This window comes from Thioclava sp. 'Guangxiensis' (assembly GCF_045348365.1).
GTDB lineage: Bacteria > Pseudomonadota > Alphaproteobacteria > Rhodobacterales > Rhodobacteraceae > Thioclava > Thioclava kandeliae.
In genome coordinates, this window is sequence record NZ_CP155822.1 from 1,754,330 (window position 1) to 1,810,620 (window position 56,291).

Below are 56,291 nucleotides of genomic sequence, written 5' to 3' on the forward strand. Positions count from 1 at the left end.
GCCTGCTTGTAGATGTCCATGATCGCCTCTTCCTCGGCGATGTCGTTCTTGTCGCGTTTGCGCAGGGCGATGATCTTCCTGAGTATCTTGGTGTCGTAGCCGCGGGCTTTGGCCTCGGCCATCACGTCCTTCTGCTGCTCGGCGATGTCCTTCTTCTCGGCCTCGAGGCTCTCGAATTGTTCGATGAACTGGCGTAGCTCGTCGCCGGTCACCTGATAGGCTTTGTCCTCGGCGGCCTTGAAATCCGCATCGGGTTTCGTCGGCGGCTTGCCCGCATTGGCGCGGCTGATGTTATGGGCCGTGCGGGCGAGAAGCTCGGGCGCCTCTGTGTCTTGGGGGATGGGCGTCATGGCGTTCACGATGGGCTCCTCGAGAAAAGGCCGGGCGGCGGCGAGCAGCGCGCCACCCGGCAGTTGGGTTGCGAGCAGTTCACAGGCAACCGATTTCAGAAGGCAGGGTTCTCGGCCTGCCATCGGGCGCAGGTGATCTGTGCCAGCGGGTCGAGATGGATCAGCAGGAACAGGATGGCGGCGCCAATGCCGAGTGCGGCCCATATGGGCGATCTCGGTCGTTTCGCTTGGTAAAAGGTCTGCATGGCGCGGCTCCATCCTGTGAGGCGGCAGGCTCATATGTCGCTGCCTTCCTTCTTCACGCTAATGGGGACTTTTGGAACGGTCAAGTGTTATTTGGGGACATATGGCCCCAAATAATATTTGCGTAATATTGAGTTTGGTTGCCAGGGTGTGTATTCAGCGTCGAGGTTGGCCTGTGGTAATCCAAGTAAAGTTAATAAGCATAGTTGATTTCTACGGCGCATTGTTCTTATTTTGTTCCCAATATTATTCGGGACGAAAATGGCAGAACTAATTGAGTTGAAAGATGTAATTGCGGTGTTGCGCGAGGTTGTTAGTCTGCCTGACGGCCCAGAGCGCGCTGGCCTGCTGCTGCAGCTCGCAAGAACTGGCGCTCCTCTGCGGATAGAGCAGCATATAAGCGAGCTAGCTCGAGACGGTCTTCAGTCAGATCGTCCGCGATGAACTCATTGAGAGTTAAGCCGAAGTATGCGGCGATCTTCACTGCGTCATCCGCATTGGTCGATGCGGTGTCGCGTTGCTTCAGCTTTTTGAGCTGTTCGTACGATACGCCCACGGCTTCGCATACCGCCCGAAGGCTGGGTTGCGAGGGGCCTCCCACGCGGGATAAAAGGGCATCACGAAAGCGCATTGTCATTGGGGACAAACTTACCGCGACAGCTTGTGCTTCGTAAGGCGTCAAAAGTCCCTTGACTTCATGGGGGCTATTGTCCCTTATTGGCATATGAAAACCGAAAGCCTCATCCTCGCGATCGAAAGTTGCGCCCGGCGTCATGGCATCGCACCCACAACGGTGGCCAAGATGGCAGCTGGAAATCATCGCCTCTACTCCCGCTTGAAAGCTGGTGGCAGTTGTACGGTTCGTATCGCGGATCGGCTGTTGTCGAAGATTGACGACATTGATCGTGAAAGATCTGGCCAATGAGGCAGGTCGGTTGCCCGCGCTTCCATGTTCTTTCATTGGGAGACGCTGGGGAAATCAAAACGCTTGCGAAGGTGACGCGATGATCCAGACGAAGATCCGCGAGGATATTTCCGAAATTCTCTCCGAACTGTTGGTGACCGATCGGGGCCCCGCGCGGTTCCAGCCGGCCTATGAGCAATTCGCGGGGCAGATGACCGATCCGGCGCAGTTCTCGCGTCGGCGCAATGGTTCGCTCGACTGGACGATCATGGATGCGATCGTGATCCAGCATGTGACCAAGTCCGATCGCATCAATGATTACATGCGCAGCCTGCGTCGCAATCAGGTGGCCATGTCGCCGATCGCCGAGGCGGCCAGCCTGATCGAGATCGCGGCCAGCATCTACAAGGAGAGCGGCGAGGCGGCCTCCGAGGTGGCCAAATGCGGCGATCAGATCGACGCGATCACCCATGCCAATGTGCTGCGCGAGCTGGAGGAAGCGCGGGATGCGGTGCTCACCGCGCTCGATCGGATCAAACGCCTGCCGCTGGCCTCGGTGCCAAATGTGGTCCGCCATGAACGCGCATGAGGATTGGGCCGCACTGGCCCGTGCCGCCAAAACGCTCGACTGGTCGGGGCCGATCACCTTCGGGGTGGATCCGGTCGAGGCCGCCAAACGCTCGGGCGGGCGGATCGTCTATGTCTCGACGCCGCTCGTCCTCGATGGGTGGCAGATCCCCGAGACCGTCGTGCTCGATGCCGCGCGTGCGGCTGCAGAGCTGGCCCGCTTCAGGGTGGGGGCGGTGTCTCCGGTGGTGCTGGGCGCCGCCTATCTCGATGCCGATATGCATCTGGGCATCCGCGATCCCAAACGGTGGGCGCGCTGGGTGGCGCCGATTCGCAACGCGTCGGGTGCGATCTGGGTGCCGGCAAGTCGCGGCTGGTCGCGTTGCCCGCAGGTCTGGGCCGATGTGCAATGGGCCGTCTCGCATGCGGTGCCCGTGATGGTCGAAGCACAGGAGACGAGGCATGGGCGTTAAGCCGGTTTTCTCGGTCGTAAGCGAGGACGGGCTGCCGGATTATCCGATCTCGGCGCTCGACCGGCTCGACAGCCATTATTTCGTGACCTTCAACCTCAAGCGCTGGCGCGGGAGCGAGTTCCGGCGCGGGGCCTATACCGATCCGGAGGTTGGGTTCTTCGGGATGGAGCTGTTCTGGGCCGCCCAGGACGAGACGCCGATCGGAACACTGCCTTGCGATGATGAAAGCCTTGCCTTCCTTCTGCGTATGCCGGTGGCGCGCTGGCGCGAGCTGAGCAGCCGCGTGGTGACGCCGCTCCACGGCTGGCAGCCGGTGCAATGTGACAATGGCCAGAGGCGGCTCGCGCATCCGGTCGTCACGGCGGTCGCGCTGGAGGCGCTGGGGTCCAAACGCCGCAATGATGCCAAACATGCGGATGACCGGATGCGAAAAAGGCTTGGCACCATCGCGGGGCATCTGGCAAAGAGCATACCGGGCGGGGCGCGGATCGCGGAAAGCGAGGAGCGCCTGAACGCGATCAGCGACTGGATCGAGGCCGCTTATCCCGGTGGCAGCGCAACGCTGAAGCGCATCCGCGAGGCGCTCGAGGATCTGTCGAGCCGTGGCTGAGCCTTCGAAAACTTCCACAAATCCTCCTGAAATCTTCCTCCGGAAGAAACAGAAATTTTTGCGGAGGATTTTGGAGCTTTTTATTTTTCCCAAAAACCGCGCCGCTGAAAGGACAAGAGAAGAAATGACAAGAAATGAAATCTTTCGGGCCGGCGCAAAAATCGACGGGCGAGCTTGTGGATAACTCGGGATCTGCTGAGAAAAGGAGAGGTGACATGGACAGTGCAGAACAGGCGGCCGGAGAGAAGCGGGTGCGGGCGGTGCTCTTCGAGCCGCTCATGCGGCTGGGGCTCGGGCGCCCCTCGACCGTGACCAAGGCGGGCTTCGAGGAGATGGTGGCGGAGGTGAGCGGCAAGCTCGCCTATATGTCCGAGATCAATCTGGCGGCGCTCAAGGAAGAGATCGCGGCCCATCCGGGCGGCACGCGCAAGGACCGGATCTGGGCGGGCCCGCAGATCCTCGATAAGGCGGGCGATATCGATCCGCCCGAGGATACCGGCAGCCCGCTGATGCGCGCGGTCTTTGCGAGCGGCATGGGGCGCGAGGCGCTGCGCGATGGCTGGGCGCCCGAGCTGCGCCGCGCGGTCAAGGACACCCGCCGCTGGCCCAATGCGTTCGCCGCTAGCCAGCTGCGCGAGAAGGCACGGGAGAACCTGCGCCGCCTGATGCTGATCGAGGAGAACATGGCCGCGGGCCGGCAGGTCTCCGATGACGACATGGCCTTCCGCCACCGGCGGCGGGCCGCAATGGAAAAATGCGAAGCAATTGCGCAACTGGCGCAGGCAGGAGACAGGGCATGAGCAAGGCAATGCGGAAGCTGAAAGTATCGATGGCGGCCTCGCCATGGGATCTGGGCCAGACGACGGCGGCGCAGCTGCGTGGCAAGACCTTCGAGAAGGTGATGGTTGTTAATCGTGAAACAGGGAAATCCGAAAACCCCGATGGGGCGATCCGTGCGCGGCGCGAGACCTGGGTGGACCGTTACGAGCGCAAGGAACAGCTCACCGCAGCACAGGCCCATGTGGCGCGGGCGCTGGCCTTTGCGGCCGAGGGCGAGCGTCAGCGTGATCCGCTGGCCGCCTTGGGTGTCGTCGATGCGTCGGGGCAGGTGGATCGGGCGGCGGCCTATGTGGATCGGCGCCGGCGTTTCCACCGGATGTGGGCCGATGTGCCGCAATTCGCCCGTCCTGTGGTCGCGCATGTGGTGCTGGGGGATGGGTCTCTGGGCAGTTTGTGCGGTGGAGGTCGGGATCAGGCGCGACATCTGGATCGCCTTCAGAGGGGCCTCGAGGCGCTTGTGGAACGGTGTCAGAAGAAAAAGGATTGACGCGGAAAACTAAAGCGTCCAGATTGGCATCATCGCAAGAGCTGCGCCCGGAACGGATAAAACCGTTGCCGGGCTTTTTCATGCGCGCTTACATGGCCTCCTTGACGCCTATCCTGATCAGCCACCAGTTCACCGGAAACGCCGTCACAAACCCGCAGAGCATGGCGATCTGCATCACGAACCAGAACTCGACCGAATTGGTCCGCAGCTCGGTGCCCAGCACCTGCGGGAAGAGCCAGAAATGGGCGATGGCCATGAAGCCATACATGCCGATCTGCCACGAGGTGAGCGAGGCGGCATCTGCTTTCACGGCCTCTTTCAGGGCTTCGCCTCTGGAGATGTCGCGCATCGGCTTGATCGCGAAATACTGGAAGGCGACACCGAAGCCGAAGGCGAGAACGAAATCGAGAACCCAGACGGCAAAGATCTTCTCGGCGAAGATCCATTGCCAGCCGAAGGCCACGGCCACTGCCGGAAGGAGGAAGGCGAGCCATTCGGCGATGATATCGCCCAAGGTGCACCCGCTGCCGCAATGGAGCGCGCCTTTGGCGACGGTTTTCATGGTCGGGCCGGACATATTGTGCCCGTGATCATGACCGTGGCCATGCTGGTGCCCGTGATGGTCGTGATGCTGTTCCGTCTTGAGCGGCGCGCGGCCCACCGACAGGTAGAAGGCCAGAACCAGAACGCTGCCGAAGAGCGCGCAGAGCGGCCAGACGAGGTTCATGATCCACATATGCTGCGGCCTCTTTCGCTCGTCCTGCGCGATCCAAATGGCGCAGACGATGGCGAGGGCAAGAGAGATGAGGGCGACGATATGCAGGGCGAGGGGCAAAGCGGGCTCCTTTTCAATGGGGACAGGGTCTCAATGGGCCCATCCCCGAAAAGTTCCGCTTCAGGCGTCACTCTGCATGTACTCGACCTCGATCTCGTTGAGGATGTCGTAGGAAGGGACCAGATCGACACCTAGATGCTCGCTCAACTCCTCATGGATGGAGAGCGCCATGCGCTTCTCCTCGATCAGCCGGTCGATGACCTCGGGGCTGGTTTCATCCTCGCCGCTCTTGGCGACCTCCTCGCTCAGATGGGTGAGTTCGGTGATCGCTTCAACCAGTCGGTGTTGCTCGTTTGTGAAGTAGCGCATCGGTACTAAGCAGACTTATCAATGGATGTTGACCAGATCTACTCACGCGCCGGTTGCGCTGTCTATTGTAAATGTCCGGACAAGTAGGGTGACCTCGCGCCCTCAGGACGTAGAAACCGATTAAAGCTTTCGAATAAACCTATCAGAGGAATAAATGAAAACTTCAGTTATTGAAAATGGCTTCCGGTGTCAGTTGCGGCGATAATGAGCGGGCTACTGATTCTCTTTCGGGCGAGAAGGGCGCGCCCGGTCCGGATGTCTTTCCAACGGCTAGAGACCGAGCGGAGGTTTCTGTTTCCAGATATCGGTAAAGTTGGCCAGAGGCGTCCGCTCCAGATCTTGGCGGACTGTTTCGAGGAGGGGCAACTCGACCTCGAGGCGCTCGCAAAGGGCGATATGATCTGCCAGCGCGACATGCTTCTGGGAGAGCAGGTGGCTGAGCGTGAGAAGCCTCTCGCTCCTGTCGGCCCCTTCCTCGGGTTCGCGGCGGGCGATGATGCTTTCCAACTCGCGGATAGATTCGACCAGCCGGCGTTGCTCGTTAAGAAAATAGGGCATACTTGCTACTGCCTCCCCATCAACGTGTGTTGATAATGGTAATCGCAACTGTCCGATGTGTCTACGTCGCCTTGCTCAAACTCGCGGCATGACCCGTGTGGGCATGAAATCAGGAGAGCCCGATGCCCAAGCCACTGCTCGACACCTCCGGCTTCACCACCGCACTCGACACGCTGGCCAAGCGCGATGTGGTGATCGCCTCGACCTGGGCGCTCAATGATACGGTGGAGGAAGCGCGGGCGCAGGTGGCGGAGCGGATGACGGTGGTCTTCGACCGGCCCACGCGGTTCACGCAGAACGCATTCCGGGTTCGCAAAGCCCGCAGCTCCGATCTGGAGGCCTCTGTTGAGGAGCGGGCGGTGATTGGCCGGCGCCATTACCTGAAGGTGCAGGAAGAGGGCGGGCCACGGGGCCAGACGGGGTTCGAGAAGCTGCTCGCGCAGAACCTCGCCTTCGAGGGGATCCTGCAGTCGGTGATCCCGGCCGAGGGCGCGCGGCTTGATGCCTATGGCAACTGGTCGACGGGCGAGCGCAATCAGGTGCTCTCGGCGCTGAATGCCCAGCGGGATCGCGCGGCCAACGAGACCACGGCCTCGCGCAAACGAAAACCCAAACGGGCGCGCTATTTCGTGCCCAAAGCGGGGCTCACGCAGGACATCTACAAGCGCGGGCCGTCGGGCATTGCCGAGCGGGTGGCGATCCTGTCGGACAAGGTGCCGGTCTATCAGAAACGCTTGGGCTTCTTCGCCGAGGCCGAGCGGATCTACGAGACGCGGCTGCCCGTAAATCTGGGCCGGACACTGACCAAGATGATCGCCAAGCGCTTCGGCTGAACGCCGTAACGCCCACGGGTCCTTCCGGGCCCATGCCCGCATGCGGGTAATTCGCACCCCGTGACGTTCACCTGTTCTGGAGTTTCCTGCAGGTGGGGTTGGGGTTGTTGTTGTTATTCTTCACCGAAGGGGTGATCCCATGGATACGCTTGTCACGCTGACGGATGGGAGCGTGCTCGATACCGCGCTCTATCCGCTGCCCGACGGGCTGTCGGATGGGGTGATGAACCGCGCGCAACTCGCCATCGCCTTCAATGTCTCCGAGAACTCGGTGACCAAATGGGTGGGTCAAGGCATGCCGGTGCTGACAGCGGGTCAGAACGGGGTGTCTTACGAGTTCCAGCTCTCGCATTGCTATGCCTGGCGCAGGACGCGGGACGAGCAGAGCCGCGCGACCAAGGCCACGCGCGATGCGCATGCGATGCAGGCCTCTCTGGCCTTCCGCAACCTCGATGAGGAGCAGGAAGAGGAAGAGGGCGGGCTGACCGCCAAGCAGCTGCGCGAATGGTCCGAGGCCGAGTATCACCGCAACCGCGTGGCCGAACAGCGCGGCGAGCTGGTGCGGGCGGCCAAGGTCTCCGAGCTTCTGGAAGATCTGATCGGGGTGGTGGCCACGGCCTTGGGCACGATGCCCGACCATCTCGAGCGCGATCTCGGGTTAGGGGTCGAGGAGGTCGCGAAGGTCGAGGCGCGGTGCGACAAGGTGGTGATGAAGATGCGCGAGCGGATCGAGCGCTCGATCCTTGGCACGGGCGCGGTGGAAGATCTGGCGGAGTACCGTCAGGACGAGATGGGGCTTTAGGATATGGTCGAGATGATGGATCGCGGGGCGTCGGTGCTGAACATCCCGCCGCTGCCCGCCTGGACGCAGCCGCGCGAGCTCCTCGCCGATGCGCTGCCGCTTCTGGATCCGCCCTCGCGGATCTCGGTGACCGATGCGGCCGAAGAGTTCATGCAGGTGCCGATCGGGACGGACTGGTCTTTGTTCGACCGCTCGGTTGCGCCCTATATGGTCGAGCCTGCCGATATCACCCAGTCGCGCAAGTTCAAATCGGTCTGTTTCGTGGGGCCATCGCAATCGGCCAAGACCACGATGCTGATCACGGTGGCGGTGCATTCGGTGATGTGCGCGCCGGCACCGGTGCAGATCATCCATATGTCAAAGCCCGATGCGGATGCCTGGGTGGAAGAGAAGCTCGACCCGATGATCGAGCATAGCCGCAGGGTGCGCGAGCGGCTGGGACGGGCGCGTGATGACAGCACCTTCTCGCGCAAGCGCTTCAAGGGGATGCGGCTGACCATCGGCTATCCGGTGGCGCGCCAGCTGTCGTCGCGCTCGCAGCGGCTGGTGCTCCTGACCGATTACGATCACATGCCGCAGGTGCTGGGCCCAAAAGATGCGCCCGAGGGCAGCCCCTACGGGATGGCGCGCCAGCGGATCCGGACCTTCATGTCGCGCGGCTGCGTGCTTCTCGAGAGCACACCGGCCTTTCCGGTGACCGACGAGACCTGGAAGGCGGGGAGCTCGAACCCGCATGAGCTGCCGCCCGTCTCGGGCGGGATCGTGCGGATCTATAACGAGGGCACGCGGGGGCGGTTCTATTGGGAGTGCCGCGAGTGCGGAGAGCTGTTCGAACCGCACTTCAAGCACCTGCGCTATGACAACACGCTCGAGCCTGCGGTGGCGGGCGCCAGGGCGGAGATGGGCTGCCCGCAGTGCGGCACGCTTTACAGCCATCGCCACAAGAACGAGATGAACCGCCAGATCCTGAAGGGGCGCGGCGGCTGGCTGCATGAGGGCACGACCGTTGGCGCGGATGGCAAACGGGCGCTGGTCACGATCGATGATCCGGATCTGCGCGCCACCGATGTGGCGAGCTATTCGCTCAACGGGGCGGCGGCGGCCTTTGCCAGCTGGGAAGGGATCGTGACCTCTTATGAACTCGCGCTCCGGCAGGCCGAGCAGTTCGGCGATTATACCGAGCTGAGCCGCGTCTACTTCACCGAGCGCGGCGAGCCCTATGTGCCGCATGGGTTGCAGATCGAGGGCGAGCTGACCACCACCATGCTCTTCGAGCATGCGGTGCGGCTCGATCGCAGGACCGCGCCCGGCTGGACGCGCTTCATCACCACTTCGGTCGATGTGCAGGGCAACCGCTTCGAGGCGCTGGTCATGGCCTGGGGCGCGCAGGGCGAGCGGGTGATCATCGACCGCTTCGCGCTGGCGCAACCGCCGGAAGGGGCACCACGGGCCAAAAACGACGACGGCGAGTTCCGTGCCCTCGATCCCGGCCGTTATGCCGAGGATGCAGGGGCTCTCACCCAACTCGCGGGCCGCACCTATCCGGTCGAGGGCCAGCCCTGGGCGCTCGCCCCTTGCGCGGTGGCGGTGGACTTCAACGGGCCTGCGGGGTGGTCGGATCATGCCGAGCGCTTCTGGCGCGGGCGGCGCAAGGCGGGCGAGGGGGAGCGGTGGTTCCTCTCGATCGGGCGCGGCGGGCCGAACCTCTCGGACCGCGTCTGGTATGCCGCCCCCGCGCGGGGCTCAAAAGGCCGCAAGGCCCGTGCGGTCCGGCTCCTCAATATGGCCACCGACCGGCTGAAGGATTCGGTTCTCGCGGCACTGGGGCGTTTCGAGCGGGGTCCGGGGGCGCAGCATACGCCCGACTGGCTCGAGGAAGAGCATCTGGCCGAACTGCTGGCGGAGCGCCGTGGCCCCAAGGGCTACGAGCTGAAGGCCGGCGTCAAACGCAACGAGACGCTCGATCTCTCGGTGCAGGCGCTGGCTTTGGCCGAACATAAGGGCCTGAGCCGGATCAACTGGGAGGCCCCGCCCGATTGGGCGGTGCTGGGCGTGGCCAATCCCTTCGCGCTGCGGCTGGTGCCCGAGGCGTGCGAGGCACCCCAACCGGACGCAGCCGAACCAGGTCAAGAGACAGAACCGGAGGCGGCGGGTGATCCCGACGCGCCTTCCTACACACCGCGCCCGCAGCCTGCGGGCATGGGCATCAGATATCTTCGGAGACGTTAGAGATGGCTTGGACAGCATCCGCAAGGAGATACTCATGAAAATTATCCTGCGCTTGCGCGCTACGCGCCATTTAAGTGAGCAGCAGGTGCTTACCGCTGCCCGTTTTGCCAAAGACCCTAACCGTTTCCGTCTCGCACCTACAGGCTTCAGGCTCTTGCATGATGTGATTCTTAAAGGGACACCGCTCGAACAGATCGAACAACGTCGAGGTTGGTCCGCGCGCTCTGCTAAGATCGTGCTCTCGGTGCTTTTGCATATGATCGAGGAGACAGAGGGCACCTTCTGGTCGGAAGAACTCGAGGGCAGCGCCGAGGAGATGCTGGCCTATCTCAAGGGTGAGGATGATTACGAGCTTCTTGAGATTCAGAACGGCTTAGGGCTACAGGCCATGCCTGCCCGTATTTTACAAATCCTGATCCATGCGCAGGGGCCTGTTTCGGGCGAGACGCTGGCGCGCCGGATCGAGACGCGCTGTCGCACGGAGGTGAGCGATAAGGCTATCAAGGTCCATATCGTGCATATCCGGGCGGCCCTGCCCGCAGATCTGAGCATCAAGACGCATATCGGTTTCGGCTACGAACTGCAGCAGGCGGGGCGCAAGCCTTCGGCTGAGGCAGCGCTTGGCGCGCTGCAAAGCACCTGACATAAAGAAAGGAGACGTTAGAGATGGCTTGGACAGTAGCTGACATCACCCGCATGGAGCGGGCCATCGCGACCGGTGCGCGGGTGGTGCAGATCAATGGCGAGCGGGTGGAATACCGCACGCTCGACGAGATGCGCGCCACGCTGGTGATGATGAAAGACCAGCTCTCGGGGGCCAGACCCGGGGCGTTCCAGGTGACCTATCCCAAGACCCTGCGGGGGCTCTGAGACCGATGAACCCGATCGACCGTGTGGTGACCTTCTTCAGTCCTGAAGCGGGTCTCAAACGCATGCGCGCCCGCAAGGGGGCCGCGCAGCTGATGAACTATGACGCCGCCTCGCGCGGGCGGCGCACCTATGGCTGGAAAGCCCCGGGCTCTTCGGCCGATGCGGCGGCCTTCGGTCATCGCGCCCGCCTGCGCAATCTCTCGCGCGATATGATCCGCAACCGCCCCTATGCGGCGCGGGGGCGCGATGTGGTGGTGGCCAATGTGGTGGGCGAGGGGATCACGCCCTCGATCCGCATGGAGGGCGGGCAGAGCAAGGGGCAGGACAAAACACGGGTGGAGGCGGCGCTCCAGCATCTCTTGACCCCCGATATCGATGCGCTTGGCGAGTATGATCTCTTCGAGATGCAGGGGATCGTGATGTCGACGGTCTTTGCCGATGGCGAGGTGCTGGTGCGTCGGCGCATGCGCAATCCGCGCCATGATCCGCAGCTGCGACTGCCCTATCAGGTCGAGCTGATCGAGGCCGATTACCTCGATATGACGGTGCAGTCGCATGGTAAGAACCTCGTGGTGGAGGGGATCGAGTATGGTCCCACCGGCGCGATCGAGGCCTATCACCTCTATAACGAGCATCCGGGCGCCGTGCAGAACCGCAAGGCTCTCAGCTCCACGCGGGTGCATTGGTCCGACATCCTGCATATCCGCCGCTTTGATCGCGCGGGCCAGCTGCGCGGTGTGCCGTGGCTGGCGCCCGTCATGATGACGCTGGGCGAGTTGGGCGATTATCAGGAGGCGCAGATCCTCAAGCAGAAGATGGCCGCGCTGATGGCGGTGGTGATCGAATGGGAGGATGCGGCCACCCGTCCGGCCAATGCGGGCGCGGGGCTCGAGGAGCTGGCCCCGGGGGCGGTGGTCAACCTCCCCGCGGGCGCAAAGCCCAACTTCACCACCCCGCCGAGGATCGACGGCTATGACGAGTTCATGCGCCGCGGCCTTGGCATGGTCGCGATGGGTCTGGGCATCAGCTACGAGGCGCTCGCGGGCGATCTGAAAGGGGTGAACTTCTCCTCGGGCCGGATGGGGCGGATGGAGATGGACCGGCTGATCCGCATGTGGCAGCGCGGGCTGATGATCGGGCAGTTCTGCCGCGGCATGGAGCGCTGGTTCCGCGAGGGGCTGGCGGTCAAGGGGGCGGCGCTTCCTGCCTTCACCATCGACTGGACACCGCCCCGGCGGATCCTCGTCGATCCGACCAAAGAGATCCCCGCGATGATCGAGGAGGTCGAGGCGGGGCTGAACTCGCGCCAGCGCACCCAGCGCGAGCTGGGGCGCGATCCCGACACGATCCGCGCCGAGCGGGCGCAGGACCACGCGGCAGACGCGGCGGCAGGGCTTGATCCGATCCAGCCCAAAACGGCCTCGGGCACACAGAGACAGGAGAGAGATGATGAAGGCGAGTGACCTGATCGTGGGCGGCGAGCTGATCCTGAGCGGGACGGTGCTGCTTGATGACTATGCGGGCTATATGCTCGAGAGCGATATCTTCTTCGCGCCGCGCATGGTCCGCGAGGCCCTGCAGATCATGGGCGAGGGGCCGGTGACCGTTCGGCTCAATTCGGGCGGCGGCCATGTCTGGGCGGGCGAGCAGATCCGCGCGATCCTCGCGGCCCATCCGGGCGGGGCGACCATCGTGGTCGAGGGGCTTGCGGCGTCGGCCGCCTCGCTTCTTCTGATGGCGGGGACCAAGCGGGTGATGTCGCAAGGCTCGCAGCTGATGATCCATGATCCGTCGGGCTTCGTGTTCGGGACGGAAGCCGAGATGCGCCGCGAGGCCGATGTGATCGGGGCCTCGGCCAATACCTATGCGGCTGTCTACGCGAGCGCCTCGGGCAAGACGTCTGACGAGGTCCGCGAGATCATGAAGGCCGAGACCTGGTATGGCCCCGAGGAGGCCGTGGCGCAGGGCTTTGCCGACGGGATCGCGGGCGAGGACAGCACCGCTGCCACCTCCAGCCTGACAAGATTTGCCACGATGGAGGCCGCGCGAGCGGCCTTCATGAGCGCAGGTGCCAGCTTCGAGCAGCTCCTGTCCCGTGTTCCCCAAATGCCCAATGTAAAGGAAGCAACCATGACGACCCCGAATACCCAGACCCAGGCGCCGCCCGCACCGCAGGCACCGTTGATGAGCACCCCGCCGCAAACGCCGCTCGCACCAGCACCGCAACCGGCCCCCCGGATGGCCACCCCGCAGCCCGATCCGGTGGCGGCCGAGCGGGCGCGGGTGAAGGGCATCCGCGAGATGGCCGCGCCCTTCCTGAGTTCGGGCCGGCTGATGCAGGCCGATATCGATGCGCTCATCGATGATGGCACGGCGCTCGTTGATGCCGGCACCCGCTTCATGGCGCAGATGGCCTCCGCTGAAGCGCCCTCGCGCAGTCATTCTCCCGCCCGTATCACTCGCGACGAGACCGACACCCGCATGGAGGGGATGATCGGGGCGCTGATGAAGAAGACCGACGGGCCGGCGGCCGAGTATCGCGGGCTGCGGATCAAACGCATGGCGATGGATCTGGGCGGGGCCACGCGCGGCTATGATGAGGCGGCACAGGTCAAGCGCGGCATGATGGCCACCACCATGACCGGCGGGGCGCTCGGCGTCAGCGATTTTGCCTATATCACCACCGAGGTGATGAAGCGCACGCTCCTAGCCGCCTATCAGCGTCGCGCGGCGAGCTGGCAGCTGGTGACCGGTGCGCCGATCTCGGCCGCCGATTTCCGCGAGCTGCATGCGGTGCGCTTCGGCGGTGACTTCCAGCTCAAACCCGTGGGCGAGAATGGCGAGTATAAACAGGCCCGTCTCGTCGATGAGGCCGAGGGGCTGAAGGTCGAGCGCCGTGGCCGCACGATCAACCTCACCTTTGAATCGGTGATCAATGACGATATGGGCGCCTTCCAGCGTATCCCGACCGAGTTCGCCACTGCCGCGCGGCTGATGGAAAGCTCCATGGTCTGGACGCTCTTCCGCAATAACGCCAAGCTCAAATCCGATGGTAAGGCGCTCTTCCATGCCGATCACGGCAATCTCGCGGGCACCGCAGCGGCGATCTCGGTCGCTTCGATTGCCGCCGCGCGCAAGGCGATGTGGGAGCAGCGGGCGTTCGGCTCGAAAGACAGCGATGACTTCCTCTCGATCGAGGCCGACCGGCTGATCGTGCCGCCCGCGCTCGAGATGGTGGCGGGGCAGTTCATCACCACGATCACCCCGGCCAAGACGGCGGATGTGAACCCGTTCTCGAACTCGCTGACGCCCTCGACGGTCGGGCATCTGGGCGCCGCGGCCGGTGGCTCGGATACCGCTTGGTATCTGGTCTCTTCCGACATGCCGCCGATCCAGCACGCCTATCTCGAGGGCTATGAGGCCCCGACGGTGGAGACGCTCGACGGGATGAACCCCGATGTGGTGACGATGAATGCCCGCCACATCTTCGGGGCGGCGGCGGTCGAGTATCGCGGGACCTATAAGAATGCGGGCGCCTGATCGGGCGTGAGGCAACGAGACTGACCTGACGAACGGGCGCCCTTTGTGGCGCCCGTCGTCATTTACGACCCATGCGAGAAGGAGATCGCGATGAAGACATATGTGCAAGCGGGTGAGAACATCACGCTGACGGCGGAGGCCGCAGTGGCCTCGGGCCAGCTGGTGAAGATCGGGGCCATCACGGGGGTGGCGCAAGGCAAGGCGGCAACCGGAGAGCCCGTCACGCTGATCCGGCGCGGCGTGTTCGAACTGCCCAAGACCTCGGCGCAGGCATGGACGGTGGGCGCCAAGATCTATCTGGCGGCCGCGGGCGATGTGGTGACCACGGTGGCCTCGGGCAATAGCCTTGTGGGCGTGGCGCTGGAGGCGGCGGATGATCCGTCCGAGATCGGCATCGTGCTCCTTGATGGCACGATCCGGTGACGGGTGTCTTTGCCGGCATGGCAGGGGTGCTGAGCGCGGCCTTTGGCGATGTGGTCACCTACATGCCCAAAGGCGGGGCCCCGCGCGAGATCCAGTCGATCTTCCGCGCCGCCCCCATCGAGATCGAGGGCGCAGACGGCACCCCGATCGTGATTGCCGCGCCCACATGGCGGGTCAGCCGCGATCTGGTGCCGGAGCTCGCCCGGGACGACCGGATCGATCCGGGGCAGGGTAAGATCTATCGCCTCGCCACGATCCACCCCTCGGGCTCACCTGCCGCAGATGCGCTGATCCTCTGCGAGCTGAAGGAGGTCTGACATGAGCCGGACGCAGTTCCGCGAGCTGGCCAAAGCCGCGCTCGCGAGCGCCCCCGACCTTGCGGGCGTCACGCTGGTCTCGGCCTGGGCGGGCAACTTCTCGGCCACTGACCTACCGGTGATGGGCGTGGCCACCCCGCGCGAGCGGGGGAAGCCTGGCACGCTCGCTTCCTTCGAGCGGGAGGTGCTCCTGCAGGTGGTGATCAAGCGGCTCGGGGCCGATGATCTGGAAGACCAGCTCGACCGTGATGCCGAGGCGATCAAGGCGGCGGTGATGGGGGCGTTTGGGGGCCAGCGCGTGACCCTCATGCCCGAGGAGGTCACCACAACGCTTAATGGCGAGGGCGAGTCGGTGATCGGCACCGCCGTCGTCAGCTTCACGCTCCAATATCTCAAACCCCTGCGCCGGTAAGGCGCGGGGATCCTTCCTCACAACAAAGGAGCTTCGCAATGCCGAAGGTCAAGAATACCGGGTCGAGCGATCTGACCCTGCCGAGCGGGCATATCCTGCCCGCTGGCAAAGAGACCGAGCTGCCGCAGGCCGTGCTCGATCTGATCGATAACCGCAATGTGCTGGGCGGGCGGATCCGCTCGGGCGCGATCATCATAGCGGCGGAGGCGAAAGCCGCCAGCGCCACCCCCGAGAAGAAAGGCTAACCCATGACCCAACGCACCTATATTGGCGCCACCGTTGAAGTGGCCGAAGGCAAACCCGCCACGCTCGATGCGGCGGGCTTTGGCGCCCTCACCGGCTTTGCCGAAGTGGGCGAGATTACCGAGTTCGGCGAGATCGGGGACACCTCGGAGGACACCACCGAGACCACGCTCAAGGGCCGCACGCTGCACGTCAACGGCGCGCTCGATGGCGGGACCTGCGACTTCACCTTCCTGCTGACCGGCGACACGGATGCGGGGCAGGAGATCCTCAAGGCCAAGTCTAACACCAATGAGGATGTCTCGGTGAAGATCACCGATCCCGATGGCGAGGTGATCTACTTCCACACCAAGGTCGCCAATATCCGCGACCGCTCGCGCACGGCCTCAACCGCCAAGGGCATGACTGGCCAGTTCCGCATCAACTCGGCGCTCGTGCGCGTCGCGGCCTAAGCCACACGAAGAGATCTCCGGCGCTTAAGGGTTGCCGCCGGAGCCGGGCGGTTGCGGGCGTGGTTCACCCGCAGCCGCCCTTTTGCTTGAACCCGAACCCTGAAGGATAAACCCATGGACTTCACCAAATTCGACAGCCGCTCGGCCGCTGACAAACCCGCCCGCCTGCATCTGAAAGACCCCGCCTCGGGCGAGGAGCTCTTTGCCGATGAGGCGCGGACCAAACCCTGCGTGGTGCTGGTGCGCGGCACCGAGAGCCGCGCCGTGCAATCGGCCCTGCGCGCGGTCCAGCGCGCCAAGCTGAAGGACAAGCCGAAGAAGGAAAGCGAGGAGGCCCGCACCCTCGAGGATCTCCATGCCCAGATGGTCGATGGCGCAGTGCCCCTGATCACCGGCTTCGAGAATATCGCGCGGGGGGAAGCGGCACTGACCACCTCCGAGGACGATCTGCGCTGGTTCCTGAACCTGCAGATGATCAACGGCCAGGAGGGTGAGAAGAGCTTTGCCGAGCAGGTGCTGGCCTTTGCCTCCAAGCGCGAGAGCTATCTGGGAAACGCAAACGCGCGCTGATCGCCTATGCCCGCCAGCTGGGCCATCTCCACTCCACACCGAAATCGTGGAAAGAGACCCGGCTGGCCTTCGCCGAGCGCATGGGCCGCCCCCTCGGGCTGCCTGAACTCGATGCCGGACGCTATCTGGTCGAGGCGATGATCCGCCTCGATCCGGTCCGCTCCACCGGCCTCGATCTGCGCGCCACCGACTGGCCCGAGATCAGCGCCTTCATGCAGGCCACAGGGCGGATCACCGAAGGCTGGGAGGCGGAACTCCTCTTCGAGATGTGCGCGGGGTATTTTGCGGCACGGCAGGCGGGGGAGGATCCGTTGGCCGTGGGGAGATGTGCTAAAACTGCCTAGTTTTACGCCAATTCACTTGAGACCTTCAGCATTCCTCTACGGCCAGAGGCTGGATGCTCTTGCTCGTTTGACCGCTCAGCCTAGCTCGAAACTGGAATGTTGTCGCATGCCGCAGACGGCAATTCGTGGGAGGTCACGGAAATGTCCAATGGAACCGGGAAGTGGTTTAGCAGTACGAAAGGCTTCGGCTTTATCGAGCCTGACGATGGAGGAGGGCATATATTCGTCCATGCGTCAGCGCTGGAGCGCGCGGGGTTGCTCGGTCTGAGAGACGGTCAGAAAGTCAGCTTTGATATCGAGACTGACGGCAACGGCCGTACGGCCGCAACCAATCTGGTGCAACTATGAGTACTTCTGACGATTTTTTCCAGAAGGTGGAGCGGACCGAAGTCATCGCGACGAAACTGCCAGTATCTGGCGCGATGGAGACAAGCCACGCCGACGCTGAGAGCATGCTGAGCGACGCTGCGCGTGTCCGCGACAAAAAGCGCATCAGAACCGATGCATCTTTCAAGGTCCTCCAAGCGGAGGAGCTCAAGAATCGCTCCGAGAAAACTGCGCGGCTTAAAGCGGCGAGACTTGCCCGCGACGCAGCGCGTTAACGAGCCAGGCTGCTGAGCCGTCTGGGCGTTCTTCAAAGATTTACAAGATCGCTGCCTCGCGCGGCACTAACCCCAAGGGGCGGACCTCACGGTCTGCCCCTTTTTCCATTCAAAAGAGGTGTGCCATGGCGATGGGCCAGATGGGTGCGATGCAGGCGAGGCTCGGGCTGGACCTGAGCCAGTTCCAGTCGGGGGCGCGGGCGGCGAGTGCCGAGGCGCAGAAGATGGCGGGCAATATCAATCAGGCCTGGGCGGGGGTGCGCAATTCGGTGGAGGTGAAGGCCGCACGGTCGTTTGACCAGCTCCGCGCCTCGATCGATCCGGCCTTTGCGGCGAGCCAACGCTACGGCGAGATCCAGCGTCAGGTGGCGGGGTTTGTCGAGAGCGGGGTGGCGAGCCAGCGCGCGGCCAATCAGGTGCTCGAACAGGCGGCCGCCAAGTATCTGGGCGTGGCGAGTGCATCCGATCGGGCAGCACAGGCTGCGCGGGCGGGGGAGGCGGCGCAGGCGGAGGCCGCGCGCACGGCCCAGAATGCTGCGCGGAGCTACGAGAGCCTGCGGGCCTCGGTCGATCCGCTTTATGCCAGCTCGCAGCGCTACAGGCAGGCGGTGGAGGTGCTCAATGCCGCACAGGCGGCGGGGGTGATCGATGATCGCGCGCGGGCCAATACGCTGCGGCTCCTGGGCGAGCAGCTCTCGGCCACAAGCGGCGTGATGCAGCGCACGGGCGGGATCTCGGGGCGGATGTCCTCCGCCTTCTCCAATGCCTCCTTCCAGGTGCAGGACTTCTTCGTGCAGATCGCAGGCGGCACCGATGTGATGCGGGCCTTTGCGATGCAGGCGCCGCAGCTGCTAGGGGCTCTGGGCTTCTCGGGGAAGCTCGCGATGATCGGGAGCGCCTTGGGCACGCTGGTGGCCGTGGGCGCGGTGGTGCTGCCGATGCTCGGGGATTTTGGCCGCAAGGCCAAGGATATGGGCGAGGCGGTCGATGATCTCGAGGGCTCGCTCGGCGATCTGCGGTCTGCCCTCGATGTGGCGGCGATCCCGATGGCCGCCCTGCGCAAGGAGTTCGGGCTTAATGCCGAGGCCGCGCGGGAGATGAACCTCGCCATGCTCGATCTGGCACAGCTGAAGGCGATGAATGACCTCGATGCCTCGACCGCGGCGTTGCGCACCCGCTTCGCCGATCTCGTGGCGCAGGTCGACCAGTTCGATGCGGCGACCCGTCAGGCCGGCGGCGCGTTGCGCGATGACTTCCTGACCATGGCGCAGACCAGCATCCGCCAGCTGCAGAGCCAGTTCGGGTTGACCATCATCGAGGCGCGCGGCGTGGCCGATGCGCTGGCCAAGATCAACTCCGGCGATGTCGATCAGGTGGCGGCAGGGGCCAAGGATCTGACACAGGTGCTCATGGCGGTGAAGGATAGCGCGGGCCGCATTCCGCCTGATCTGCAGGAGGCGGCCTCGGCGGCCGCCCAAACGGCGATCGAGGCGCTGCGGCTTGCGGGCTATGCCGAGCAGGCGGAGAAGATCGCGGCCAATCTGCCGGTGGGGCTCAACAGTGCCGCCGATGCCGCGCAGCGTCTGGCCTCGGCCATGGCGGCGGCCACCGGCTTCTCGGCCAATCTCGATGCGCAGATCAGGACGCTCGATGTGCAGATCGAGGCCACGCGCAACAAGCAGAATGTGGCCAATGCCACGCGGATCGCGGGGCTCGAGCTGGAAGCACAGGCGCGGCGCGATGCGGCGGTGGCCGCCGGCGAGGATGCGCTGGCCGCCGATGCGCGGCTCGCCATTGATCAGGCGCAGATCAAGACGATGTCCGACAAGCTCGCGACGCTCGATCAGCTGACCGCGGCGCAAAAGGCGTCGACCAAGGCGGGCACGGCAGGGCTGAAGGCCGCGCAAAAGCTCGCAAAGGCGCAGGCGAAAGAGGCCGAGCGCTGGCGCGATCTGATCGATCCGATGAACCGCTATCGCCGCGAGCTGGGCGAACTCAACACTCTGGCGAAGGAAGGACTCCTCACGCCCGAGGAAGTGCAAAAGGCCATGGCGCAGCTCAATGCCGATCTGGCCGATAGCCTGCCGCTGGTGGGCGAACTGACTGACACGCTGGTCGACGGGCTTTTTACAGGGTTCCGGACCACATTGGGGAGCATTGGCGATATGTTCAAAACCTGGCTCAAACAGATGATCGCGATAGCGGCCAAAAACCGCATTCTGGTGGCGATGGGCGTGACGGGTGCGGGGGGCGTGGCCGGCACGGCCGCGGCGGCCGCAGGCTCCGCGGCAGGCGTCATGCCCGGCGGCCTCGGGTCGATCGCGACCAGCGGGCTTGGGCTTGCCGGCACGTTGGGCTCGCTGGGGTCTGCGGCCTTTTCGGGGGCGAGCGGGCTCGTGACCAGCCTCACCGGCGCAGGCGGTGGCCTCGGCGCGGCGGGCAGCTATCTCACGGGCGTGCTGGGCGGGGCGACCTCGAGCCTCACGGGCTTTGCGGCGGCCGTGGGCGCGATCGCGCTGCCGGTGGCGGCGGTGGGTTTCCTGATCTCGGGGCTCATCGGCAAGACCAAAGTGCTTGATACCGGTATCCGCGCGCTGATTGGCGGAAGCGATGTGACGGTGCAGACCTATGAACGGATCGAGAAGTCGAAGTTCTGGGGGCTCTCCAAATCGAAGCGCACGAACTACAGCGCGGCCTCGAGCGAGATCGCGGATCCGATCCGGCAGGCCGTCTATGGCGTGCAGGACAGCATCGCCGCTGCGGCTTCGGCGCTCGATATCGGGGCGGAAGCTTTCGACGGCTTCGCCTATGAGCTGAAGTTTTCCACCAAGGGGCTCTCGGAAGACGAGGCGCTGGAGGTGCTGCAGGACAGGCTCACCGGATTGGGCGATGCCTATGCCGGGCAGATCGAGGGGCTCGAGGCGTTCTCGGCCTCGGGCGAGGGGGCGATGGAGACCATCAACCGTCTGGCCTCGGCCCTGCAAACGGTGAATGCCGCGATGGATACGCTGGGCAATGCCTTCCGCGCCACAGGGCTGGTCGGCGCCGATATGGCCAGCCAGCTGACGCAGCTCTTCGGCGGCGATGAGGCCTTCGGCACGGCGGTGACCTCCTATTATAACGCCGTCTATTCGGAGAGCGAGCGTCTGGCCACGCTGACCCGCCAGACCAGTGAGGCGCTGGCGGAGATGGGCCTCGCGATGCCGGCCTCGCGCGATCAATACCGGGCGCTGGTCGATGCGATGGATCTGACCACTGCAGGCGGGCGGGAGCTCTGGGCGACGCTGGTCGGCATGGCCGGCGTCTTTGACGAGATCCTGCCGCAGGTGGCCTCCTTTACCGCGCAGATCGAGGCGCTCTCCGGGCAGGTCTCGACCTCGCTCGACGGTGCGATCACCGCCTATACGGCCGCGCAACAGGCCTCGGCACAGGCCGCGACCAACTGGTATAAGGCCGCTGACAGTATCGCGGAGTTCGTGGCCGAGATGCGGGGCACCTCTTCGGCGATGACCTCGCCGCAATCGGCACTGGCCTTCTCGGCTGCGCGCTACCAGTCGACGCTGGCCTCGGCCAGGGCGGGGGATCTCGATGCCACAAGCGGGCTGACCGGCGTGGCGCAGACCTATCTCGATCGCGTCTCGGCCACGGCCACCAGCGCGCTCGATGTGGCCCGCGCTCAGGCGCGCGTCGCCTCGGATCTGGGGCAGGTGGAAGGGATCGCCCAGATCGAGGGGGCAAAGTCCGAGGCCATCGCGAGCCTCACACAGGCACAGGTCGATCTGATGACCGAGGCACGGGACTATCTGGCGGCCGGCAATGCGCTCAGCGAGGAGCAGATCGATATGTTGCAGGTGCAATTGGGCGATCTCGACAGCGCCATCACGGCGGCCGCGGCGATCAACTATGCCAGCCTGCAGAAACAGATCGATCTGGCCATCGATGTGGTCGAGGACGCGAAGATCCCCGATTACCTGAAGGCGATGCTCTCCGACAGTGCCTCGGGCGTGACCCGCTATGTCGACTTCATCACCCGATCCGACCTCTCGGCCGACCAGAAATGGCTCGCACTGACGGGGGCCTCGGAACATGTAAAGACGATCAGCCTGATCGCGGATCAGGGGCAGATCAGCGGGGATCTACTCGATCTGGCGCTCACCTCGGCCGATACGCTGGTCAAGACCATCAGCTATATGTCGGGAACGTTGCTGCCCGCGGACCTGCAGGCGCTGGCGCTCGAGGATGCCTCGAGCCTTCTCAAATCGATCCGCTGGGTCGCGCAGAGCCTGCCGGCGGATCTGCGGGCGATCGTGTTCAACGATATCGACGCGCTCGACAAGGTGATCAACTTCCGCGTCGGGCAGTCGGTCCCGGGCTCCGTGCAGAAGCTGGCCCTGGGCGAGGCGGAGGAGTTCCGCCGGATCCTCGATCTGGTCTCGGGCAAGCTGGTCTCCTCTCGAGTGCAGGCGCTGGCGCTCGACGATCCGACGGGCTTCCGGCGCAGCCTGTCCATTGTGGCCGGCGCACTGCCCTCGGGGCGGGTGCAATCGCTCGCCCTCGATGCGGCCAAAGCCTTCACGCGTGTGCTCGACTTCCAGCTCGGGCGCACACCGCAGGCGAAAGTCTGGTCTCTGGCGCTGGCCACGACCTCCAAGCTGCAGAAGACAGTGAACCTGCTGACGGGCCGCACGCTCGATGCCGAGACCATGCGGGTGGCGCTCGCGGGCAATAGCGAGCTGGCGCGGGTGGTCAACGTGGCGCTGTCCTCGAAAGCCGATGCACGGGCGGTCAGACTCGCACTCGGCAATCTCGGCGCCTATGCGGTGACGGTGAATGCGGCCTTTGGCAAAGGGATCACGGCAGATCTGCGTAAACTCGTCTTTGCCGGGCAGGGCAGCTATGCCGCGATGATCGAGGCGGCCTTCTCGAAAGGGCTCACTGCCGATCAACGCCGGATCCTGCTGGCGCAGCAGGGCGGCTATATCGCGCAGATCACAGGGGTGCTGGCGGGCAACCAGTCGGCGCAGATCAAGGCGCTGCTGCTGAACGCCAATACCTCGGCTGCGCGGGCGATCACCATCCGCGCGGCCTTTGCCTCGAACCTGACCTCGGACCAGCGGGCGGCGCTCTCGAGCGCGGCGCTCACCGTCTCGCGCATCATCGCCGGCACGGTGCGGCTGGGCTCGCTCTCGGGCGACCAGATCCGCATGCTCAGGGCCGCGAGCGGGACACTCACCCGCACGCTCAAAGGCACGGTCGATCTCTCGGGGCTCACCGCCCAGCAGAAGAGCCTGCTGGCAGCCGTCTCGGGGGCGAGTGCGGGGAGGATCACACTGGGCGGATCCTTCCGCTTTGACCCGAGTTCGGCCTTCGCGAGCCTGATGACCAATTCGGTCAAGGCACCGATGGAGGCCGCGCGGGCCAGCATGGTGGGGCTGCGTGCGAGCTTAGGTAGCCTTTGCAGCGCAGTGATTGCGCAGAGCGATCTCCTGAAGGCGCAGCAGAAACAGGCGCAGGTGGCTGCGGCACAGGCGAGCTATGACAGCCTGATGGACCAGCTGGCAAACTTCACGCCCGATCAGGCGGTGGGGGCGCCAAGCAAGCTCTCGACCTGGTCCTCGGGCGGTCTGGCCGCGCTCGCCTCCTATCAGGTGGGCAACAAGACCTTCAGCGCGCAGGACACCAGAAAGCAGCTGGTCATGCTCGACCGGAAGGAGGATCGGGCGACCTATAACGCCATCGTCGCCCAGCTCAACACCACGGCCTATGAGAAGGCGATGGCCTATGCCACCCGCCTCAATGATGCGGCGGCCGCGAGTGACCTAAAAGAACAGGCGCTCGAGACCTCGCTGCAGGAGGCGGCCCGCGCGCTGCGTGATCTCGGCGTCGATATCGAGATCCCGCAATTTGCCCGCGGCGGCCATCACGCGGGCGGGCTCAGGCTCGTGGGCGAGAAGGGTCCCGAGATCGAGGCCACGGGGGCGAGCCGGATCTGGTCGGCCGATCAGACCCGCCGGATGCTGTCGGGTGGAGGCGGGCAGGGGGGCGATCGCGCGGAGGATGCCCTGTTGCGCGCCCTGATCGCCGAGATGCGCCAGCTGCGCGAGGAAACCCGCCAGCTGCAGATGAACGGCAATAACGATCTGCGCAAGCTGTGCATGATCGAAGAACGGCGGGAGGCCGAGATGCAATGACCCAAGCCCTGATGATCATCCCCGTGCCTTTGGGCGCGGGGAATATGCAGGCCTCGAATGTGGCCGAGGATGACTATGCCGCATGGGCCTCGGGCACCTCTTATGCGGTGGGCGATCGGGTGATCCTGACCGCCACCCATCGCATCTATGAGGCCCTCGCCCCGGGATCGGGGGTGCATCCGGTCTCGGGCACCAATGCCGGCGATTACTGGGTGGAGGTCGGCTCGACCAATCGCTGGCGGGCCTTTGACGCCACGCTGGGGCAGGCCACCACGCGGGGTGAAAGCATCACCTATACGCTGGGGCTTCCCGCGCGGGTCGATGCGATCGCCTTTATCGATCTGGTGGCGATCTCGCTGCAAGTGGTGATCCGCGATGCGGGGGGCGGCGTGGTCTATGACCGCACGGCCGATCTGCTGGATACGAGCCAGATCCAGAGCTGGGCGGACTTCTTCACCTATGAGGATAGTTTTGATCCCGAGCAGGTCTTTGTCGATCTGGGCGCGCTCTCGGGCTTCACGCTCGAGATCACCATCTCCAATCCGGGCGGCACGGCCTCGGTGGCCGAGATCGTCATGGGGCGGGGCGAGTATCTGGGCGATGTGCTCGATGGCTCGCGTTCGGGCTTTACCGATTACTCCCGCCGCGAGACCGATGATTATGGCAATGTCTCGATCGTCAAACGCCCCACCGCCCGCAAGGCCGAATGGCAGCTGGCCTTCGCCTCCTCGGCCAACCGCCGGATCCAGCGCGCGCTCGAGCAGGCCCGCGGGGCGCCGGCTTACTTCTACCCGGGCGATGGTATGACGCCCTTCGCCCTCGCCGTCTATGGCGTGGCCGATGACTTCTTCCCCGCGCTCTCGGGCGGCGGGCGCACGATTGCAACCCTTACCCTGACTGGAGTGGCCTGATGGCAAAACCGACCTATACCCCACCGCCCAACGAGGCCCCGATCCTCGGCGACCCGAGCTTTGCAGCCAAGGCTCAAGGCTTCCTCGGCTGGTTTCCCGTGATGGGCGAGTACATGCAGGGCATGGGCGACTGGATCGAGACGATGATCGGCGATGTGCCCTCGGACAATATCGCAGCCTTCGCGCATCTGAACGGGGCGGCGAACAAGCTGCCCTACTTCACCGGCGCGGGTGCGATGGCCATGGCGGATCTGACGGCGGATGGGCGCAGCCTGATCGGCCAGAGCGGGGTGCTGAAGGCGTCGGGTGCGCTACTCGCGGGCACCGGTGTCACGCAATCGAACTACGACACGACTGCCAATCGTCTGCTGAAAGTCGGTGATGCCGGAATTCTCGGAAAAGCGTATAATGCAAATGGATTGAGCTCTTCGTTCAATTGCGATGACGCGCCGAGCGGGATGTGGATGTCCATCAGTCCCTCCGCGACTAACTCGCCTTATGTGGGCGGAAGTGGGATGGCTGGGTTCTTATACACCCTCGAGTGGAATACGGGTGTAAAAACCCAGACATTCATCGCGACTTCCCCGGCATCCGTCGCCGAGCGCGAATACCGACGCAGCTATGATGGGAGCGCTTGGAGCGCTTGGAGCGTGGTCTATGGCGGTGATAGCGCAATAACGTCGTCCACAGCGGATGGTGTGCAGCCGCTCTTCCAGCGCGGATCAAACTCCAATGGCGAATATGTGCGCTTTGTCGATGGGACGCAGATTTGCTGGCGGCGCTCTTCTCACAGCGGGTATACTTGGACAACTGCCGATGGTGCCCTGTTCATGCAGGGAAGCTCCTCCAACTGGACTTTCCCCGCAGCGTTTTCAGCGATCCCATCGGTTAGTGGCGCTGCAGAGACGGCGGCGGCATCGATCACGGGAGTGGCATTCGGTTCTGCGACGACAACCGTGGTGCCTTTCCGGCCATGGAGCTCGACCTCGTTATCGGGGTCGGTTGAGAAATATGTGCACACTTGCGCTGTCGGCCGTTGGAAGTAAGGAGCAGACCTTGAATATCATCTTCTCACCCATCGTCCGCCGTCCGGGCACCGATTACGAACTCCACATGCTGTCCGTGGAGGGCGACACGCTAACCGTCAACGGCACCGACTACGACCTGACCGCGCTGGAATATAACGAAGACACGGGCCTTGCCGGCTACATCCAGAGCGCCACGCGGGATGCGGCAAGCGGTTGGACCGTCACGCTGCTCCTGCCGATCGGCGACAATGCCTCCGAGGCGCAGCGCTTCCCCGATCCTGTCACGGTGGCCAGCGGGCCGGTGCCGCTGCCGGCGCCACCTGATCCGGAGGCCAACGAGACCAGCACATAAGATGCAGGATGACCCGCCCGAGAGGCGGGATTTTTTATGAGCGAAGCGAGGGGCGCATGTTCTCCAAACCTATCGAATACTGGGCGGTGCTGGCGGGGATGGTGATCTATGTCGCCACCCGCGACGCCGAACGCGAGCCGCTCGTCAAGCGTCTCGCCAAGACCGCCGCCAGCGCCTTCCTGACCGTGGGCCTCTCGCCCTCGGTCGCGCCCTATGTGCGCGGCTCCGAGGTGCTGGCGGCCGTGGCGATCATGTCGGTCGGGCTCATCGTGCTCGATGTGCTCACCGCCATGGTCCGCGATCGCGACTTCCTCAAGGACATGATCCGCAAGAAGCTGGGGGGCGGCAAATGAGCGACCATATCAAGGGCGCCATCCGCGCCAACCGCCTGCCGATCTGGGTGCTGGCCGCGATCACCGTGCTGGCGGTGGCCGAGCCATGGATCCGGCAGGCGCAGTCCTCGCGGCCCTGGCGCGACTTCACCGGCCAGACGCCGTTTGTGGCGGTGACGGTGACCTCCTCGAGCGTGACGCCCGAGGGGCTGCAGCTGATGGGCGATATGATCAAGCGCCGCTGCGAGTATCGCGGGCTCGCCGCCTATGTTGTGATCGGCGGCACAAGCTACCGTGCGGTGGTCGACACCTCGGCCGAGGAAGAGCTGCGTCCGCCCGGTTCGCGCCCGCCCAACCGTCTCAAACAGCCCTGGGGCCCATGGGAGATCGTCTGGCCGGCCGATAAGGCGATCCCCGAGCGCTACGAGCTCTGGGCCTATCACCAATGCCCGCGCGAGAAGACCGTGCAGGTGAACCTGTTTGTGGAGGGGAAATGGGAGGGGAGGTAGTTGGTGGGCGCGGTAGAACATAAACCGTGAGTGGTCCCGCGCCCGAACTTGTCACCCTTTAACTATAAGCCACGCTGGGTTTTCGGGCAATCTATCCAAAAGGACAATGCCGAATAAAAGAAGCGCGGATCTGTGACGGAGACAGAACCGCGCTGAAGTCCAACAGGGGATAGTCTTTAGATGGCAATCGGGGTGCGGAATTTCAAGGACAGGTTTGGTGAATATTCCCGCTCGGAACAAAAAACATAAGGAGGCTATTTATTAACATGAGATCATGTTAGCATTGTGTTCTTAGATAAGGACATGAGTCGATATGCAGATGATAGACACCTTCGTCTGTCAGGACTCCTTGGGCAAACGCTATACCGTCCAAACTTGGCAGCCGAAAACGACACGCACTCTGCCCTCGGGCAAAGCCCTCAGCATTAGGGGGGCGCAGAGCTTTTCCTTGGAGGATGGCACTGTGGTGCATGACATGAAGGACGGGTCTTTCGAGATCCAGTCCAACCCGATTGTTGTTATCAAGCGAAAGGTCTGACCGGCGGTGGCGTGCGAGACTTCATTGACATAGAAAAAAGGCTGCACATTCTGGTCTTTTCCATCGTTCATGAGTGTAGGCGAATTATTATTCGTTGTGCTTAAGTCGCTCACTTAAGGATAATCTTTCTTCGTTCATGCGCTCTTCGATACTATTTAGATAGTCCATCGATTTTTTGAGGGGAGCTGCATGACGTTTGTAGATTGCTGAAAGCGCAACCTTATGTCGTTCAAGGTCTAACGGGTAGCTATACCCTGTTCCGCTGGAGAACTGGTTTCCGGAAAGCGTTGCATGCATTGCAAAAGCATTTCGACCAATTTCAATCAGAGAGTTGCAATCTGGATACTGACTCAGAATGCGAGGGTTTCGAGAGGAGAAAATAAGATCAAGTCCCGTACGACATAGCGAATAAATATCGTAAAAGGTCTGGCGGGAAGCGGCCCGCTCTTCCTTGTCATACTGTTCGGCCGCGAGGAAGAGCATCGAAGCAGCGAGATTCCAGCATACCATAGGATTTTGTTCCGCCAAATTTCGGATATCGTACAAATTCGACGCGATAGCCTTGGCTTCCTCAAACATACCATAAAAAATAGCCAGCGGAAGCAAGTTTGCTCCGCTAGATATCCACCACCGAAGTCCAATCGGCCCAAGATGTGCTGAATTGATAGTATTAACAGCTTTGGATCGCTCTTTAATGACTCTGCGCCCAAGTGCTTCCCTCGCGATCGCAGACTCACCTACGCGAAAACCCAAAACTGAAACAGCACCCCAATACATTGGCTGATTTTTGGGGATCATTGGAAGTATGGCGCGTATAAAGTGGAATAATTCGTTCTTATCGTTTGCACGAGAACGAAAGCTGAAAACTTTTTCGGTCATATAGTTTACATCAGTTGCACGCTGCGCATTGAACTGAAATGGACTTTCGACTTCTTGAAGCACACCGTTAGCTTCAATGATAAACTTACTATTTACCAGGTTTTGAAGCTTTCTAACGAGGAAGATCGACTTCCCTTCTCCGGCGTCAAGTCTGTCAAGCTGTTCATGGTCGCTGTCGACTGCGTTTACACTTGTAAGGTCCGCGCCGGATACTTCGATCGTTACCGTGCGGATGTTGAAATTATAGCTGACTTGCATGATATTACGCCATTTTTGTGAGTAAGCGGCCTGCAAATGGGGTGAAATTTTTTTCCGCCCCATCAAACTTTTTATTTATAGAACCAGTCTTCTGCGAATGAGAAGTCCGTTTCGATCTTACTCTTCTGTGCTGCGGTCAGCCCACGATTATGTTCGAAAGCAATATCGGCCGATACCGTTCTGTTTTTCGTATTTTGGAAACGGATCTCACTGATAATCGCATACTCAAGCCGGAATTTTTCATCCACATGCGAGAACATTCTTTCCATAGTCTGTCTAGAGTTTAGCGCCAAGTCTTCGAGAGAGACAAAGCACACTAGAGGATTGGAAGAATTCGCCTGATACTCTTGGTAACATTTCTTCGTATAAGCGATTTTTTGGATTTTGTATTCGGGATACCATTCGTCAAAGCTTGCCTGCTTAGAACGCTTGAAATCGGAGAACACAATACCTCTAGGGTCTTTAAAGCTAGCTACTGTTTTGATTTTTTCTCGCCCTAACACTGCCGTTAATTCCGAGAGATATCTGGGTGTCTTGTCGAAAATTATCTTAGTGTCGGGTGAGAGGTTGGCAGCATAGTTCTGCAGTTTTGAATAAAACGTTTCAAAATCAGGTGACTCGCAGCAATCGTCCATTTGAGCATCGGTTATGCCCCAGCCAACGTTCATATGTTTTCGGAACGGTTGCAGACTGTTGAATTCCTGCGGTGTATCACGCAGTAGCGCCCCGCATTCAAATCCTGAATCAAGCCCGGCCACTTGGCGGAACAAGTCGGATATCAACGTCGTACCGGTGTGCTCCATCCCGCAAATGAGAAATTTCGGAAGCATCGTATCTCCATTCTTCGAAGTAGTATCGGCTTCGACTAAGTTTAGCCGAGCGATGATTATGATCGCGGCGTTTATTGCTATCGGATTCTCTTAGATATCAAGTCGAAGTTTGCTGTTCTATTCTGTAAAAATACGAAGGTTCTACCTAGTCTGATAGATCTTCTCCGCGACGAGGAAATCATCTTGCCAATCGATATCGAAGGCCTCGAATTTTCCTACTTCAAGCAGGAATGGAGAATGGCCGATACGGTCGCAGAGAGCGATCATGTCCTCTTTTGGAATCATGAACACCGCGCTGTTAACCTCGTAAATGGGATCGAGATCCTGAGTTTGAGGCCATTTAACTTTGTCACGGTCATGGCTGACGCAGTTTCCACGATGATCCCATAAGAATGTCTGGATGCGCGACACACCCATCACGCTGTCAAACTCGCCATTTTCAACTTCTTTGCGGTATGAAATAACCGCATCGTCGATCTCCTTTGCTCCAAAGAATGGTGATGTCACATGTGTCCACATGATGACTCCATCCGGCATTACTGACGGAACATAGGCTACGAAATCGTCCAAAGTACCTGCTGCAGCCAATTCTGCAGGCCGCTCGGACACATGTAAGGGAATATTGAAAATGCCGCGCAGCCCCTCTGCGATGTGGATAACTTCAGGATCATCAGTGTTAACCGTCACAGAAGCGATTTCTTTAGTCTCCGCGAGTTGTCGTAATTTGAGTTCGAGCAATCCTCCGGAAATGTTTGCGAACGGACGTGTGTTTTTGCCAGGGACCCGCTGGCTGCCTCCGCGGCAGGGCAGGAACACATGAACTGGTGAAGCGGTCATTTCGAAGTTCTTTCCAAGAGAGTGATATCCGCAAGAGTTGCGACATGAGGAAAGGCCTGCTCCTCCCTGAGTGCAGACATGCCAGTAGGATCAGCCGCATAATGGGAGACTTGAAGGAAGGCCACGCCATTCGAGGATGCCGCCTCGAAGTCGGCCTTGGCATCGCCTATGAACAGTACCTCAGAAGGATCGACATCCTGTTCTCGTTGAAGAATGTCCGCGACCAGATCGCTTTTCTTCCGGGGGGAGCCGAAGATGTCACGGAAATGATCAGAAAGCCCAACTTTTTTCAACGCTTGGCGGAGCTCGCTTTGTTCCGATCCGGAAGCTACATAGGCGATACAACTTCGCGCAACCAGTGACAGTAGAAGCTCGTGAGCTCCTGCTGTCACTGGTTGCTGCGGGTACTGTAGCTCACAATACTCTGCGAACTCCGACAGTAATTTCTCTTTTTCACCATCGTATGGCGGGCGCCCTAGGAAGCGATCAAAGAACGCATCGAATGTTCTGAACCTTGAAAGCCCGAAGGCCGTCTTTTGAAACTCGAGGAATGGCTCGATGCATTCCTTCGAATATCCAGAAACGACTTTGGCGAAAGCAGCTGTCTTCATCCTATTCGAGTCAAGCAGGACACCATCACAGTCGAAGATCCACAATCTATACTTGGTAAAGTCTATCACTTTTCAAATTTCCCTTGGATCTTCGCGTAGAGCGATTGCGCTGGGATATTATAAAGGGTGGGCGTCACGGATGACATGTCACCACCCCAAGGGGTGGAGGCTTCAAGACCGTAATTGATAGCAGCTTGAACGTCTTGTGCGTTATTTTGCTGCGAGACTGTTGCCTGAGAATAGCCGTCAAAACCGGCAAGATATACTTTCTGCGAGGAGATCGCCTTTGCCGCGCCGATTGCCATACCGAGTGGCGGCTCATCGGTCACTGGACCGAGCTTCTGGCCGTTGGCTTCTTTTGAAACGTGGCTAAGCTGACAAATGTTCTGAGAATTCGGTATCGAATTGCGGAACCTCGGGGGAGGGGTCGTCAAAACGAGAGTGCGATGCTGGTTGAAGAGCCCTGCTTCTTCGACCGACAAGCGGCTGAACTCTTGTCCGGCTAAGCAGAAAATCTGAGTAAGCCCGGAGTCCTTAAAATAGACTGCGTTTCGAGTGGACGAATGTACCACTACCATATCTTCGCGCTGTGCTAGCTCAATCAGCGCAGCGGCATGATCCTGAGCGCTCTGCCCGCCCCCGATGATAAGTGTGCCTTTGCCTTTGGCCTCGATTGCGATAGGCGCGGTTTCAAGTGCAGGATAGGCATCATTATCGAATTCAGCGTCGCTGCTGAGGCGAAGCGCTTCCACGATTGAATCCATCTGGTAACGCCGTGTGCCGAGCCAATCCATAACATTTGCCTGAGGCAGGGAAGCAGCACCCGACACCATGTAGGCAAGGTTAGTACCCCAGCCGTATTCTTTTTGCATAGTCTCGAACTGCTCAAGGGCTTTGGCAAGCGGGCCGAAATGACATCCAGTAGGGAAATGTTGCTCCCTATAGACCGAAATTAGTTCGGTTTTGAGGTTTCCAGCACCGCGACCCATGCCGGTAAAAGTTGCGTCCAGCATAGTTGCTCCTGAGTTCAGAGCAGCAAGACTGTTTGCAAACGCCAGCGAAAGATTGTCGTGGCCATGGTAGCCAACCGGCTGAGGTAGAAGCTCTACAGCTTGTGCGATCGTGCGTGCGGCCTGATCGGGCATAACACCGCCATAGCTATCAACCAAAGCAACGTAATCAACAATGTCAGCGGCTCCGGCCAGAGGTTTAAGAACGGTATCCGCTTGATCAACATATTTCGTCATATACATGACGTTAATTGCGACTTTTAGCCCTTTAGTTTTAATTTGACGCCCAAAGTCAATGCACTCATTCAAGCTGTCTGGCGGACAGGCAAAGCGAACAAGATCAACTATGTCGACTAGATCCGAAGTGAGCGTCTCGATCAGATCTGAGTTCATGTCCTTGAAGTTAAACATGATTGCCATGCCTTGGTCCGGCCGCAATTGTCGCTTCATTCGATGAAGTGTTTCGACATTCAGATGAAAGTATTGTCCAAGGTATCCTGACTTCTCTGGACTGCGATAACCTACCTCGACGTATTTGATTGGGAGCGAACGAGTGGCGTCAAAGTATGCATCGAGAAGCGTTTGTGGAAAATCCCAGTTTGTATAGTAACCGCCATCGCGAAGGGTGCAGTCTACAATTTCGAAATGGCGCATAGCAGAACTTTCTATTTTTCAGTTATCACTCGGATGCACGTTACGGCCGCAGTCAAGCAATGGGGAAGGTGCCTTCCATTCTGCAGTTTTGCAAGAGCTTGAACTCCTAATTGTCGCGCGAACTGCTGGTTCAGAGGCAAAAGCAGATGGGGATCATGCTTCATTTTTTTGATTAATATGATCAATCTAACTTCACGTCGTGGAAATTTTGCCTTTTAACGCTGAGCAGATCTCATATAACCGAGTGAAATATTAAGTAGCGGCAACACGCGTGATACGCCCGTGATGATACGGAACGATAAGGCTTTAAGTAAATGAAATCAATAAGTTCGTCGTTGAGTAAGATTCTTGGAAATAAAGCGTCCCGTGATCAAGGCTTGTCAGAAGTTGATTTGCCTGGTTTCGATGCGGCCCAATATTTTCGTTATAATCCTGACGTTGCGGCGGCTTTTGACGATACGCCAGATTCATACTCCGCGGCTTTGCAGCATTACATCGCTCATGGTGCAGCGGAATGCCGCCGTGTTTTTTCTGAAGGCACTGGGCTCGATCATGATCAAAGCCGATTGCTTGGTAAAGAACTTCACTCGGGGTCGGGTAGAGAGGGAGATGCTGTTTACGCGTTCTCGGCATTGGCCAAGTCTCAGAACCAAGACTTGGCTGAGCTTCTGAAGTCTCACCCCAGGGAGGGGTGGCTACGTGCTGGTTTCAATTTTCCAAGTTATGCGATTGAGCATCGAGAGCTATTGAAGTTTACATTCGATCAGAATGCGATCGCGCTCCATTTTCTCGAGTTTGGCTTGGAAGAGGGGGCAACAGGCTATCCTGAAGTATGGAACGCCAAGATGGTTCGCGAGATCTATGGGGAAGATATTCCGGAGGATCTGAATGGGCCCGAGGCTCTCAGAGAACTGCGGCGCCGAAAGGGTCCGGGACACTACGCAATGAACGAGAGCGAACTTTTCGTTCAGAATGGCTTTGCGCCTACGTTGGCGAATTTATTTGAAGAAGACTACAGTTATAGCCGTAGTAAGAAGATGGGGACCGCGAGGAAACATCCGTCTCGTGCGAAAATTATCCAAGCTTTTTGTAAGGGTGACTGGAAAGATCTGCAGCCTATCAATCCAGATCTAGAATTCGATACGAAATTTTACGAGGAATCCTACAACCCTCTGAGTAAAATCCCACAAGGCATGACCAAAAGCCAAGCTTTGTATCGGCATTGGCTTGGAATGGGTATTATGTGGGATGATGCGCCCAACCTTGCCCGCCTTGGTAAGCTGATATTTGGAACGTTTATCCCTTCCACCATTCTGTCCCAGCTTGATCGCTTCGTCATGGGTAGCGAAGGGATCGATATGTCATCTACGCCGCGCAAGGTTCTTGAGCACTTGCGTGATAAGCCCAAACCAGGCGTCGAGTGGTTGGACCTTTCAGATCGCCTTAGCCAGAGCTTCATCAGGAACCTAGGCGATAGGAAGGTGATCGCGGGTGATCCTATAACAGGGCGTTGGCTCTATGGCTTGGTGTTGGAGGCTAACCCCGATCACGTTAAGGCAAATATGGCGATCGCCGATCTGCTTCAGCGCACTGACCGAGGGCCGTCTGCACGATCGCATCGTCGGAAGGTCCCAATCTCACGTGAGAATGGGTGGAACTCGCTTAATTTTATCGAGCTTTTGATTGAGCAGGGCAAGTTTGCAGAAGCCGCCGAGGTGTTGCAGAAGAGTGCCTCACAAGTGGCACATGACGTAGTCATGCGTGAACGCCATAAAGCTCTTGCAACAGACGGGTTCTGGAAAATTTGGGATACGATTGCTGATCGAGCCGAAGTGTTCGGTCTGGAGGCTGCGCAGTCTGACCTCAAAAAGATGGTGCGCAGCTATTATTCCGAACCTGAGCATAACGTTGCTTTACGTTCTACACCGATCAAGAGCGTCGCCTTGGTCGGCAATGAAGATCTCTACCAGTGCAAGCTGTATCGGGTAGATCAAAAAGCAGAGCAGCTGCGTCAGGCCGGATTTGACGTGCATGTTTTCTCGCCTTCGACGGATCTACACACCTTTATCGATGCATTGGATGATTTCCAAGCGGTGATTTTCTTCCGTGTCCCCGCTTTCCCGAGCATCGTGGATGCTATTGTGAAAGCAGGGCAAGCTGGTCTCGCCACCTTTTACGAAATCGACGACATCGTTTTCGATACGGACCATTTCCCGCCGAGCTTCGAAAGCTATGCTAACCAGATAACGCGTCGTGAATACAATGCGATGGCCTGCGGCGTGCCCTTATTTGAGCGTGCGATGGAGCTTTGCGAATATGGGATCGCTTCTACAGCGACACTTCGCGAGGTCATGGAGCAGAAGGTGCGTAGTGGAAAGGTGTTCGAACATCAGAACGCACTTGGCCGTTTGCACATGCTCGCTATTGAGGATCATGAGATCGCCTCTACGCCCGATGAAGGCCCTGTTGTCCTGTTTTATGGTTCGGGCACGAAAGCGCATAAAGAAGACTTCCATGATATTTTAGAGCCGGCGCTTGCGGAGATGGCCCGTAAACATGGTCGCAAAATCGAGATCCACTTGATCGGCTACTTCGATCAATTCAAACATTTGGATCTCAAGAAGCATAATGTGAAGATGCTGAAGCCTGTCTGGGACTTCGAAGAATACTGCACACTCGTAGCCAAGGCAGACATTAACCTTTCAATCTTGTCCTCTTCGCTGCTCACTGACGCGAAGAGCGAGATTAAATGGATGGAAGCCGCGATGTTCGGTACTCCGTCTGTCGTGAGTGCTACACGCACCCATCGCGAGAAAATTGTTGATGGTGAGACCGGTTTCTTGTGTGAGACAAAGGAGGATTTCTCTCGAGCACTAGATCGTCTCATCCGGGACAAAGTTTACCGCAAACAGATCGGATCGGCAGCCCGTGATGTCGTGATGCGGGAATACTCGCTCAATGCGATGGGCGAAAACCTTCGGTCGATCTTTGAGGCTGTGAGGCCTTCAAATGTGAAGAAGAAGCGCATCGCGCTGGTGAATGTTTTCTATCCGCCACAGGCGATCGGTGGGGCTACGCGTGTCATGCACGACAACGTTTGCCTTCTACGCGAGCAATATGGCGACGAATTCGAAATTGATGTCATTTGCACCTATGAAGGTGGTCGGAATGCCTATCAAATTGATCGGTATGCTCGCGACGGAGTGCGGGTATGGGCGATTGCGACACCGGATATCCCGGATGTCGATCATCACATTACCGATGAAGGTATGGGTGCAGCGTTCGACAGTATTTTGGAACGTGTCCAGCCCGACCTCGTGCATTTCCATTGTATTCAGCGACTGAGCACCTCGATTATCCACCAAACTCGTTTGCGCCAAATTCCCTATGTCATCACGATGCATGATGCATGGTGGATTTCGAAAAATCAGTTCGTTTTGGATCCAGCAGGTGATGCGAGTTATTACGACTATCGTTTGGATGTCGCGGATTTGCCGGAACGTGCGCAGGGGCTGCGTCGCTCCTTGCTCGGTGCTACCGCAATTCTACCAGTGTCGGAAGCTTTTGGTCAGATTGTCGCGAAAGCCGGTCTGGATAAGCTCATCGTCGTAGAAAATGGCGTTTCTAACCTACCCGAGGTTAATAAATTACCGTCGCCAAGCGGACGGGTCCGCTTGGCGCACATTGGAGGTGTAAGTCGGCACAAAGGCTATCACCATGTCCGCAATACTCTACTTACGACCGAGTTCAAAAATCTTGAACTATTGGTCATCGATCATGCGCTTTCTGCTGATATGGAGGTGCACGAGGTTTGGGGCAATACGCCCGTCACGCGGCGCGGCAAGTTCTCGCAAGACGAAGTTGAGAAACTTTATGCTCAGATCGATGTGTTGCTGGCACCCTCGACTTGGCCTGAAAGCTACGGACTGGTTACGCGCGAGGCCGCAGCTGCCGGTGCTTGGGTTGTAGCATCCGATCAGGGAGGCATTGGTTCGGATGTGATAGAAGGTCAGAATGGTTTCGTTGTCGATGTGGCAACAAATGATGGTGTCCGAAATGCGCTTCAAACGATTGATGCTGACCCTGAGCGCTATCGCCATAGGCCGCAGGTTGAGCCAGTTTTGAGACACGTTGAGCAGCAGGTCGCTGAGTTGGCAAACTTATATCGAATTTGGCTCACATAAAAGAAAGGGGCGGTAAGGGCGCCCCTTTCATCTTCTACCATTCTAGTTGAGCCTCTCACGGCTCGAACCAATCGAAATGCTGATAAGCAGATATCCGGTAGGTTACTGTTGTGTAACTGGAGCTAAAGAATTGAGAGAAATAGAAAACTTAAGACAAATTGCACTTGAGTATCGAAAGAGCGGTAAACTTTCAGATGCTTTCAAGGCGTTTGAGAAGTTGCGTACGAACTTTCCGCTAGACCAAAGAGTTTACATTGACTTAGCTATTATTCACCGAATGCGAAAAGAATTCCGAGAAGCCAAGGCTATTCTCGAATTGTTTTTAGATTCAGGATTTGCCGATTCAAATTGGAGATCACGTGCATTAAGTACTCTGGCCGAGCTGCAATATCAGCTCATTTTAGAGCAACTTATGCAGCCATTGCAGAAAAAAGAATTAAACGAGCTTAGGTCTCAGTGGACAGGGCTTGCGCGCTCGGGAGGAGCTGAGCATGTTCGCGATCTTCATAATCTTACGGCTTTTCGGCTTTCAGAAGCACTTGGAACGGCTGATATTCAAAGTTATACTTTGTTGGAGTTTTTAAAAGCTCAATCTAGGCCAATAACTGAATATAATCAGACAATTGGGGCGCTGGTTAAGTATTTTTGGGACACACAAGCAGATATAAATGCTGATGAACTAATTGAGCTACTAGATAACGAATCTCATCTTCGCGCACGACTTTTAATGGAGAGAGATGCGAAGAATGAGAAATTGGATCCAGATAAAGAATACCATCCTAGTCCAACTAAATTTCTCATCGCAGTCAAGAATACACTGATTCTTAATAAGGCGATGTCGAATCTCGATCATGAAAGTTCGAACAATAAGCTTATAGAATTGCAAAAATTTCATAATGATTCAGAGCCGAAGATGCTTAGAGTTAAGAGGGCTTATTTAGAAGAAATGGCATCTCTGCCAAATCGACGTGATATCATCACCTCGCTCGAGCCTCTGGGGCAGGATCGGCATGAAATTTTCCTTAACAGGTTGCGAGACACACCCTCCTATAAGCACAAAGTTATGGTTGCGAGCTATTACTTGTCGCTCGAGCAAAAAAACTCCGCTCGTACTGCTGTGGCTTTTGCTCCACCTGTTGATATACCGAGATTGTGCCTACAGTTTTGGGATACTGCTAGGGTGCCAGACGATGTCGCTCGTTGTATGGACTCTATTAAGTATGGATTGCCGTCGTTTGAGCATCGCTTGTTCGATCAAAACACGGCTTCGGACTATATCGAGAAAGCATATGGTCAAGAGTGGAAAGCGAAGTTTTGGGCGGCGAGCCATCCCGCAATAAAGTCTGATATATTTAGAGTCTTGTATCTATATGAGTGCGGCGGACTTTGGATTGACGCGGACGAGCAGTATTACCCCAAATCAAGCGCTGCAGTTGATGACTTGATGTTGACAAATACACTTCGTTATCAACGAGTTTGCGGCTTTGAAGTCTTAAATGGTTTTATCGCTGTGGAGAAAAATAACCGGTTTTTGCGTAGATTGGTCGAACACATGTCAGCGTTTGATTCATGGACCCCTCGTGATGTATGGTGGATCACTGGTCCTGGAAGCTTTACTTATCAGTTGGCACTAATGTACGCAGAAGACCATCTATCAAACAAAGTGTTCGATTGGTCGCTAGTCGAGAACACAATGTATAGTCAAATATTCCGTGGCCCCACGCTTGAGTATAAAGACACGAACCTTTCATGGCAAAATTTGATTTAGGGCTTCGGTGGTTTTAAGCCGAAAGGCTGTTCTTAATGTTCAGGGCCTCTAGATACCCGTCGCAAGTTGACATTAGTGTCCCACCGAGAGCGCTTCAAAAGCGATAGTATTAAAATACAATGGTGCTGCAAAACCTATGATCGAACAAACCTCCCTCCCCGATGTGCTCCTTATCACGCCGCCGCGTTTCGGCGATCATCGCGGGTTCTTCTCCGAAAGCTGGAACCGCAAACGGCTCGAGGCCGAAGGGGTGCATCTGCCCGAGTTTGTGCAGGACAACCACTCGCTCTCGCGCGAGAAGGGCACGGTGCGGGGCCTGCATTTCCAGTCGCCCCCCCATGCGCAGGGCAAACTCGTGCGCTGTGGTCGCGGGTCGATCTTCGATGTGGCGGTCGATGTGCGCAAGGGCTCGCCCACCTATGGCCAATGGGTGGGCTATGAGCTGAGTTTCGAGAATGGCAGACAGCTCTGGATCCCGGGCGGCTTTTTGCACGGGTTCATGACGCTCACCGATGATGCCGAGATCTGCTATAAATGCACCGATCATTACGCGCCCGAATGCGACGGCGCGGTCAAATGGGACAGCTGCGGCATCGACTGGCCGATTGCCGGTCTCACCCCGATCATCTCCGAGAAAGACGAGAAGGCGCAGAGCCTTTCGGATTTCACCACCCCCTTCACCTATGAGGCCTGATCCCATGAAACTCCTTGTCACCGGCGGGGCCGGATTTATCGGATCGGCTGTGGTGCGTCTGGCGATCGCGCGCGGCCACGCGGTCGTCAATCTCGATGCGCTGACCTATGCGGCCTGCCTCGAGAATGTGGCGGGGGCGGCCGCCTCGCCCGACTATGCCTTCGTCCATGCCGATATCCGCGACCGCGCCGCCCTCGATGCGGCCTTTGCCAAACACAAGCCCGATGCGGTGATGCATCTGGCCGCCGAATCCCATGTCGACCGCTCCATCGACGGGCCGGGCGATTTCATCGAGACCAATATCACCGGCACCTATAATATGCTGGAGGCCGCGCGCGCCTATTGGGTGGGGCAGGGCAAGCCCGAGACGTTCCGCTTCCACCATATTTCCACGGATGAGGTTTTTGGCTCGCTGCCCGCAGACCCATCGGTCAAATTCACCGAAGAGACGCCCTATGATCCGCGCTCGCCCTATTCGGCCTCCAAAGCGTCATCCGATCATCTGGTGCGCGCCTGGCACGAGACCTATGGCCTGCCGGTCGTGCTGACCAATTGCTCCAACAATTACGGCCCCTACCATTTCCCCGAGAAGCTGATCCCCGTGGTGATCCTCAACGCGCTGGCCGGCAAGCCGCTGCCGATCTATGGCGCGGGCGACAATATCCGCGACTGGCTCTATGTCGAGGATCATGCCGATGCGCTTTTGCTGGTGGTGGAGAAGGGCGAGCTGGGCCGCAGCTACAATATCGGGGGCGAGAACGAGCGCACCAATCTCGAGCTGGTCAGAACCCTCTGTGCCATCCTCGATCGGAAGCGCCCGAAAGCCTCGGGATCTTACGCCGACCAGATCACCTTTGTCACCGACCGCCCCGGCCATGATGCGCGCTATGCGATCGACCCGACCCGTATCCGCACCGAGCTGGGCTGGCGTCCCTCGGTGACGGTCGAGGAAGGGCTCGAGCGCACCGTCGAGTGGTATCTGGCCAACGAGGCCTGGTGGCGCCCCTTGCAGGCGCGCGCCGGTGTGGGCGTGCGTCTGGGCACTGGCGATGCGAAAAAGGAAACCGCATGAGTATCCTTGTTTTCGGATCCACCGGTCAGGTCGCGACCAAACTGAAATCGCTGCTGCCTGATGCACAGTTCCTGTCTCGGCAGGAGGCCGATCTGTCCGATCCCGAGGCTTGTGCTGCGGCGATCGTTAGTCACAAGCCCTCGGCCGTGATCAATGCCGCGGCCTATACGGCGGTGGACAAGGCCGAGAGCGACGAGGATATGGCGGCGCTGATCAACGGCGCATCGCCCGCCGCGATGGCGCAAGCCTGTGCGGCGCAGGGGATCCCCTTTGTCCACATCTCGACCGATTATGTCTTTGACGGGCAGGGCGAGTCGCCTTTCGAGCCGTCGGATATGACAGCGCCTCTGGGCGCCTATGGCCGCACCAAGCTCAAGGGCGAACAAGGGATCGCGCTCGCCGGTGGTGCCTACGCCATCCTGCGCACCTCTTGGGTCTTCTCGGCGCATGGCAATAACTTCGTCAAAACAATGCTGCGCCTCTCGGAGACCCGCGACAAGCTGACCGTCGTGGCTGACCAGATCGGTGGTCCGACCTCCGCCCGCGCGATCGCTAAGGCCTGTGTGGCCATTGCTGATCAGCTGAAGGCCGATCCGGCGAAGGCGGGTATCTATCACTTCTCTGGTGCGCCAGACGCCAGCTGGGCCGATTTCGCCCGCGATATCTTCGCGCAGGCGGGCCGGTCCACTGCTGTAGAGGATATTCCCACCGCCGCTTTCCCGACGCCCGCCAAACGTCCGTCGAACAGTCGGATGGACTGCTCTTCTACCCTAGCCACCTTCGGGATCTCGCGTCCCGACTGGAAAGCCGACCTAGCAGACGTACTTAAAGAATTGGAGGTCACCGTATGACCAACCGCAAAGGTATCATCCTGGCTGGCGGCTCCGGCACTCGCCTTTATCCGCTGACGATGGCCGTGTCAAAGCAGCTTATGCCGGTCTATGACAAGCCGATGATCTACTATCCGCTTTCGGTGCTGATGCTGACCGGGATCCGCGAGATCGCGATCATCACGACGCCCGAAGACCAGGCGCAGTTCAAGCGCGTTCTCGGCGACGGCAGTCAGTGGGGCCTTGAGCTGACTTATATCACCCAGCCCTCTCCCGACGGCCTGGCGCAGGCCTATATTCTTGCTGAAGACTTCCTCGATGGCGCGCCTTCGGCGATGGTGCTGGGCGACAACATTTTCTTCGGGCACGGGTTGCCCGAGTTATTGAAGGCGGCTGATGCCCAAGGTGTCGGAGGTACGGTTTTCGGCTATCGCGTGGCGGATCCGGAGCGCTATGGCGTGGTCAAATTCGACAAGACCGGCCGTGTGGAAGAGATTATCGAGAAGCCGGAAGTGCCGCCGTCGAACTATGCGGTGACTGGCCTCTATTTCCTCGATGGTGATGCACCGGCGCGCGCCAAGCAGGTGAAGCCCTCGCCGCGGGGCGAGTTGGAGATCGTGACGCTTCTCGAAAGCTATCTGAAGGATGGCACGCTCACGGTGAAGCAGATGGGTCGCGGTTACGCATGGCTCGATACGGGCACTCACGCATCGCTCCTCGATGCGGGTAATTTCGTCCGCACACTCTCGACGCGTCAGGGCGTCCAGTCTGGTTGCCCGGAAGAGATTGCTTACGAGCAGGGTTGGATCGACGACGAGAAGATGAGCGAGCATGCCGAGACGTTCAAGAAAACGGCTTACGGCAAATATTTGGCTCAGCTTCTAGCCGAGAAGAAAGCTAAGCGGTAATCGCGCCCTTGAAAATGACGAGAGCCAGCGGCACCGATAGGCTGCTGGCTTGCGTATTTTATAATGGCCTATGATTTCATTGCGTTTTTCGAAAATTGTGGATTTGGGTTTTGACGTACCTGAACCGCCCCATTTGAGAGGTCCAGTTTAAAAGTTAGTGCATCGTGGGCCTTCGGTCTACTGGCACGATGCTTTTGGGTGCTGGTGGACGATATCCCAAAGAGCTATGCGGGTGCACCGTGTTGAAATGCTTACGCCAGCTTTCGATCAGGATCTGGGCCTCTCTTGAGCCGAATAAAACACCTCTCCATCGAGCAATTCGTCGCGAAGTCTGGCGTTAAAGCTTTCCACGTAGCCTTCGTCGGGCAAACAATCCTCCGGACTGTTTGCTGATCCTCCTCGGTCCCAAAGCGAAGGTAATCCCCCCGTTTTTGCGGGGGCTTGGTCGTAGAATTTCCGCGGCCATTCTCAGTTTCTATGCGGGGGTCATCCCGCCGTTGCCCATGTTCGGACGTTCGTTGTTGTAGGACCAGAGCCATTCGGTGGCAATGTTCTGGACCTCGTAGATGGTTTCGAAGATATGGAGGTCCAGCCATTCATGCCGGACCGTCCGGTTGTAGCGCTCGACATAAGCGTTCTGCTGCGGCTTTCCGGGCTGGATGTGCGCCAAGGCTGATCTGCCCCACTTTAGTGGTCCGGTTTAAAAGTTAGTGCATCGTGGGCCTTTGGTCTACTGGCACGATGCTTTCTGGTGCTGGTGGGCGATAGCCCAGCGAACTGTGCGGGCGCACCGTGTTATAATGCTTGCGCCAGCGTTCGATCAGGATCTGGGCCTCTCTCAGCGAATAAAACACCTCCCCATCAAGCAATTCGTCGCGAAGTCTGGCGTTGAAGCTCTCCACATACCCATTCTCCCAGGGTGACCCCGGCTCGATATAGGCTGTTTTGGCCCCCACCGTCTCGATCCAGTTGCGCAGCTTGGTCGCGATGAATTCGGGGCCATTATCTGACCTGATAAACTCCGGCGGACCGCGAAGGATGAACAGGTCTGTCAGCGCGTCGATGACGTCGACTGAGTTGAGCTTGCGTTTAACACGGATCACCAGCACCTCTCGGGTGAATTCGTCAACGATATTGAGCATGCGGTAAGCCCGCCCGTCCGCTGTCCGGTCCTGGACGAAATCGTATGACCAGACGTGGTTTGGCCGCTCGGCCCGCAGCCGCACGCAGGAGCCATTCGCCAGCCAGAGCCGCCCGTTTTTCTTCTGCTTTTGCGGGACTTTAAGCCCCTCGCGTCGCCAAATGCGCTCGACCCGCTTGTGGTTGACGCACCATCCCGCCTGAACCAGAAGGCCCGTGATCTGGCGATAGCCATAGCGTCCGTATTGCCGTGCCAGTTCGGTGATATCGGCCGTCAAAAGAGCTTCATCCTGACGACCAACTGGGATCTTGCGCTGGGTCGACCGGTGCTGTCCAAGCGCCCGACAGGCGCGGCGTTCGGAGATGCCGAGTTCCTGCCGGATGTGGTCGATGCACTGGCGGCGACGCGAAGGGCTTAGAAGTTTCCCCGCGCCGCTTCCGTCAGGATCAGCTTGTCGAGCGTCAGATCCGACACGGCCCGTCTGAGCCGCGTATTCTCTTTCTCGAGCTCCTTCAGCCGCTTGAGCTGATCGCGGTCCATCCCGCCAAACTCACGACGCCAACGGTAATAGGTCTGTTGGGTTACGCCAATCTGGCGCACCGCATCTGCCAGTTTCGCGCCTTGACCCTGCAACACCTCAACCTGACGCAGCTTCATGACAATGTCTTCCGCCTTTTCGCGTTTGCCTGCCATCTAAGTAGTCCTCCATCATACGGGATAAACTATCCCAAAAGGTGGACCACTTCAGTGGGGAAAGACCAGCATCCGGAGCACCGCAAGTATCCGTAATTACTACGAGATCTATCCATTACGCGGCCCGATCACGTCTGGTGTGCAGACATGACTTACATCCCGATGCAACGCGGGTTCCTCTATTTGGTGGCCATCATGGATTGGGCGACGCGGCGGGTTCTATCTTGGTGTGTGTCAAATACCATAGACGTGGAATTCTGCATCGAGGCTTTGGAAGAGGCCATGCAACTGCATGGAAAACCTGAGATATTCAACGCCGACCAAGGCAGCCAGTTCACGAGCCCACGCTTCACGAAGATCCTCTCGGACGCCACCGTGAAGATCTCGATGGACGGGCGAGGCCGGTGGATGGATAACGTGATGATCACACGGCTCTGGCGGTCGCTGAAATACGAATGCGTCTATCTCAACGCGTTTGAGACCGGCACGGCAGCCCGGCTCGGCATCGGAAAGTGGATGACCTTCTACAACACCAAGCGCCCCTATTCGGCTGAGGTGGCAAAACACCCTTCGCGGCCCATCAAGGCCTCGATCTGAAAGCGGCAGCATGATCAGCAGGCAAGCTTTGCGCCGCCCAAAAACTGTCCGGGAAATGGGGAGCACCTCACACTTCAGGGAGACAAGATCACACGATGATGCCACGAGCCCGCCATCGTGATGAAAGGTCCGAGAATTCCTGCCCAAACCGTCCAGTTTTCAGCTGGCTGAGCGGGAAAATGGTGAGCGCGTTATTGCGCCCGCGCGGATTTATCATATATTATAAATTGAATTTGTATTATGGAAGATGTCAACGTCAGGAGATGGCTGGGAAAATGTCGATTGACTGGTTCTGGGGACTTTTGGGTGGCCTCATGATCGGGGGGGCTGCGGTTCTCATGCTTCTCCTCAATGCCCGTATCATGGGGGCGAGCGGTATTCTGGCCGGACTTATGCAACCGGCTGGGGCGGTATTCCGTGAGCGCGCGGTATTTACGCTTGGGCTTGTTGGCGCACCTGCGCTGGTGGCCTTCCTGTGGCATGCACCCGAGGCCCATGTCACCCCGAACTGGCTCTTATTGATTATTGCGGGGCTTCTGGTCGGGTTTGGTGCGCGCCTCGGTAATGGCTGCACCTCCGGTCACGGGGTATGCGGGATGTCACGTTTTTCGCGGCGCTCTATCATCGCGACGATGGTTTATGTCGGCTTCGGCATGGTTGCCGTAGCAATTGCGCGCCATGTTCTGGGGGTGATCTGATGCGTATTCTAATCTCGCTTCTGTCTGGCGTGGTCTTCGGCCTTGGGCTGATGCTCTCGGGAATGACCGATACCCAGAAGGTCCAGGGATTTCTTGATATTTTCGGCGAGTGGGACCCGACGCTGATCTTCGTGCTCGGCGGGGCAGTGCTACCGATGGTGGTGGCGTGGCGTATTGCGGCCAAGCGCGAGCGCTCGCCGCTCGGAGAGCCCTATCCCGCGGCTCCCTCGCACCGGATCGATCGTAAGCTGATCCTGGGGGCGCTGATGTTCGGGGTGGGCTGGGGGTTGGGCGGGTTCTGCCCGGGTCCCGCTATTGCGTCACTCAGCTATGCCGGGCCGGGCGGGCTGGTCTTTGTGATTGCGATGTTCACCGGTATGGCGCTCGAGCGGCGTATCGCCTGATTTCCACTCTGATCCCTATTTGGGCGCGCCAAGCCGGCGCGCTCTTTTTTTTGGCAGAAGTGCGGCGGTTGGGGAAATACGTCTTTCAGTTGCAAGCTGCCATCTTTCCATCCCCATGGCAAACGCGCCCAATCAGGGGGCAATAGCCACCGAGGAGGAGCGCGACATGGCTGATCCCATCTCTCTGATCTACAGGCTGGAGGATCGCCCGCCGCCGGCAAAGGCCGCACTTGCGGGCTTCCAGCATATCCTCGCCGCCATCGTCGGGATCGTGACGCCCACTCTAGTGATCGGCGGGGTGCTAGGCTTAGGTGAGCAGGTGCCTTACCTGATTTCGATGGCGATCTTCGTCTCCGGTGTGGCAACCTTTATCCAGTGTCGCCGGATCGGGCCGGTGGGTTCGGGGCTCCTCAGCCTGCAGGGCACTTCCTTTGCCTTCCTCGGCGCGATTCTAGCCGCCGGTATGGCTGTGAAAGGGCGGGGTGGCTCGCCCGAAGATATCCTTGCGATGATCTTCGGCCTGTCGCTTGTGGGCTGCCTCGTGGAAATCGTGCTCTCGCAATTCATGGACAAGCTCAAGCGCATCATCAACCCGACCGTGACGGGTATCGTCATCACCATTATCGGGCTAAGCCTCGTGAAGGTGGGCTTTACCGACTTTGCCGGTGGCGCGATGGCGGGCGAGAATCTTGGCCAGCCGGTCAACCTGTTGCTGGGCGCGATCGTGACCGTGGTGATCCTGATCTGCACCTTCATGGGCAAGCCCATGCTGCGGATCGGGGCGATCATGGTGGGGCTGATCGTGGGCACTCTGGTGGCCATGGCGCTTGGCATGGTAAATTTCGCGCCGCTTGCCAATGCGCAGATCTTCGCGCTGCCGATCCCGTTCCGTTACGGTCTGAATTTCGACTTCGGGCTCTTCATTCCGATGGCCTTCCTCTATCTGGTGACCGCCATCGAGACCTCGGGGGACCTTACCGCCAGCTCCGTTGTGTCAGGCCAGCCGGTCTCGGGGCCGCTCTATCTCAAACGTATCAAAGGTGGTGTGCTGGGCGATGGGGTGAATTCGGGGATCGCGGCGATCTTCAACACTTTCCCCAACACGACCTTCAGCCAGAATAACGGCGTGATCCAGATGACCGGTGTGGCCTCGCGTCATGTCGGCCTTTATGTCGCGGGTATTCTGGTGATCATGGGCTTCTTCCCGATCCTCGGTGCGATCTTCATGCTGATTCCGAAGCCGGTTCTGGGCGGCGCGACGCTTGTGCTGTTCGGCACGATCGCGGTGGCCGGTATCCGCATCCTCTCGACCCAACCGATGGACCAGCGCCGCGTCTATATCATGGCGGTCAGCTTCGGTCTCGGCCTCGGTGTGACGCTGGTGCCCGAGGCGACCCAGCATCTGCCGACTCTTCTCAAGCAGGTCGTCGCGACGCCGATCACCCTGTCGGGCCTGAGCGCGATCATCCTGTCGCTGGTCCTGCCAGAGCCCAAGACCGCGCCCGAGGCTTCGGATCAGGAGGCGCATGCGCCTGCCGAATAAGGCGTTTCCCGAAAGAAGCTGAGACAGGCCTTCCTTCAGGGGGAGGCCCTTTGACTTGCAGCCTCGCCCGCGGCATCTAGCTATGACCGGATATGGGGGCGCGTGGTGGAAAAGCTGGAGACATTGAACTGGGTGCAGGCTGTGCCTGCCTTTATCGCGCTTTCTGTCGCGACATGGCTCTCGCAGGCAGGAGATCTGTCGCGTCCCGAACAGATCGCTGTGCTGGGGGTAACCTTCTCGGCCTCGACTGGGTTGGGGCGGCAGGTCGCCGGACGGCGTTGGTTGCTGGCGGTGCTTGATGTTCTGGGGAAGGGCTTCGCCATCGCTGCGGGTGTCCTGCTTGGAACGCTGACGCTCGGCGGCGTCAGCCTTGTCTGGCCCGCGATGATCTTGGGGGCCTGTCTGGTCGGGGCGTTGTCGCGGCACGATAAGGCACTGTGGTGGCTCTCGATCCAGAGCTGGCTGTTTTTTGGCCTTTCGGCGCTATTTTTTGATCAGGCGGAGGCTCCGTGGCAATTGGTTATGCTGGTTGTGGCGACCCATATCCTTGTGCTGGGTTTCGAGCATTGCGTGATCCGGGGGCTGCGGTCCTGGTCGGGCTTCCGCCGCTGGGATAATGTGATGGGAGTTGATCATGAAGGGGCGCCGATCCTGACAATGGGGTGGCAGGCGGCACAATCGGGGGTGGCCGTGGCGCTGGCCTTGGGGCTGGCGTTGATGATGGGGCTGTCGCGGCCCTATTGGGCTCCGATGAGCACACTTTTTGTCCTGCGCCCCGACCTGAAGGCCACCCGCGCGAGCCTTGTCACGCGATGTGTGACCACGGTGCTGGGCTGTCTGGCGGCGACGATAGTGGTGATGGTCCTGCCGGGCCATTGGGTGCTGCCGATCCTGTTCGTGCTGACGGGCACCGCGGCGATCCTGTTTCTACCCTTGGGCTTTCCGGTCTTTGTCGCACTTCTATCGGCCACAATCGTCCTGATGGTCACGATGGGCAATGCGGCCTTGGTCGAGAATGCCGAGGTGCGGGTGATTGGCACTCTGATCGGCGGGGTGATGGCGCTGCTGACCCAGGTCGTGGCGCATGTCCTCTTCCGGCGCGCCGTTTAGCAAATGGAAAAACCCGCCCCTTGCGGGACGGGTTTTGCGCGATATGTCGGACAGGCCTTGCGGCCGGTCCTCCTGTTGGTGCCCCTTGGTTACTGGTCCTCGGGGAGGATACGCACGCCGCCTTTGGCTGCCGAAGAGGCCAGCATCGCGTAGGCTTTGAGCGCGGTCGACACGGCGCGTTTGCGCGGGGCGGCCGGTTTCCACGGCAGCGGACCCATTGCCTCGCGGCGCGCGGCCAGCTCGTTATCGGCCACAGCAAGGTTGATCGTGCGGTTCGGGATGTCGATCTCGATCAGATCGCCATCTTGCACAAGGGCGATCGTACCGCCTTCTTCTGCCTCCGGCGAGACGTGGCCGATGGAGAGGCCCGAGGTGCCGCCCGAGAAGCGCCCATCGGTCAGCAGCGCGCATTTCGCGCCAAGACCTTTGGATTTGAGATAGGAGGTCGGGTAGAGCATTTCCTGCATGCCCGGACCGCCGCGCGGGCCCTCGAAGCGGATCACCACCACCTCGCCTTCTTTCACCTTGCCGGTGAGAATGGCCGAGACGGAATCGTCCTGGCTCTCGAAGACGCGGGCAGGGCCCGAGAATTTGAGGATCGAGTCGTCCACGCCCGCGGTTTTCACGATACAGCCGTTTAGGGCGATATTCCCGAACAGCACGGCCAGACCGCCATCCTTCGAGAAGGCATGTTCGCCCGAGCGGATCACGCCATTCACGCGGTCACGATCGAGTTCCTTATAGCGGTTCTCGGTGGAGAAGGCTTCGGTGGTGCGCACGCCGCCCGGGGCCGCGCGATAGAAGCTGTCGACCTTGTCCGAATTCGAGGTGACGATATCCCATTTGGCCAGTGCCTCGGACATCGTCTCCGAGTGCACGGTGCGGCAATCGGCATGGATCAGCCCTGCGCGGTTCATCTCGCCAAGGATGCCCATGATGCCACCGGCGCGGTGGACATCTTCCATATGGACATCGGCCTTGGCGGGCGCGACCTTGCACAGGACCGGCACCTTGCGCGAGAGACGGTCGATATCGTCCATCGTGAAATCGACCTTGCCCTCATGTGCGATGGCGAGGAGGTGCAGCACGGTATTGGTCGAACCGCCCATCGCGATATCGAGCGACATGGCGTTCTCGAAAGCGTTGAAATTGGCGATGTCGCGGGGCAGGAGGCCCGGCTTCTCGTCCTCGTAATGCGCCTTGGTGATCTCGACGATCTTGCGGCCCGCTTCGAGGAACAGCTCCTTGCGGTCGGCATGGGTGGCCAGAACCGAGCCGTTGCCCGGAAGCGCGAGACCGAGCGCCTCGGCGAGGCAGTTCATCGAGTTGGCGGTGAACATGCCCGAGCAGGAGCCACAGGTGGGGCAGGCATTGGCCTCGAACTCGGCCACTTCCTCATCGGTATATTTGTCATCGGCGGCCACGACCATCGCATCGACGAGGTCTACGGCCTTCTCGAGATCGTTGATGGTGACCTTGCCCGCTTCCATCGGGCCACCCGAAACGAAGATGACCGGAATATTGAGGCGCATCGCGGCCATCAGCATACCGGGGGTGATCTTGTCGCAGTTGGAGATGCAGACCATCGCATCGGCGCAATGCGCATTGACCATATATTCGACCGAATCCGCGATGATCTCGCGCGAAGGGAGCGAATAGAGCATGCCGTCATGGCCCATGGCGATCCCGTCATCGACCGCGATGGTATTGAATTCCTTGGCAACGCCGCCCGCGTTCTCGATCTCGCGGGCAACCATCTGGCCCAGATCCTTCAGGTGGACGTGGCCGGGGACGAATTGCGTGAAGGAGTTGACGACCGCAATGATCGGCTTGCCGAAATCGCCGTCCTTCATGCCGGTTGCGCGCCACAATCCGCGCGCCCCCGCCATATTGCGGCCATGGGTCGATCTGCGGGAACGATAATAGGGCATTGGCTGCTCCCTTTCTTTGGGCAATGGCTTGCGGGGATCACGGACACGAGCCCCGCTTTCGGGGCGCAGCTTTAGCGCAAGCGCGACCGGAAGAACAGGCAAAACCGCCATGCGCTTTCGCAATGTCTCGTTATGTGGGGGAAACGGGACATAAAATTTCGTGAGAAAGGGTGCCATCCCCGCGAGCAGCAAAGGATGGCACCCCCAATGCCCTCCGTGGCAGCGGTAGGGCGGATGTCCGTTACGCGTCTGAAGGTACCCGGCATCACGCGGTTTGGGCCGGTGGTGGATTCGCTTCAGGCTGTCGGAACCTCGTCCATCAAGCACCAAGTACAGGCCGGAGCAAGGGCTTTGCAGGGCTGGCGTGACTTATGAGTCACTGACGCGGCGTTCAGCGTGATCTTGCTGCAACGCAGGCCTCGGGCGCGGTGGCGGCGCAGAGGGAATATCTTGCACGTTTGCCCCGCTGTGGCAGTGTCGGTGCAGGGATAGATAGGGACATCCGATGTGCGCATCCTTCAGACTGATTGCCGGCCTTCTGGCGGCATATGCGGGGCTTGCGGCACCTGCCTGCTCCGAGAACGCTTCGGGCTTCCAGTATCTCGGCTGGTCGCGCTTCCAGTATAACGACCTGATCGGGGATGGTCATGACCGCTGGCAGAGCGGGGGGATCAGTGTCTCGGTTCTGGCGGCGCGCGCGCCGGAGACCACACTTCCCGCGCAGCCCTTTGCCTTGTGGGAGTTCCGCCTGAGCGGGGCGGTGATCGCCCCGCAATCGCTGACCCGTCCCGCCGCGGAGGACCGGCGCTATGTCAGCCGCTCCGAGCTGAGCGCGCGCAGCTATTTCGAGCAAGGTGGCTGGCAGGGCATGGTCGGTTTCGGTCTGGTGGGGATCGGTCCGGACACATTGCCCGGCAAAGTCCAGAAAGAGCTGCATGATCTGCTGGACCAGCCCGATCCGAGCGCGGCGCAGGATGACCAGCTGGGTGACGAGATCTGGCCGATGGTCGCGGCAGAGTTGCGCTATCCGGTGGATCTGGGGCCGCAAACGCGGCTGGTGCCGTTCGTGTCTGGCAAGAGCGGCGACGAGGATCTGTTGACGGCCGGCGTCGATCTGCTGATCAATGCGCCGCAGCCGATGCTGTGGCTGCGCGACGATACGTTGGGCCGGCTCTATATGGGGCTGGGCGACAAATATAGCGGTGGCACGACCTTCGGGCTGGGCGCGGATGTGACCCATGTCGGCCATAGCAATCTCTTCCCCGAAGGCGGCGTCGAGGCGGAGGACACACGTTACCGGCTGCGTGCCTTTGTCAGCCATAGCTGGGACAATATGCGGTTGAGCTACGGGGCGACATGGCTCTCGGAGGAATATGTTGGCCAGCCCGAAGGGCAGGTCGTGGGCGATCTGCGGCTGGATATCCGGTTCTGAGCGCGGCGGGCTTTTCTTGCCCGAATTCCCGGACGCGCCCGTGTTTGGCGTTGACAGTGGGGAAGGGGGCTGTATAAGCGCGCGGATCGGTGGCGCAGGCTGCCGGTTTTTCATTGGTGTTGGTGGATCTCGCAAGAGAAAACCTGTCGCCGGTCGCAAGGCCGGAGGAGGACAACGCCCTTCGGAACTTTAAAGAAGGAGATCAGCCGTGACCAAACGCACGTCTGCCAAGTACAAAATCGACCGCCGCATGGGCGAGAACATCTGGGGCCGCGCCAAGTCCCCGGTCAACCGTCGTGAATACGGTCCGGGTCAGCACGGTCAGCGCCGCAAGGCAAAACTGTCGGACTTCGGTATCCAGCTGCGCGCCAAGCAGAAGCTGAAAGGCTACTACGGCGATCTGACCGAAAAGCAATTCCGTCGCATCTATGGCGAAGCAGAGCGTGTTAAAGGCGATACCGGTGAGAACCTGGTGGGTCTGCTCGAGCGCCGTCTGGACGCAGTTGTCTACCGCGCGAAATTCGTGCCGACCGTCTTCGCCGCACGTCAGTTCGTGAACCACGGCCACGTTCTGGTCAACGGTAAGCGCGTGAACATCCCCTCCTACCGCGTGAAAGAGGGTGACGTGATCGAAGTTCGCGAGAAGTCCAAGCAAATGGCTCTCGTGATCGAAGCTCAAGCTTCGGCGGAGCGTGACATCCCCGACTATCTGGAAGTCGACGGTTCGAAACTGACCGCGACCTTCACCCGTACCCCGGGTCTGTCGGACGTTCCGTATCCGGTCGTCATGGAACCGAACCTCGTCGTCGAATTCTACGCAAAGAACTAAGGGCGTGGGCCTTCGGGCCCCCCTGTTCCTTTGCCGATTACGATCGAAATACGAAAAGCCGCAGTGGATCACTGCGGCTTTTCACGTTTTCAAAGGGTCTGTTTCGCCGCTGTGGCGGCGGCTGGCTTCAGCCGTCGTTGAACATGCTGAGGAATGACCAGAGCTGTGCATGGGCTTCCTTCTGGAAATAATCGCCGAAGTCCCCGTTCTGGAGCTTTTCGATATAGATGGCTGTATTCGCTTCGTTATTCAGCCGCGGACGGCTGTAGGAACTCGAGCGATACGCGATTTCCTCGGCACCGCGGCGCAAGGCGCGCTCGGTTCCGGGGGTCCAGCGCTCGTCGATCCGGCCGACAAAGAGCTGGTAACGGCTCAGGGTCTTCTTGACCGCGATCCGTTTGTCCTTGGGTAAGGACATGAAGACATCCTGCAGGCTGTCGGCCCTTGCCAAGGATGGTAGGCCCAATGCGCAGAGGAACGTCGTCGCAAAGGCCAGTGGGGGGGCCGTATATATCAGTGCATGAGACATTTCTGTTGGAGCTCCTTTCGCCTGATAACGCGTAAGTTGTGAATTCTAAATGAGGCGTAAATCTGTCAACGACGGAGCGATAAGCGGGGTGTAATTTTAAAACTTGAGTTAGTTTTTCATAAATATGTGGGGCATCTCCCACGCAATCCGGCCAATTCGGAACACTGGTCAAAGATTGCTGGAAAATCGCTTGGACCGCAGATAAAGAGACGGCGCAAGATGAGGGTAGATGCATCATGAATGACCAAATTCAACCGCAACCCGGAATTATGGATATCGCGCTCTACGAGGGCGGGGCGTCCAAAGTGGCTGGCCGCACGGATGCGGTGAAGCTCAGCTCGAACGAGAACCCGTTCGGGCCGTCCGACAAAGCCAAAGAAGCCTTTGCGCGTTGTGCCCATTCGATGCATCGATATCCATCCACCGACCATGCGGGGCTGCGTCAGGCCATCGGGGATGTCTATAAGCTCGATCCGCAGAAGATCATCATTGGCGTGGGCTCGGACGAGATTATCCACATGCTCTGTCAGGCCTATGTCGGCGCGGGCTCCGAGGTGGTGTTCACCGAGCACGGCTTCCTGATGTACCGGATTTCCACCATGGCCGCCGGTGGCACGCCGGTAGAGGTGAAGGAACGTGACCGCACCACCGATGTGGATGCGATCCTCGCGGCCTGCAACGAGAATACCAAGCTCGTATTCATCGCCAACCCGAACAACCCGACGGGCACGATGATCGCGCCCGCCGAGCTGGAGCGTCTGGCCAAGGGGCTGCCGGAGCAGGCCATTCTGGTGATCGATTCCGCCTATTCCGAATATGTGGAAGGCTATGATGGCGGCGCCGATATCGCGACCCGTCTGGACAATGTCATCATGACCCGCACCTTCTCCAAGATCTATGGTCTTGGCGGGTTGCGTGTGGGCTGGGGCTATGGCTCGAAAACCATTATCGACGTGCTCAACCGCGTGCGCGGGCCGTTCAACATGTCCACCGCGCAGCTGGAAACCGCCGAGGCCGCCGTGCGCGATCAGGACTGGCTTGAACGCTGCCGCAATGACAATACCCGTCTGCGCGCATGGCTGGCCGAAGCGCTGGCCGAGAAGGGCGTGCCGTCGGATACCTCGACCGCGAATTTCATCCTCGCCCGTTTCACCTCGCCCGCCGAGGCCGAGGCCTGCGACGAGTATCTGAAATCCGAGGGCATTATCGTGCGCCGTGTCGCCAGCTACAACCTGCCGCATTGCCTGCGTATCACCGTGGGCGACGAGCCGTCCTGCCGCCGGGTGGCCCATTTGATCGGCCAGTTCAAGGCACAGTTCATGGCAGGTGATCTCTCATGATCTTTCCGAAAGTCGCGCTGATCGGGATGGGGCTCATTGCCTCTTCCGTGGCGCATGCGACCCGCTGGAAAAAGCTTGCCGGTTCCGTCGCGGGCTTTGACCGCGACGCGGAGGTGCGCGAGACCGCCCGCGAGATCGGGCTCGTCGATACGGTTTGTGACAGTCTGGCCGAGGTGGTGCGCGATGCCGATCTGGTCATGCTTTGCGTGCCGGTGGGCGCGATGGGCGCGGTTGCTGCCGAGATCGCCCCGCATCTGAAGCCGGGCGCGATCGTTACCGATACCGGGTCTGTCAAACAGGCCGTGGTGGAGGCCGTGGGTCCGCATATCCCCGAGGGTGTGCATTTTATCCCGGGGCACCCGCTGGCCGGCACCGAGCAATCGGGGCCGCGTTCGGGCTTTGCCACGCTCTTCGTCAACCGTTGGTGGCTGCTGACGCCATCCGAGGAGACCGAGCCTCAGGCGCTAGCCTTGCTGCGCGCCTATCTCGAGGGGTTCGGGGCGAGCGTTGATACAATGGATGCACCGCATCACGACATAACACTGGCGGTGACCTCGCATTGCCCGCACCTGATCGCCTATACGATGGTGGGTGTGGCTGACCATGTGCGCCGTGTCAGCCATCAGGAAATCATCAAGTATTCGGCCTCGGGCTTTCGCGATTTCACACGGATTGCGGCCTCCGATCCGACAATGTGGCGCGACGTCTTCCTGACCAACAAAGAGGCGACGCTGGATATCCTGGGCCGCTTCGCCGAGGAGTTGTTCGTGCTCCAACGCGCGATCCGCACTGGTGATGGCGAGATGCTGCACGAGTATTTCACCCGCACCCGCGCGATCCGCCGCGGCATCATCGATGCGGGGCAGGATACCGATGCGCCCGATTTCGGGCGCCAGCCGAAGCCATCCGAAACGATGTAATGGAAAAGGGCCCCGAGGGGCCCTTTTTTAACCTTCCGCGGAGTCGGGGATCTGGATCACCGGTGCCTCGCCCAGCGGAATGGGCCCGAGCTTCATCTGTCCTGCGCGGATTGTCAGCGGCAGCTCCAGCTCTCCCGATTTTCCTGCCATCTGTGACACGAGGAGTTTCACCATATCCACGCGGTTGCGCGGGATCAGCCCCGCATCCACCGCCACGCCCAGCCAGGCCTGCCAGTCGGGCGTGCCCAGCGTGATCTCGCCCTCGGGCTGACCGGTCTCGGTGATGGTCAGCGCACCTTTGGCAGTGACCAGTTTCGAATCCCAGTCCAGCGTGAAATCATTGATCTTGACGGTCTGCAGGGCAGGGGCGCGCTCGAGGCTGCTATTGTCGAGCGGTGTCGCGGTGCCCACCGCGCCATCCAGATGGATCTGGTCGATCTGGTCGGCCAGGAAGGAACCAGCGGCTTTGGCCTGCGGAAGCAGGTCGGACAGCACATCCAGCGGGATCTGCACGGCGTCCATATCCATTCCGATCTTATAGGCATGGGCAGGGGTGAGCGTGCTGTCGGCCTCGTTCGGATCGGTGATGGCTGCAGCGCTGTCCTCGGCCTTCTGGAGCGATACGACAATCTGGTTGGCTCCGAAATCGATCTTCTCGCCGCTGATCTCGGGCTGGTCCAGCACCAGTTTCGCAGAATTCAGCGGCAGGGTCTTGGCCAGACCCAGAGATACATCCAGCCGGTTTGACAGGTTTGACAGGGTGAAATCGTGACCCGCATAGCCCAGATCCACCTCTTCGGGCAGGTTCATGGTGATATCGGTCGGGCGGAACACACCGGCGTTCAGCTGCGCGTATTCGGCCGACCAGGAGAAACCACCATCAGGCTGTGTCAGCTCGGGCGATTCGAAATTCGC

57 protein-coding genes and 3 pseudogenes (2 of these 60 running past the window's edge) are annotated in these 56,291 nt (G+C 59.9%); 43 read left to right on the forward strand and 17 right to left on the reverse strand.

Going from position 1 to position 56,291, the window contains the following annotated elements:
• From ABEB22_RS08690 to ABEB22_RS08700, 3 genes are all read right to left on the reverse strand, one after another.
• Positions 1–290: the 5' portion of a DUF2312 domain-containing protein gene (locus tag ABEB22_RS08690; RefSeq protein WP_406871140.1), read on the reverse strand. Its footprint begins 16 nt before the window's first position; the window shows 290 of its 306 coding nt (coding positions 1–290); it begins with the start codon at positions 288–290; the stop codon falls past the left edge of the window.
• A 155-nt stretch (positions 291–445) separates the two neighbouring features.
• On the reverse strand, positions 446–595 hold the full coding sequence (locus ABEB22_RS08695) for a hypothetical protein (RefSeq protein ID WP_350938675.1): 150 nt from the start codon (positions 593–595) through the stop codon (positions 446–448).
• 311 nt (positions 596–906) lie between these two features.
• The gene (locus ABEB22_RS08700) at positions 907–1,554 is read right to left on the reverse strand and encodes a hypothetical protein (RefSeq protein WP_406870077.1); all 648 of its coding nucleotides are present in this window, start codon (positions 1,552–1,554) and stop codon (positions 907–909) included.
• A 43-nt stretch (positions 1,555–1,597) separates the two neighbouring features.
• On the opposite strand from ABEB22_RS08700, the gene ABEB22_RS08705 reads away from it, so the two are divergent.
• From ABEB22_RS08705 to ABEB22_RS08725, 5 genes are all read left to right on the forward strand, one after another.
• On the forward strand, positions 1,598–2,086 hold the full coding sequence (locus tag ABEB22_RS08705) for a hypothetical protein (RefSeq protein WP_339113280.1): 489 nt from the start codon (positions 1,598–1,600) through the stop codon (positions 2,084–2,086).
• Positions 2,073–2,537 carry a DUF1937 family protein gene (locus ABEB22_RS08710; protein ID WP_406870078.1) on the forward strand — a complete coding sequence of 155 codons (465 nt, stop codon included), beginning with the start codon at positions 2,073–2,075 and terminating at the stop codon, positions 2,535–2,537. Before ABEB22_RS08705 ends, ABEB22_RS08710 begins: the two co-directional genes overlap by 14 nt.
• A complete protein-coding gene (locus ABEB22_RS08715; RefSeq protein WP_406870079.1) occupies positions 2,527–3,147 on the forward strand; it encodes a hypothetical protein in 621 nt (206 codons plus the stop codon). Before ABEB22_RS08710 ends, ABEB22_RS08715 begins: the two co-directional genes overlap by 11 nt.
• Positions 3,148–3,362: 215 nt before the next feature.
• Positions 3,363–3,947 (forward strand): hypothetical protein, encoded by a 585-nt coding sequence (locus tag ABEB22_RS08720; protein ID WP_406870080.1) that lies wholly within the window; start codon positions 3,363–3,365, stop codon positions 3,945–3,947.
• Positions 3,944–4,474, forward strand: a complete 531-nt coding sequence (locus ABEB22_RS08725; RefSeq protein ID WP_406870081.1) for a hypothetical protein — start codon at positions 3,944–3,946, stop codon at positions 4,472–4,474. The genes ABEB22_RS08720 and ABEB22_RS08725 overlap by 4 nt, the downstream gene beginning before the upstream one ends.
• A gap of 88 nt (positions 4,475–4,562) precedes the next feature.
• Here ABEB22_RS08725 and ABEB22_RS08730 read toward each other — a convergent pair whose 3' ends face one another.
• From ABEB22_RS08730 to ABEB22_RS08740, 3 genes are all read right to left on the reverse strand, one after another.
• Positions 4,563–5,309, reverse strand: coding sequence for a DUF4396 domain-containing protein (locus ABEB22_RS08730; RefSeq protein WP_406870082.1), 747 nt, complete (start codon positions 5,307–5,309; stop codon positions 4,563–4,565).
• Positions 5,310–5,369: 60 nt separating this feature from the next.
• Positions 5,370–5,618, reverse strand: a complete 249-nt coding sequence (locus ABEB22_RS08735) for a hypothetical protein (RefSeq protein WP_406870083.1) — start codon at positions 5,616–5,618, stop codon at positions 5,370–5,372.
• 270 nt (positions 5,619–5,888) lie between these two features.
• Complete coding sequence (locus ABEB22_RS08740) at positions 5,889–6,176, reverse strand: hypothetical protein (protein ID WP_339113273.1); 288 nt, start codon at positions 6,174–6,176, stop codon at positions 5,889–5,891.
• Positions 6,177–6,298: 122 nt separating this feature from the next.
• Between ABEB22_RS08740 and ABEB22_RS08745 the strand changes: the two genes are divergently transcribed.
• The 23 genes from ABEB22_RS08745 (at position 6,299) to ABEB22_RS08855 (ending at position 27,674) form a co-directional block, all read left to right on the forward strand.
• A complete protein-coding gene (locus ABEB22_RS08745) occupies positions 6,299–7,009 on the forward strand; it encodes a hypothetical protein (RefSeq protein ID WP_406870084.1) in 711 nt (236 codons plus the stop codon).
• A gap of 139 nt (positions 7,010–7,148) precedes the next feature.
• Positions 7,149–7,811 (forward strand): DUF1441 family protein, encoded by a 663-nt coding sequence (locus ABEB22_RS08750; protein WP_406870085.1) that lies wholly within the window; start codon positions 7,149–7,151, stop codon positions 7,809–7,811.
• A 3-nt stretch (positions 7,812–7,814) separates the two neighbouring features.
• Entirely contained in the window at positions 7,815–10,040 is a 2,226-nt protein-coding gene (locus ABEB22_RS08755) for a terminase gpA endonuclease subunit (RefSeq protein WP_406870086.1), read from the forward strand.
• A 34-nt stretch (positions 10,041–10,074) separates the two neighbouring features.
• A complete protein-coding gene (locus ABEB22_RS08760) occupies positions 10,075–10,683 on the forward strand; it encodes a DUF6456 domain-containing protein (protein WP_406870087.1) in 609 nt (202 codons plus the stop codon).
• 23 nt (positions 10,684–10,706) lie between these two features.
• Positions 10,707–10,910 (forward strand): phage head-tail joining protein, encoded by a 204-nt coding sequence (locus tag ABEB22_RS08765; RefSeq protein ID WP_406870088.1) that lies wholly within the window; start codon positions 10,707–10,709, stop codon positions 10,908–10,910.
• Positions 10,911–10,915: 5 nt separating this feature from the next.
• The gene (locus ABEB22_RS08770; protein ID WP_406870089.1) at positions 10,916–12,373 is read left to right on the forward strand and encodes a phage portal protein; all 1,458 of its coding nucleotides are present in this window, start codon (positions 10,916–10,918) and stop codon (positions 12,371–12,373) included.
• Positions 12,357–14,450 (forward strand): head maturation protease, ClpP-related, encoded by a 2,094-nt coding sequence (locus ABEB22_RS08775; protein WP_406870090.1) that lies wholly within the window; start codon positions 12,357–12,359, stop codon positions 14,448–14,450. Before ABEB22_RS08770 ends, ABEB22_RS08775 begins: the two co-directional genes overlap by 17 nt.
• A 90-nt stretch (positions 14,451–14,540) precedes the next feature.
• Complete coding sequence (locus ABEB22_RS08780; protein ID WP_406870091.1) at positions 14,541–14,873, forward strand: DUF2190 family protein; 333 nt, start codon at positions 14,541–14,543, stop codon at positions 14,871–14,873.
• Positions 14,870–15,190: a hypothetical protein gene (locus ABEB22_RS08785; RefSeq protein WP_406870092.1), complete on the forward strand. Its 321-nt coding sequence runs from the start codon at positions 14,870–14,872 to the stop codon at positions 15,188–15,190. Before ABEB22_RS08780 ends, ABEB22_RS08785 begins: the two co-directional genes overlap by 4 nt.
• A 1-nt stretch (position 15,191) precedes the next feature.
• The gene (locus ABEB22_RS08790; RefSeq protein WP_406870093.1) at positions 15,192–15,602 is read left to right on the forward strand and encodes a hypothetical protein; all 411 of its coding nucleotides are present in this window, start codon (positions 15,192–15,194) and stop codon (positions 15,600–15,602) included.
• Between the two features lie 38 nt (positions 15,603–15,640).
• Positions 15,641–15,847 carry a hypothetical protein gene (locus ABEB22_RS08795; protein ID WP_406870094.1) on the forward strand — a complete coding sequence of 69 codons (207 nt, stop codon included), beginning with the start codon at positions 15,641–15,643 and terminating at the stop codon, positions 15,845–15,847.
• 3 nt (positions 15,848–15,850) lie between these two features.
• Entirely contained in the window at positions 15,851–16,297 is a 447-nt protein-coding gene (locus tag ABEB22_RS08800; protein WP_406870095.1) for a hypothetical protein, read from the forward strand.
• A gap of 114 nt (positions 16,298–16,411) precedes the next feature.
• Complete coding sequence (locus ABEB22_RS08805) at positions 16,412–16,867, forward strand: hypothetical protein (protein WP_339112866.1); 456 nt, start codon at positions 16,412–16,414, stop codon at positions 16,865–16,867.
• An 80-nt stretch (positions 16,868–16,947) separates the two neighbouring features.
• Positions 16,948–17,211, forward strand: coding sequence for a hypothetical protein (locus tag ABEB22_RS08810; RefSeq protein WP_406870096.1), 264 nt, complete (start codon positions 16,948–16,950; stop codon positions 17,209–17,211).
• 141 nt (positions 17,212–17,352) lie between these two features.
• Positions 17,353–17,559: a cold-shock protein gene (locus ABEB22_RS08815; RefSeq protein WP_406870097.1), complete on the forward strand. Its 207-nt coding sequence runs from the start codon at positions 17,353–17,355 to the stop codon at positions 17,557–17,559.
• Positions 17,556–17,813, forward strand: coding sequence for a hypothetical protein (locus ABEB22_RS08820; protein WP_406870098.1), 258 nt, complete (start codon positions 17,556–17,558; stop codon positions 17,811–17,813). The genes ABEB22_RS08815 and ABEB22_RS08820 overlap by 4 nt, the downstream gene beginning before the upstream one ends.
• A gap of 125 nt (positions 17,814–17,938) precedes the next feature.
• Positions 17,939–24,004, forward strand: coding sequence for a hypothetical protein (locus tag ABEB22_RS08825; RefSeq protein ID WP_406870099.1), 6,066 nt, complete (start codon positions 17,939–17,941; stop codon positions 24,002–24,004).
• Complete coding sequence (locus ABEB22_RS08830; RefSeq protein WP_406870100.1) at positions 24,001–24,915, forward strand: hypothetical protein; 915 nt, start codon at positions 24,001–24,003, stop codon at positions 24,913–24,915. Before ABEB22_RS08825 ends, ABEB22_RS08830 begins: the two co-directional genes overlap by 4 nt.
• Entirely contained in the window at positions 24,915–25,961 is a 1,047-nt protein-coding gene (locus ABEB22_RS08835; RefSeq protein ID WP_406870101.1) for a pyocin knob domain-containing protein, read from the forward strand. The genes ABEB22_RS08830 and ABEB22_RS08835 overlap by 1 nt, the downstream gene beginning before the upstream one ends.
• A gap of 10 nt (positions 25,962–25,971) precedes the next feature.
• On the forward strand, positions 25,972–26,295 hold the full coding sequence (locus ABEB22_RS08840) for a hypothetical protein (RefSeq protein ID WP_406870102.1): 324 nt from the start codon (positions 25,972–25,974) through the stop codon (positions 26,293–26,295).
• A gap of 56 nt (positions 26,296–26,351) precedes the next feature.
• The gene (locus tag ABEB22_RS08845; RefSeq protein WP_339112294.1) at positions 26,352–26,648 is read left to right on the forward strand and encodes a hypothetical protein; all 297 of its coding nucleotides are present in this window, start codon (positions 26,352–26,354) and stop codon (positions 26,646–26,648) included.
• On the forward strand, positions 26,645–27,136 hold the full coding sequence (locus ABEB22_RS08850) for a hypothetical protein (RefSeq protein WP_406870103.1): 492 nt from the start codon (positions 26,645–26,647) through the stop codon (positions 27,134–27,136). Before ABEB22_RS08845 ends, ABEB22_RS08850 begins: the two co-directional genes overlap by 4 nt.
• 313 nt (positions 27,137–27,449) lie before the next feature.
• Entirely contained in the window at positions 27,450–27,674 is a 225-nt protein-coding gene (locus ABEB22_RS08855) for a hypothetical protein (protein WP_406870104.1), read from the forward strand.
• An 87-nt stretch (positions 27,675–27,761) separates the two neighbouring features.
• On the opposite strand, the gene ABEB22_RS08860 is transcribed toward ABEB22_RS08855, so the two are convergent.
• From ABEB22_RS08860 to ABEB22_RS08880, 5 genes are all read right to left on the reverse strand, one after another.
• Positions 27,762–28,874, reverse strand: a complete 1,113-nt coding sequence (locus ABEB22_RS08860) for a hypothetical protein (protein WP_406870105.1) — start codon at positions 28,872–28,874, stop codon at positions 27,762–27,764.
• A gap of 8 nt (positions 28,875–28,882) precedes the next feature.
• Entirely contained in the window at positions 28,883–29,641 is a 759-nt protein-coding gene (locus ABEB22_RS08865) for a sulfotransferase (RefSeq protein ID WP_406870106.1), read from the reverse strand.
• Positions 29,642–29,782: 141 nt separating this feature from the next.
• A complete protein-coding gene (locus tag ABEB22_RS08870; RefSeq protein ID WP_406870107.1) occupies positions 29,783–30,478 on the reverse strand; it encodes a cytidylyltransferase domain-containing protein in 696 nt (231 codons plus the stop codon).
• Positions 30,475–31,158, reverse strand: a complete 684-nt coding sequence (locus tag ABEB22_RS08875; protein ID WP_406870108.1) for an HAD family hydrolase — start codon at positions 31,156–31,158, stop codon at positions 30,475–30,477. The genes ABEB22_RS08870 and ABEB22_RS08875 overlap by 4 nt, the downstream gene beginning before the upstream one ends.
• A complete protein-coding gene (locus tag ABEB22_RS08880) occupies positions 31,155–32,753 on the reverse strand; it encodes a hypothetical protein (RefSeq protein ID WP_406870109.1) in 1,599 nt (532 codons plus the stop codon). The genes ABEB22_RS08875 and ABEB22_RS08880 overlap by 4 nt, the downstream gene beginning before the upstream one ends.
• Positions 32,754–33,088: 335 nt before the next feature.
• Between ABEB22_RS08880 and ABEB22_RS08885 the strand changes: the two genes are divergently transcribed.
• From ABEB22_RS08885 to rfbA, 6 genes are all read left to right on the forward strand, one after another.
• Positions 33,089–36,937 (forward strand): glycosyltransferase, encoded by a 3,849-nt coding sequence (locus ABEB22_RS08885; protein WP_406870110.1) that lies wholly within the window; start codon positions 33,089–33,091, stop codon positions 36,935–36,937.
• A 76-nt stretch (positions 36,938–37,013) separates the two neighbouring features.
• Positions 37,014–38,705 (forward strand): capsular polysaccharide synthesis protein, encoded by a 1,692-nt coding sequence (locus ABEB22_RS08890; RefSeq protein WP_406870111.1) that lies wholly within the window; start codon positions 37,014–37,016, stop codon positions 38,703–38,705.
• Between the two features lie 136 nt (positions 38,706–38,841).
• Positions 38,842–39,399 (forward strand): dTDP-4-dehydrorhamnose 3,5-epimerase, encoded by a 558-nt coding sequence (gene rfbC, locus ABEB22_RS08895; RefSeq protein WP_406870112.1) that lies wholly within the window; start codon positions 38,842–38,844, stop codon positions 39,397–39,399.
• A 4-nt stretch (positions 39,400–39,403) separates the two neighbouring features.
• The gene (gene rfbB, locus ABEB22_RS08900) at positions 39,404–40,471 is read left to right on the forward strand and encodes a dTDP-glucose 4,6-dehydratase (protein WP_406870113.1); all 1,068 of its coding nucleotides are present in this window, start codon (positions 39,404–39,406) and stop codon (positions 40,469–40,471) included.
• Positions 40,468–41,322: a dTDP-4-dehydrorhamnose reductase gene (gene rfbD / locus ABEB22_RS08905; protein ID WP_406870114.1), complete on the forward strand. Its 855-nt coding sequence runs from the start codon at positions 40,468–40,470 to the stop codon at positions 41,320–41,322. The genes rfbB and rfbD overlap by 4 nt, the downstream gene beginning before the upstream one ends.
• On the forward strand, positions 41,319–42,209 hold the full coding sequence (gene rfbA / locus ABEB22_RS08910) for a glucose-1-phosphate thymidylyltransferase RfbA (protein WP_406870115.1): 891 nt from the start codon (positions 41,319–41,321) through the stop codon (positions 42,207–42,209). The genes rfbD and rfbA overlap by 4 nt, the downstream gene beginning before the upstream one ends.
• A 154-nt stretch (positions 42,210–42,363) precedes the next feature.
• Here the strand turns inward: rfbA and ABEB22_RS08915 are convergent.
• From ABEB22_RS08915 to ABEB22_RS08925, 3 genes and pseudogenes are all read right to left on the reverse strand, one after another.
• Positions 42,364–42,572, reverse strand: a pseudogene (locus tag ABEB22_RS08915) (transposase); the annotation flags it as partial.
• A gap of 112 nt (positions 42,573–42,684) precedes the next feature.
• Positions 42,685–42,879 (reverse strand): annotated as a pseudogene (locus tag ABEB22_RS08920) (transposase); the annotation flags it as partial.
• Positions 42,880–42,916: 37 nt separating this feature from the next.
• Positions 42,917–44,043, reverse strand: a protein-coding gene (locus ABEB22_RS08925; protein ID WP_406870116.1) for an IS3 family transposase whose coding sequence is annotated in 2 segments (ribosomal slippage) — positions 42,917–43,779 and positions 43,779–44,043 — 1,128 coding nt in all. Because the reading frame shifts where the segments join, the coding sequence is not laid out codon by codon here.
• A 69-nt stretch (positions 44,044–44,112) separates the two neighbouring features.
• On the opposite strand from ABEB22_RS08925, the pseudogene ABEB22_RS08930 reads away from it, so the two are divergent.
• The 5 genes and pseudogenes from ABEB22_RS08930 to ABEB22_RS08950 form a co-directional block, all read left to right on the forward strand.
• Positions 44,113–44,654 (forward strand): annotated as a pseudogene (locus ABEB22_RS08930) (IS3 family transposase); the annotation flags it as partial.
• A 261-nt stretch (positions 44,655–44,915) separates the two neighbouring features.
• Complete coding sequence (locus ABEB22_RS08935) at positions 44,916–45,338, forward strand: YeeE/YedE family protein (RefSeq protein ID WP_406870117.1); 423 nt, start codon at positions 44,916–44,918, stop codon at positions 45,336–45,338.
• Positions 45,338–45,742 carry a DUF6691 family protein gene (locus ABEB22_RS08940; RefSeq protein ID WP_350937100.1) on the forward strand — a complete coding sequence of 135 codons (405 nt, stop codon included), beginning with the start codon at positions 45,338–45,340 and terminating at the stop codon, positions 45,740–45,742. The genes ABEB22_RS08935 and ABEB22_RS08940 overlap by 1 nt, the downstream gene beginning before the upstream one ends.
• A 166-nt stretch (positions 45,743–45,908) precedes the next feature.
• Complete coding sequence (locus ABEB22_RS08945; RefSeq protein ID WP_339113240.1) at positions 45,909–47,285, forward strand: nucleobase:cation symporter-2 family protein; 1,377 nt, start codon at positions 45,909–45,911, stop codon at positions 47,283–47,285.
• A 105-nt stretch (positions 47,286–47,390) separates the two neighbouring features.
• Positions 47,391–48,395, forward strand: a complete 1,005-nt coding sequence (locus ABEB22_RS08950; RefSeq protein ID WP_406870118.1) for an FUSC family protein — start codon at positions 47,391–47,393, stop codon at positions 48,393–48,395.
• Between the two features lie 89 nt (positions 48,396–48,484).
• Here ABEB22_RS08950 and ilvD read toward each other — a convergent pair whose 3' ends face one another.
• Positions 48,485–50,326 carry a dihydroxy-acid dehydratase gene (ilvD, locus tag ABEB22_RS08955; protein ID WP_350937095.1) on the reverse strand — a complete coding sequence of 614 codons (1,842 nt, stop codon included), beginning with the start codon at positions 50,324–50,326 and terminating at the stop codon, positions 48,485–48,487.
• Between the two features lie 505 nt (positions 50,327–50,831).
• Between ilvD and ABEB22_RS08960 the strand changes: the two genes are divergently transcribed.
• A complete protein-coding gene (locus tag ABEB22_RS08960; protein ID WP_406870119.1) occupies positions 50,832–51,758 on the forward strand; it encodes a lipid A-modifier LpxR family protein in 927 nt (308 codons plus the stop codon).
• Between the two features lie 208 nt (positions 51,759–51,966).
• On the forward strand, positions 51,967–52,587 hold the full coding sequence (rpsD, locus tag ABEB22_RS08965) for a 30S ribosomal protein S4 (protein WP_339113236.1): 621 nt from the start codon (positions 51,967–51,969) through the stop codon (positions 52,585–52,587).
• A 127-nt stretch (positions 52,588–52,714) separates the two neighbouring features.
• Here rpsD and ABEB22_RS08970 read toward each other — a convergent pair whose 3' ends face one another.
• On the reverse strand, positions 52,715–53,005 hold the full coding sequence (locus tag ABEB22_RS08970) for a hypothetical protein (RefSeq protein WP_339113235.1): 291 nt from the start codon (positions 53,003–53,005) through the stop codon (positions 52,715–52,717).
• A gap of 347 nt (positions 53,006–53,352) precedes the next feature.
• On the opposite strand from ABEB22_RS08970, the gene hisC reads away from it, so the two are divergent.
• Both hisC and ABEB22_RS08980 read left to right on the forward strand, forming a co-directional pair.
• Entirely contained in the window at positions 53,353–54,456 is a 1,104-nt protein-coding gene (hisC, locus tag ABEB22_RS08975) for a histidinol-phosphate transaminase (protein WP_406870120.1), read from the forward strand.
• The gene (locus ABEB22_RS08980; RefSeq protein WP_339113233.1) at positions 54,453–55,376 is read left to right on the forward strand and encodes a prephenate/arogenate dehydrogenase family protein; all 924 of its coding nucleotides are present in this window, start codon (positions 54,453–54,455) and stop codon (positions 55,374–55,376) included. The genes hisC and ABEB22_RS08980 overlap by 4 nt, the downstream gene beginning before the upstream one ends.
• A gap of 27 nt (positions 55,377–55,403) precedes the next feature.
• On the opposite strand, the gene ABEB22_RS08985 is transcribed toward ABEB22_RS08980, so the two are convergent.
• On the reverse strand, positions 55,404–56,291 hold the 3' portion of the coding sequence (locus tag ABEB22_RS08985) for a DUF2125 domain-containing protein (protein WP_406870121.1). Its footprint extends 174 nt past the window's final position; only the last 888 of its 1,062 coding nucleotides appear in the window; its start codon lies beyond the right edge, outside the window — the gene reads right to left on this strand; it ends in the stop codon at positions 55,404–55,406.

Bases quoted from the DNA above. Each gene is read 5' to 3' on its own strand.
- ABEB22_RS08755 (WP_406870086.1), top strand. From the start codon at position 7,815: ATGGTCGAGATGATGGATCGCGGGGCGTCGGTGCTGAACATCCCGCCG.
- ABEB22_RS08815 (WP_406870097.1), top strand. From the start codon at position 17,353: ATGTCCAATGGAACCGGGAAGTGGTTTAGCAGTACGAAAGGCTTCGGC.
- rfbA (WP_406870115.1), top strand. From the start codon at position 41,319: ATGACCAACCGCAAAGGTATCATCCTGGCTGGCGGCTCCGGCACTCGC.
- ABEB22_RS08835 (WP_406870101.1), top strand. From the start codon at position 24,915: ATGGCAAAACCGACCTATACCCCACCGCCCAACGAGGCCCCGATCCTC.
- ABEB22_RS08865 (WP_406870106.1), bottom strand. From the start codon at position 29,641: ATGCTTCCGAAATTTCTCATTTGCGGGATGGAGCACACCGGTACGACG.
- ABEB22_RS08960 (WP_406870119.1), top strand. From the start codon at position 50,832: ATGTGCGCATCCTTCAGACTGATTGCCGGCCTTCTGGCGGCATATGCG.
- ABEB22_RS08760 (WP_406870087.1), top strand. From the start codon at position 10,075: ATGAAAATTATCCTGCGCTTGCGCGCTACGCGCCATTTAAGTGAGCAG.
- ABEB22_RS08715 (WP_406870079.1), top strand. From the start codon at position 2,527: ATGGGCGTTAAGCCGGTTTTCTCGGTCGTAAGCGAGGACGGGCTGCCG.
- ABEB22_RS08825 (WP_406870099.1), top strand. From the start codon at position 17,939: ATGGCGATGGGCCAGATGGGTGCGATGCAGGCGAGGCTCGGGCTGGAC.
- ABEB22_RS08745 (WP_406870084.1), top strand. From the start codon at position 6,299: ATGCCCAAGCCACTGCTCGACACCTCCGGCTTCACCACCGCACTCGAC.
- ABEB22_RS08720 (WP_406870080.1), top strand. From the start codon at position 3,363: ATGGACAGTGCAGAACAGGCGGCCGGAGAGAAGCGGGTGCGGGCGGTG.
- ABEB22_RS08935 (WP_406870117.1), top strand. From the start codon at position 44,916: ATGTCGATTGACTGGTTCTGGGGACTTTTGGGTGGCCTCATGATCGGG.
- ABEB22_RS08810 (WP_406870096.1), top strand. From the start codon at position 16,948: ATGGGCCGCCCCCTCGGGCTGCCTGAACTCGATGCCGGACGCTATCTG.
- ABEB22_RS08855 (WP_406870104.1), top strand. From the start codon at position 27,450: ATGCAGATGATAGACACCTTCGTCTGTCAGGACTCCTTGGGCAAACGC.
- ABEB22_RS08800 (WP_406870095.1), top strand. From the start codon at position 15,851: ATGACCCAACGCACCTATATTGGCGCCACCGTTGAAGTGGCCGAAGGC.
- ABEB22_RS08710 (WP_406870078.1), top strand. From the start codon at position 2,073: ATGAACGCGCATGAGGATTGGGCCGCACTGGCCCGTGCCGCCAAAACG.
- ABEB22_RS08845 (WP_339112294.1), top strand. From the start codon at position 26,352: ATGTTCTCCAAACCTATCGAATACTGGGCGGTGCTGGCGGGGATGGTG.
- ABEB22_RS08890 (WP_406870111.1), top strand. From the start codon at position 37,014: ATGCTGATAAGCAGATATCCGGTAGGTTACTGTTGTGTAACTGGAGCT.
- ABEB22_RS08700 (WP_406870077.1), bottom strand. From the start codon at position 1,554: ATGAAAGAACATGGAAGCGCGGGCAACCGACCTGCCTCATTGGCCAGA.
- ABEB22_RS08880 (WP_406870109.1), bottom strand. From the start codon at position 32,753: ATGCGCCATTTCGAAATTGTAGACTGCACCCTTCGCGATGGCGGTTAC.
- ABEB22_RS08790 (WP_406870093.1), top strand. From the start codon at position 15,192: ATGAGCCGGACGCAGTTCCGCGAGCTGGCCAAAGCCGCGCTCGCGAGC.
- ABEB22_RS08830 (WP_406870100.1), top strand. From the start codon at position 24,001: ATGACCCAAGCCCTGATGATCATCCCCGTGCCTTTGGGCGCGGGGAAT.
- ABEB22_RS08805 (WP_339112866.1), top strand. From the start codon at position 16,412: ATGGACTTCACCAAATTCGACAGCCGCTCGGCCGCTGACAAACCCGCC.
- ABEB22_RS08765 (WP_406870088.1), top strand. From the start codon at position 10,707: ATGGCTTGGACAGTAGCTGACATCACCCGCATGGAGCGGGCCATCGCG.
- hisC (WP_406870120.1), top strand. From the start codon at position 53,353: ATGAATGACCAAATTCAACCGCAACCCGGAATTATGGATATCGCGCTC.
- ABEB22_RS08870 (WP_406870107.1), bottom strand. From the start codon at position 30,478: ATGACCGCTTCACCAGTTCATGTGTTCCTGCCCTGCCGCGGAGGCAGC.
- ABEB22_RS08945 (WP_339113240.1), top strand. From the start codon at position 45,909: ATGGCTGATCCCATCTCTCTGATCTACAGGCTGGAGGATCGCCCGCCG.
- ABEB22_RS08850 (WP_406870103.1), top strand. From the start codon at position 26,645: ATGAGCGACCATATCAAGGGCGCCATCCGCGCCAACCGCCTGCCGATC.
- ABEB22_RS08860 (WP_406870105.1), bottom strand. From the start codon at position 28,874: ATGGGGCGGAAAAAAATTTCACCCCATTTGCAGGCCGCTTACTCACAA.
- ABEB22_RS08705 (WP_339113280.1), top strand. From the start codon at position 1,598: ATGATCCAGACGAAGATCCGCGAGGATATTTCCGAAATTCTCTCCGAA.
- ABEB22_RS08795 (WP_406870094.1), top strand. From the start codon at position 15,641: ATGCCGAAGGTCAAGAATACCGGGTCGAGCGATCTGACCCTGCCGAGC.
- ABEB22_RS08740 (WP_339113273.1), bottom strand. From the start codon at position 6,176: ATGCCCTATTTTCTTAACGAGCAACGCCGGCTGGTCGAATCTATCCGC.
- ABEB22_RS08780 (WP_406870091.1), top strand. From the start codon at position 14,541: ATGAAGACATATGTGCAAGCGGGTGAGAACATCACGCTGACGGCGGAG.
- ABEB22_RS08750 (WP_406870085.1), top strand. From the start codon at position 7,149: ATGGATACGCTTGTCACGCTGACGGATGGGAGCGTGCTCGATACCGCG.
- ABEB22_RS08970 (WP_339113235.1), bottom strand. From the start codon at position 53,005: ATGTCCTTACCCAAGGACAAACGGATCGCGGTCAAGAAGACCCTGAGC.
- rfbB (WP_406870113.1), top strand. From the start codon at position 39,404: ATGAAACTCCTTGTCACCGGCGGGGCCGGATTTATCGGATCGGCTGTG.
- ABEB22_RS08725 (WP_406870081.1), top strand. From the start codon at position 3,944: ATGAGCAAGGCAATGCGGAAGCTGAAAGTATCGATGGCGGCCTCGCCA.
- ABEB22_RS08980 (WP_339113233.1), top strand. From the start codon at position 54,453: ATGATCTTTCCGAAAGTCGCGCTGATCGGGATGGGGCTCATTGCCTCT.
- ABEB22_RS08940 (WP_350937100.1), top strand. From the start codon at position 45,338: ATGCGTATTCTAATCTCGCTTCTGTCTGGCGTGGTCTTCGGCCTTGGG.
- rfbC (WP_406870112.1), top strand. From the start codon at position 38,842: ATGATCGAACAAACCTCCCTCCCCGATGTGCTCCTTATCACGCCGCCG.
- ABEB22_RS08820 (WP_406870098.1), top strand. From the start codon at position 17,556: ATGAGTACTTCTGACGATTTTTTCCAGAAGGTGGAGCGGACCGAAGTC.
- ABEB22_RS08775 (WP_406870090.1), top strand. From the start codon at position 12,357: ATGATGAAGGCGAGTGACCTGATCGTGGGCGGCGAGCTGATCCTGAGC.
- ABEB22_RS08770 (WP_406870089.1), top strand. From the start codon at position 10,916: ATGAACCCGATCGACCGTGTGGTGACCTTCTTCAGTCCTGAAGCGGGT.
- ilvD (WP_350937095.1), bottom strand. From the start codon at position 50,326: ATGCCCTATTATCGTTCCCGCAGATCGACCCATGGCCGCAATATGGCG.
- ABEB22_RS08735 (WP_406870083.1), bottom strand. From the start codon at position 5,618: ATGCGCTACTTCACAAACGAGCAACACCGACTGGTTGAAGCGATCACC.
- rfbD (WP_406870114.1), top strand. From the start codon at position 40,468: ATGAGTATCCTTGTTTTCGGATCCACCGGTCAGGTCGCGACCAAACTG.
- ABEB22_RS08695 (WP_350938675.1), bottom strand. From the start codon at position 595: ATGCAGACCTTTTACCAAGCGAAACGACCGAGATCGCCCATATGGGCC.